Genomic DNA, 57671 nt, shown 5'->3' on the forward strand with positions numbered 1-57671 from the left:
CAGGCTGCAGCGGCGCCCGAACAGATCGCGGTGCCGGATGCGGCGCCGATCCTGGCACCTTCCGCCGTTCCGCTGGCCGTGCCGACGCCGGCTGCCGTGATGGATCCTGCCGCGGTCATTGAACCGGCACCGGCGTTCGCCACGCCGCCCATCGCCGAACCGGCACCGGCGTTCGCTCCATCACCCGCCGCCGAACCGGCCGCACCCCGCGCCGACGCGTGACGCGGCCGTGGCCGGTCGCGCTCAGTCGCGCCGGCCGCCGCGATGGTGGAACCAGCTCCCGAGCGCGGTGAACACCAGCCCGGTTGCACACATGCCGATCCAGCCGAACGCGTGCCATGCGGCGACGCCGGCCGACGAGCCGAGTGCGCCGCCGATGAAATAGCACACCATGTACACGGTGTTGACGCGGCTGCGCGCCTCGGGCTTCAGCGCATAGATGCGCGACTGGTTCGAGATCTGCGCGGCCTGCACGCCGACGTCCAGCACGATCACGCCGATCACGAGCCCGACGAGGCTCGAGCCCGACAGCGCGAAGATCACGAACGACAGCGCGAGCAGCGCGATCGCGAGCGAGATGATCGCGCGCGGGCCGCGCTTGTCCGCGAAGCGGCCCGCGTACGGTGCCGCGAGCGCACCCGCCGCGCCGACGATCCCGAACAGGCCGGCGGCCTGCGGGCCGAGATGGAACGGCGCGCCGGCGAGCAGCAGCGTGAGCACGGGCCAGAACGCGCTGAATGCCGCGAACAGCGCGGCACCCGTCAGCGACGCCTCGCGCAGCCCGCGCAATTCGACCGCCAGATGCCACATCGAGCCGAGCAGCTTGCCGTATGACAGCGTCGACGTCGGCGAGCTGCGCGGCAGCCGCAGCACGATCACGGCGGCGAGCGCGACGAGCGCCGCGACCGACGCGGCGAATACCGCGCGCCAGCCGAAATACTCGGCGACGAAGCCGGCGGCCGTTCGCGCGAGCAGGATGCCGAGCAGCAGGCCGCTCATCACGGTGCCGACCGCATGCCCGCGTTCGGCCGGCGGCGCGATCTCGGCGGCAAACGGCACGGCCTGTTGCGCGATCGTCGCGAGTACGCCGATCGCGAGGCTCGCGACGGCGAGCACGGCCAGCGACGGCGCGGTGGCCGCGACGATCAGCGCGACCGACAGGCCGGCGATCTGCATCAGGATCAGCCCGCGGCGGTCGAAGCGGTCGCCGAGCGGCGCGAGCAGGAACATGCCGGCCGCATAGCCGAGCTGCGTCGCGGTCGGCACCGCGCCGATCCACGAGGCGCCGTCGGGAAACGCCGAGCGGAAGCTGTCGAGCAGCGGCTGGTTGTAGTAGATGTTCGCGACGGACACCCCCGCGATCGTCGCGAGCAGCACCAGCAGGCTGCGCGAATAGTGGGGCGAGGCGGCGTCGGTCGGACGGTCGGTGGAGGCGGTGGACATGGCTGCGCGAACGGAAGTGGGGCGGCGCAGCGCGCGGCGCACGCGTCGGGTGCGCAGGCGGGCTGGGCGCCGTCGAGGCTGCCGATCATACCGGAGCGACGGGAATCCTGCCGGCCGGGGGCAGATCGGCCAAACCGGCCAAATCTGTGTAACCGGCCGGCCGCTGCCCGTCATCGTGCGTGCGTCAACCCGTCAGTCGACCAGCTCACCCGTCGGTTCATAGAACGGATAGGGCCCGGCCCCTTCGTCGACATACACGTGATGCGACGTCATCCCCGCATCGGGCACATAGTGATGGACCGCGAACGCCGGCGGTTCCAGCCGGAACGCGGAAGGCCCGTCGGGCCGCAGGTCGAATGCGACCTGATGCGCGGGCGACGGCACCGCGGCGGCGAGCGTGCCGCCGAAGCGCGTGAACATCGTGCGATGCACGTGGCCGCACAGCACGCGCTCGACGTTCGGATGGCCGCGCAGCAGCGCGTCGAGTTTCGCGGAAGCCGCAGGCGCGAGGCGCAGCTTATCCATGTGGCCGATGCCCGACGCGAACGGCGGGTGATGCAGCGCGACGATCACCGGACGGTCGCGCGCCGCGTCGAGTTGCGCGGCGAGCCAGGCGAGCCGTGCGTCACACAGGTCGCCATGGCTTGCGCCCGGCACCTGCGAATCGAGCGCGAGCACGCGCACCGCGCCGATGTCGAGCGCGTACTGCACGAATTCGCCCGCCTGCAGCTCGGCGCGATCGGCGAACGCGCGGCGCAGCCCGGCGCGGTCGTCGTGATTGCCGATCATCAGGTAGTACGGAATCTCGAGCGCGGCGAGCAGCCCGCGCAGGTTGCCGTACTCCTCGTCGTGGCCGAAATCGGTCAGGTCGCCGGTGACGAGCACCGCATCCGGGCGCGGCACGAGTGCGTTCAGTTTTTCGATGCAGCGCGTGAGCGCGGCCGCGGTGTCGACGCGCCGGTACGCGAGCTGTCCCGGACGCTTGATGTGGAGATCGCTGATTTGAGCAAGCAGCATCGTCGTTCCTCGGAATTGTCTGATTGTTGTCGCGGCGTCGTGCGCCGCGGTGGGGTGCTGCATGAATGATGCCGGAAGGACGGATCAGGCGCCGAGCGCGATCAGGCCTTCGGGCGCGACCGTGAGGCCGACCGCCGTACCGCGTGCGAGCGCGATGCGGCCCGGCACGTCGATCACGAGCGCGTCGGGGGCCGCGTGCTCGATCGTGAGCCGCGTGCGCTCGCCGAGAAACGCGCATGCGCTCACGGCGCCGCGCAGCGGCGCATGCGCGGGATCGGCGAGTTGCGCATCCTCGGGGCGGAAGAACCACTCGTCGGCGGCGTGCGGCGTCGTGATCGCGCCGCCCGTGGTCACCAGCGTGCCGTCGCGCCATTGCCCGGCGAGCCGGTTCAGCGTGCCGATGAACTGCGCGACCGTGCGGTTGGCCGGGTGGTAGTAGATGTCGCGCGGCGTGCCGATCTGCTCGATGCGGCCCGCGCCCATCACGACGATCCGGTCGCCGAGCTCCATCGCCTCGGCCTGGTCGTGGGTCACGTAGACCGTCGTCACGCCGAGTTCGCGCAGCAGCGCATTCATCTCGCGACGCAGCGTGTCGCGCAGCTTCGCGTCGAGCGCGGTCAGCGGCTCGTCGAGCAGCAGCACGCGCGGCCGCACCGCCAGTGCGCGGGCCAGTGCGACGCGCTGGCGCTGGCCGCCCGACAGCTGGTCGATCGGCTTGTCCGCATGCGCGTCGAGCCGCATCATCGCGAGCAGCTCGTCGACACGTTCGCGCAGCGCGCGCGGTTCGGTCTTGCGGATCTTCAGCCCGTAGCCGACGTTGCCGCGCACCGTCAGGTTCGGAAACAGCGCGTAGTTCTGGAACACCATGCCGACTTGCCGGCGCTCGATCGGCAGCGCGGTGACGTCGTCGTTGCCGAATGCGATCGTGCCGCCGGCGTCCGGCGTGTCGAGGCCCGCGATCAGGCGCAGCGTCGTGGTCTTGCCGCAGCCCGACGGCCCGAGCAGCACGAGCGTTTCGCCTGCGCCGATCGACAGGTCGAGCGGCTCGAGCACGCGCGTGCCGCGGAACGTCTTCGCGCAGCGGGTCAGGGTGATGGGAGTGGAATCGAGTTTCATGTCTGCGAGAAATTCAGCGCGGGCGCTTCTTGAGTGCCCGCGTGCCGGACGGATCGACGCCGAGCCACTGCATCGCGACGAGCAGCGGCAGCGTCATCAGCAGGAACAGGATCGTGTACGCGCTGCCGACTTCGAGGCGCAGCGACGCATACGTGTCGGCGAGCCCGACCGGCAGCGTCTTGGTGTCGGGCGTGTGCAACATCCACGTGAGGTTGAATTCGCCGATCGACAGCGTGAGCACCGCGAGCGCACCCGCGACGATGCCGGGGCGCAGGTTCGGCAGCACGATCGTGACGAAGCGCGTGACGAACGACGCACCGAGGCTGGCCGCGCCTTCCTCGAGCGTGCGCAGGTCGGCGCCGGCCGCGACGGCCGCCACCGCGCGCACCATGAACGGCAGCGTGAACACGACGTGGCCGACGACGATGAACCACAGGCTCATCCGGAACGCGGTGAAGCCGCCGTACACGACCAGCAGCGCGAGCGCCGATGCAAGGCCGGGCAGCGCGACCGGCAGCACGAGCGCCTCCTCGATCGCGCGCGCGGCGCGGCTCTTGCTGCGCGCGAGCGCGTAGCCGGCCGGCACGCCGACCGCAAGCACGATCGCGAGCGTCGCGAAGGCCACGTAAAGCGACAGCGCGACCGACCCGTGATACTGCTGCCACACCTGTTCGAGCCAGCGCAGCGTGAGGCCGCTCGACAGGCCGCGGAAATAGTTGACGGTGAGGCCCGCGAGCACCGACATCACGACGGGCACGATCAGGAACGCACACAGCAGCAGCGTGACGCCCCATTGCAGCACGGCGATCGCGCGCGCGCCGGTGACGCGCGGCGCGCGGCGGGCGACGCCGTTCGCCTGCACGGGAGCGGGAGCGGGAGCCGGCGACGGCGCGGAAGAGCCGGAAAGCGATTGCATGCAGGAATCCTCAGGCCGCGGCGGCGGCGGTGTGGCCGGTGAAGCGGCGTGCGAGTGCGAGCACGGCCCAGGTGACGATGCCGAGCACGATCGACAGGCCGGCCGCCGTCGCGATGTTCGCGTTCAATGTGAACTCGGTATAGATCGTCATCGGCAGCACGTTCAGGTCGGTGGCGAGCGTGAACGCGGTGCCGAACGCGCCCATCGCGGTCGCGAAGCAGATCGCGCCGGCTGCGATCAGCCCGGGCGCGAGCGCGGGCAGCACGATGTCGACGAAGATGCGCCACGGCGATGCGCCGAGCGAACGCGCGGCTTCCTCGAGCGACGCGTCGAGCTTCGACGCGGCCGCGATCACGGTGACGATCACGCGCGGAATCGAGAAGTACAGGTAGCCGATGAACAGCCCGGCGACCGAGTACGCGAAGACCCACTTGTCGCCGGTGAGCTTCGCGGACAGCATGCCGATCAGCCCCTGCCGGCCGGCGAGCATGATCACCATGAAGCCGACGACGACGCCCGGGAACGCGAGCGGAAACGTGAGCAGCGCGAGCAGCACGCGCTTGCCCGCGAATTCGCGGCGTGCGAGCAGGAGGCCCGAGATCGTCGACAGCGCGAGCGTCGCGAGCGTGACGCCCGCGGACAGCGCGATGGTCTCGCCGAGGCTCTTCATGTAGCGCGCATTGCCGAGCAGCGCCGCGTAGTGCGGGAAGAACGCGCCGTCGGCGGACACCTGCACGAGTGCCGCCATCGGCAGCAGCCAGAACGCGGCGAACACCGCGAGCGCCGGCGCGACGAGCGCGACGCGCCAGCGCAGCGGGAAAGTCAGGTCAAGCATCGATGAGGTCCGGCCGCTTACTGCATGACTTGCAGGTATTGCTGGCCGAATGCCTGCTGGCCGGCCGCCATCTTGCCGAAGTCGACCGGTTTCGCACGCGCATATTCGCTCGCCGGCAGGAACTTCGATGCGATGTCGGCGCCGAGCGTCTGCGCGCGCACCGGACGCAGGTACGCGTTGGCCCACAGCTTCTGGCCTTCGTCGGACAACACGAAGTCGAGCACCTTCTTGCCGTTCGCGTCGTGCGGGGCGCCCTTCACGAGACTCATCACGTACGGCACGGCGATCGTGCCTTCCTTCGGAATCACGAACTCGACGTTCGCGCTGTCCTTGTACTTCGCGCGATACGCGTCGAAGTCGTAGTCGAGCAGGATCGGAATTTCACCCGACAGCACGCGCGCGTATGCGGTCTGCTTCGGCACGATCGGTGCGTTTGCCTTCAGCTTCCTGAACCAGTCGAGCGCCGGCTTGAAATTGTCGAGGCTGCCGCCGAGCGCCTGGTTCACGGCCACCGCGCCCGCATAGCCGACGAACGCACTCGACGGGTCGAGATAGCCGACCATGCCCTTGTATTCCGGCTTCAGCAGATCGGCCCACGAGCGCGGCACCGGCTTGCCGTCGAGCGCGTCCTTGTTCACGAAGAAGCCGAGCGTGCCCGAATGGATCGCGAACCAGTAGCCTTGCGGGTCTTTCAGGTTCGCGGGGATGTCGTTCCAGTGCGCGGGCTTGTACGGCGCGATCACGCCCTTGTCCTTCGCCTGGAACGCCGACGACACGCCGAGGTAGACCACGTCGGCGACCGGGCTCTTCTGCTCGGCGATCAGCTGCGCGATCGACTGGCCCGAGTTCTTGTTGTCGAACGGCACGCGGATGCCGGTCTTCTGCTTGATCGCCGCGATCTGCGCGGCCCAGTCGGCCCATTCCGGCGGGCAGTTGTAGCAGATCGCCGTTTCGTCGGCGTGGGCGGCGGGCGCGCCGGCGAGGAGCGCGGCGCAGGCGACGGGCGCTGCAAGCGCGCGCAGCAGCGAGGTCAGGCGAAAGGACACGGTAGGTCTCCGGGCGAGGGTGAGGCGCTGGGGTGGGGTGGTGGTGTGCAGGGTGCGCGGCGCGGGTTCAGGCCTTGCGCAATTGCAGGTCGGTGGCCGGCGGCGCCACTGTTGCGCCGTCGCGCACTACGTGCGGCAGGATCAGCGACGTGCGTTCGATCGCTGCGCCACCGATGCATTCGACGAGCCGCTGCCATGCGTGGCGGCCGATGTCGCGGTTCGGCGTCGCGACGCTCGCGAGCGGCGGCGCGAGCAGTTCGCCGAGCGCGATCCCGTCGAAGCCGAGCACCGAGAGGTCGTCGGGAACCGAGAAGCCCGCGCGGCGCAGGCCGCGCATCACGACCATCGCGAGCAGGTCGTTGCTGCAGAAGAGCGCGGTCGGGCGCGTCGCGTGTGCGGTGAGATGCGCGAGCACCGCGTCGGGCAGCTCGGGCGCGTTGAAGTCGACTTCGACCGGCGGCAGCGTGGCGACGCCGATTTCGTCGAGGGCCTGCGCATAGCCAAGATGACGCTGGCGTGCGCGATCCGACGCGGCGAGCGAGCCGGCCAGCATCAGCACGCGGCGGTGGCCGCGCGCGGTCAGCAGCCGCACGCCGTCATACGCGGCACGGCGGTTGTCGACCGACACCGACGGGCGACGCTGCGTGTCGTTGTGCATCAGCACGTAGTGCGGGCCGTCGTGGTCGAGCATGTCGAGCAGCGGGTGGGTATCCGCATCGGCGACGGTGAGGATCAGCCCTTCGACGCGCTGCTCGCGCAGCGTCTCGATCGCGTGGCGCTCGCGCGCCGCGTCGTATTCGGTCGTCATCAGGATCAGCTTGAAGCCGGCCGCGGTCGCGAGTTCGTCGATGCCTTGCAGGCAGTCGGCGAACACGGGGTTCGACAACGTCGGCACGACGACGCCGACGAGGCGCGTGCGCTCGCCGCGCAGTTGCCGGCCGAGCGGGCTCGGGCGGAACTGCAGCGTGTCGATCGCGGTGCGGATCGTTTGCAGCGTGGCGGGGCTGACGGTATGCGGGGCGTTGATCGCGCGCGAAACGGTGGCGATCGAGAAGCCCGCGAGGGCAGCGACGTCCTTGATGGTCGAGGTCATGAAAGCTTGCGATGTAAACGTTTTCGGCCGGAAAATTATCGAAAACGTTTGTGACTTCGCGATGACTTAGGCGACGCTTGTTTCGCGAAAAGCACGACACAAACGTCTGACGGATAGGGCCGTCGGACGACGCGGATTCGATTGTATCGGGGATGCTGCGGCGCGGGAGGAAATCGTTGGCGGCGGTGTGGCGGCGTCGACGACAACGGATGAATCCGTGGGGGCGTGATGCGGCGGCGCGGAATAAGGGAACGCATGGGCAAGCAATGGTAGAATCGCGTCCGCCCTCTTGCCGGGGTGATGAAATTGGTAAACATAGCGGACTTAAACGATTGAGTGCCCGGTCGGAAACGGTCGGTGCAGAACCCTTCAAATTCGGCGAAACCCCTGATGCGCGCATCGAGGCAACGCCGAGCCAAGCCTCGCGGCATCCGCGAGGAAGGTGTAGAGACTAGACGGGGGGCGCCTAAGGCGCATGGGCAGCAGGTAAAGCCCGCGCGCGACGGCGAAGGCATAGTCCAGCGCACGAACGGCATCGCGCACGCGACGCCGGCTTTGAAAGAAGCAGTGTGACGAAAATCCGCCGCCTTAACTGGCTTGCCGGTTCGAGTCCGGTCCCCGGCACCACGATCGCTTTCAGCGCGATTCGATGAAGGGACGAAAGCCCGCGAGAAGCCATGCGCTCGCGGGTTTTTGTTTTTGTGGCGTGGCATCGGGTGTGGTTACCGACGACCGAACGGCGACGCCACCGCCATCAGCGGCGCGATCCCTACGAATCATGCCCCTCGCGCACGAAGTCCAGGTTGCGCGTGCGCGACGTGTCGATGCGAAAGCGCGTCACCTCGTGACCCGAGCGTTCCACCGTCAAGACGCCGTGCATGACGGCCATCTGACCAGCAGGGTCGAACGTGAAAATGTCGTCGGCCACCGGTTCCAGCCGGTAGCCGGCGCTGCCGGCGGCGCCGGTCATGGTGAGGGTGAGTTCACCGTTCGTCACGGCGATCGTCGCACGTGCCGCGGCATCGTGACTGTGATACGCGCCCGCCAGGCCCGCCGACGCATCGGAGAGCGAGGGCGCGTGATCGGGCAAGCGCTCGAGCGTCTCCGCGTGACCGCAGTCCACCAGCTCGATCGCCGTCACGCGAGCCGCCGCCGTCGACGCTCGAGGTTTGATCAGCAGCGCTCTGCCTGTCCCGTCGTCTACCCGCAATCCGGCCTCCGTCTCGATGAGCGCCTGGGGCATCTGCTGGACGTTCTGAAAGCTCGCGTTGAGCTGCCCGTCGTGATCGCCGATCACGCAATACGTCCCGGACGTACGCGAGTGGTACCTGCCGAGCAAGGTTTCGTGCCCTGCCGTCGGCAACGGCGCGGCGGGCTTCGCGCCAAGGACGACGTCGCCCAGAACGATATCGACTATCTGCGTGGCCACTTCAACCGGATTGACTGCCGCGCCGTTCGTGAGAATGATGACGTCCAGTGCGTGCTCGGCCACCGTCAACATCTGACAAGACCCACCGAACACCCCGCCGGCATGGTGCAGCACCTCCACGTCGCGATGGGGTGTGAGCATCAGCCCGAGCGCGTAGACGCCTTCCGCGCCGCTCGAATAGTGCGGTCGGGTCAGCATCTGGCGCCAGCTTGCTTCGCTGCCGACCCGCTTGGGGCCGCGCAGATGCGCGAGCCAGCGCAGCATGTCGTCGACCGTCGACACGATCCCGCCTTCGCCGAGCACTTCCCACGTCGGAAAGAGGCCGCGCATGAATCCGCCTTTTCCATCCGGCACATGCTGGGTCGCCATGCGCGGGCGAATGCGCATGTCGTCGGCGACCGATTCCGTGTCGACCATGCCCATCACGTCGAAGATGCGCGCCTTCAGAAAGGTCTCGAAGGGGATGCCGCTGACCCGCTCGATCGCGAGCGACAGCAGGTGATATCCGCCGTTGCAGTAGATCATCCGCTCGCCCGGCGGAAAATTGACGTCGCGTTGCCGGACTTGCGCCGCCAGCACGCCGCCACGCGGCAACGTCGCGACGCCTTGCGCGAGCAGCGTGAGATCGAGATAGCAGCGGTAGCCGCCCGTATGCGTCATCAACTGCCGCAGGCTGGGGTCGCCTGCGAGCAGCGGCAGCTCGGGCAGGTACGTGCGGATCCCGGCGTCGACGTCGAGCTTGCCGTCTTCGGCGAGCAGGAGCGCGGCAAGGCACGTGAAGTGTTTGCTCGTCGAGCCGATGCGCAAGCGCGTGGCCGGCGTATTGGCGACGCCGTGTTCCAGGCTTGCCATGCCGAAGCCTCGCCGGTAGAGCACTTCGCCTCGATGCGCGACGGCCACGACGAGGCCGGGTTCGTCGCTCTTGTTGAAGCGGTCGAAAAGGGTGTCCAGTTGCTCGACGATGTCGTGCGATGCTTGAGTCATTTTAGGTATCCCTATGATTTAGAACGGAACGGTCAGCGCCGCGCCGATCGTGCGGGGCTGAATCACGCTGACGAGCGCCGGGCCGCCCATCGGTATCAGCGACGTGCCGGCCGCGATCAACGCGCGACGGTCGAACAGGTTGCGAACATAGAACGCCAGGCTGAACTTCCTGAAATCCACGCCCGCCTGCAGATCCGTGATCGCGTAGCCCGGCAACGGATAATCCGGCCGGCCCGAGCTGGCGTCGAACCCGCTATGACGTCGGCCGACAAAACGTTGGGTCACACCCGCATACGACGGATAGCCGTGTGCGCTGAACAGATAGGTGCCCGAGAGCGTGGCGGCGACCTTGGCCGAGTTCGGCAACGGCGCGCCCGCCGTCGTCCCCGCGTTAGCGTTGCCGCTCGTCAGGCTGGCGTCGATGAGCGACAGGTTCGCGCTGAAGTTCCAGTGCGGGGTGGGGCGGAACGTGCCGGAAAACTCCAGGCCCTTGATGCGCGCGTTGCCGGCGTTGATGACCTGGTTGACGCCATCGACCGTGCCGAGCTGCTGGATGTTCTTCCACTCGATGTCGTAGACCGACGTTTCCAGCGACAGCCGCTTGTCGAGCAGGTCGGCCTTGTAGCCCGCCTCATAGCTCCACAGCGTGTCGGGCGCGAAGGTCGGGCTGCCCGCTGCGCGCATGCCGGTGAGCGGATCGATCAGCAGCGCATTCGGGCCGCCGGGCCGGTATCCGCTGGCGATGCGGACATACGCATTGCTGTTGGCGGTCAGCGCATAGCGCGCGGTGAACATGTAGGTCTTGCTGGTGTCCGACGACGGTGCCGAGATGGTCTGGGTCGGGCCGGCGAGCGTGCCGTAGGTCGTCTGTTCGTACGTCTGGGTATTGTGGGCGATCCGGACGCCGCCGGTCAGCGAAAGGCGCGGCGTCAGGTGATAAGTCAGGTCGCCGTAGGCCGCGTACTCGTTGTACGTGCTGGGCGCCTGGAGCTCCGACAGGTCCGGGCCGGGCGAGCCGTCGGGCAAGGTCGTCAGAAAGCCTTCGCTCGAATGGCTGCGCTCGTGCGTATAGAAGAGGCCGGCCAGCCATTCGAGTCGCTGGTTGCCCGGCGACGTCAGGCGAAACTCCTGGGTCACCTTGTTCGTGGTGGCCACGTCCTTGGCGACCACCGAACCCAGGTTCAGCCCCTGGGCGGCAAATAGCGGCCCGTAGACACCGGTCAGGTCCTGCGGCGCACTCGTGTTGATCCTTTGATACGACGTGATCGAGTTCAGGCGCGCCCAGCCGAGCTCGTATTCGATCCCGGCCGAATAGAGCTGGATGTTTTGATGAAAGGGCTGCTGGGCGAACTGTCGCGTGGTCAGGTCCCCCCAGACCGGCTTGCCGTCGGCGCCGTATTCAACGTAGTTCGGATCGTTGCGATTGATGTTTTGCGAGAGCGCGGTCAGCCGGACCGTCAGATCCCGGGTCGGCGTCAGCAGCAACGACGCGCGAGCGCCGTAGGTGTCGCCGCGATCGATGTGGGTGTCCGCCTTGGGGCCCGCGGCGTCGACATACCCGCCATCGTGCTGCCCGAACACGGAGACGCGCAGCGCGGCAACGTCGGTCTTCAGCGGGATATTCAACGCGGCGTTGGCCGTCCCGCTCACCCCGCCATGCGCCGTTCCCGCTACGCCGGTGCCGACTTGCCCGGAAAACTGACTCGGGTCCGGTTCGTTGGTCACGTATTTCAGCAAGCCGCCCATCGCACCCGCGCCATACAACGTGCCCTGCGGACCTCGCAGGATTTCGACGTGGTTGAGGTCGAGCAGGCTCATGTCGAGCGAGAACGTCGCGCTTTGGGAGAACAGCGTGCTGCCGCCGAACGCGACGTCGTCGACGTACATGCCGACCGTCGGCCCCGTCTGCACACCGGTCGTCACGCCGCGAATACTGACCTGCCCCGACCCGCTGCCGCCGCTGGCGTTCAGGTCGACGCCCGGCTCCGAGGACAGGAAGTCGGACATCGTTTTCGCGCCGCTCTTCTGCAGCTCGTCGGCCGACAATACATTGACCTGCATGGGGACTTCGCGAGCCGGTTCGCGTCGGCGTGTCGCGGTCACCACGACGGTATTGAGCGTCGCGCCACCGTTGCCTTGCACCTTCGTCACCTCGGCCGGAGGGGTATTCGGCGCCGCGGCGCCGGGCGCGGCGGCAGGCGTCGCGGTGGACGCCGCATCAGGCGCGGCGACCTGCTGCGTCGTCGCCGGTGTGTGCGCCTGTTCCTGCGCGTGCACGCCCAACGATGCCAACCCGAATACGGGGCCGACGAAGAGCGGAGCGTAACGTCTGCCGTGCCGCAGCGGTGGCGTTACCGAAACCGCCGCGTGCTTCGTCCGGTTTTTCATCCTCACCATTGTCTCCTCCTGGTTTTGCAATCGACTGAACGCGATGCCGTGTAGCGCAACTCAGGGTGAACGGTAAGTGCCGGTTATTTCTGGTTCATGTGGCGTTTGTATCGGTGCTGATACAAACGATCGATGACGGAGCGGGGCCGCCACGCCGGCCGACGCGGCGCAAAACCGGGACGAAGACTTGTTGCGGGTTTGCAATAAAGGGCTCACATGGCCCCTACATTCACGGGCGATAATCGACGCCATCGCTCGCCGTTGGCCAGGACCATGCACAAACCCCGCTTCGATTCGGCTTTCTATCGCCTGTTCTTCGTGATGATCTCGATCATCCTCGTGATGCAGATCAGTGCCGGCCTGCTGCTCTTCAAGCTCTACAGCACCGCGCCCTTCAAGCCGCCGCCCGGGATGAGCGCGGCGTTGCAGTGGGGCGCCGCGGTGATGATCCAGGTGATGCCCGCGCTGATCTCGTCCTGGATCGGCGCGCGCATGCTGGCCGCCCCGTTCCGAACGCTGGCCGTCGGAGCCGCCGAGCTGTCGAGGAATATCGATGCGCCGCCCATCCGGGAAATCGGTCCTGTCGAGGCACGTCAGGCCGCCAGCGTGTTCAACACGATGCAGGCCTCGCTGCGGCGGCAAATGAGTGAGCGCAACCGCTTTCTCGCCGCTGTATCACACGATTTGCGCACGCCGCTGACGCGCATGAAGCTGCGTCTTCGCTCCGCTCAGGATGCCGAATTGAGCGAACGGATCAGGGACGACATCGACGAGATGACGCAGCTTCTGGAAGCCACCCTGTCGTTCCTGCGCAATGAAGAGGTGGTCGAGGAATTCAGTCCGGTCGATATCAATGCACTGGTGGATGCCATCGCGGAAGATGCGGCCGAACACGGTCAAAAAGTGACGATCAGTGGTGAGGTGCCGCCGATCTCGGCGCAGCCGCTGGGCCTCAAGCGCTGCCTGACGAATCTGGTCGCCAACGCGATTCGATACGGTGAAGACGCGCACATCCGCCTGATCGACGCACCGTCGTGCGTGCGGATCCAGATCGTCGATCACGGCCCGGGCATCCCGGAGTCGCAACTGGAGCGCGCGCTGGAGCCGTTCTACCGGGTGGAAAGCTCTCGCAACCGGAACACGGGCGGGACGGGGCTGGGCCTCGCCATCGCGAACGACGTCGTGAAGCGTCACGGCGGGGAACTGGTGTTGCGCAACGGTCCGGAAGGCGGGCTGGTCGCACAGGTCACGTTGCCGCGTCGATAGGGAGAAGGGCCCGGAGCGACCGTTGGCGCTGCTCTGTTTCACGCTTGATACAGACTGCTCACAAAGCGGAAATGGCGGGTGCTTATAGTCGATTCACGTCCTTCACTCCCATTCGGCAGACCTCGTCATGAAGATATTCACGGCTCAGCTTTCGACGGAAACCAATACCTTTGCCCCGTGCCCGACCGGATGGGGCGGCTTCGAAGAGAACACGATCTTTCACGGCGAAGCGAGTGTGCGCGAGCCCGACGGCGTGGGGCACGTGCTCGCGGAAGTGCGGCGCCTCGCGCAGGCCGACGGTCACGACATCGTCGAAGGCCTGTGTGCCGAAGCCCAGCCGTCCGGCCGCACGATTCGCGCGGTCTACGAGTCCCTGAGGGACGAAATGCTCGACGGCGTAAAGGCCGCCTTGCCGCTGGATGCCGTGATTCTGCTGCTGCACGGCGCGATGGTGGCGGAGGGCTACGACGATTGCGAAGGCGACCTGCTCGCCGGCGTGCGCGCCATTGTTGGCCCCGACGTTCCGATCTCGGTCACGCTCGACCCGCATTGTCATTTCACGCAATTGATGAAGGCGTCGGCCGATGTGCTGATCGCTTACAAGGAGTATCCGCATATCGACGCCGTCGATCGGGCGCGCGACGCCTATCGGCTCACGCTCGATATGGCTGCCGGACGCATCCGTCCGACGATCGGCGTGTTCGACTGCCGGATGGTCGGCGCCTGGCACACCACCCGCGAACCGATGGCGGGGTTCGTCCGGCGCATGCAGTCGTTCGAAGGGCGCGACGGCGTGCTGTCGGTATCGCTCGGCCACGGGTTCCCATGGGGCGACGTGCCGGAAGCCGGCGCGAAACTCTGGGTGGTGACGGACGACGATCTCGCCAAGGCCGACGCGCTGGCGGCGCAACTGGCGCGCGAGTTCTGGGCGTTGCGCGACGCGACACGCCCCGCTTGGCTCGATATCGATGCCGGGCTGGATCGCGCGCTGGCGGTCGAGGGCGGCCCGGTCGTGCTGGCGGATGTCGCGGACAATCCCGGCGGCGGCGCGCCGTGCGACAGCACGTTCATTCTGCGTCGCGTGGTCGAGCGACGGATTGCCAACGTTGCGATCGGGTGTTTCTGGGATCTCGGCGCCATTCAGATCTGCAAGGACGCGGGTGTCGGGGCCACGCTGAATCTGCGCATCGGCGGCAAATGCAGTGTGTACTCCGGAGATCCGGTGGACCTGCGCGTCACCGTCCGCAACGTGGTCGAGCGGCATACGCAAAGCATCATGGGCCTCGAGCAACCGCTCGGCCGGGCGGTATGGGTGGAAGCGGACAACGGGCTCGACATCGCGCTGATATCGGTTCGCACCCAGGTGCTCGGCGTGGACGCATTCACCGGCCTTGGCATCGACTTCGCCGGCAAGAAGGGGGTGGTCGTGAAATCGACGCAGCATTTCCAGACCGACTTCGCGCCGCGTTCGAAGGCCGTCTTCCATATCGCCGCGCCAGGGGCGCTCTCGATGAACTTCGCCGAACTGGACTATCGGCTTCGCGACCTCAACTACTGGCCGCGCGTGTCGAATCCGTTTGCGTCGGTGAAGTGAATACGTGCCGGCGTCAACCGACGCCGGCCAGCGTCAGGCGCCGGCGTGTACCCGTGTGAAGGCCAGATGCCGGGTGCGCGGCGTATCGACGCGAAAGCCGGTCATGTCGCCGCGCGTTGCGTCGCGCGTCAACGTAAGCATTCCGGTCGTGATGTTCACTGGATCGATCGGCACCAGTTCGAAAGCATCGTGGGCCAATGGCGTGAGGCGGTAGTCGCAACGGCCCACCGCGCCGTGCAGGCGAAGAACGAGGGCTTCGTTGTCGAGCCGAATGATCGCGTGGGCATCGGCGTCGTGGCTTGTGAATACGCCGGACATCGCGGCGACGAGATCCGGCGTCATCGCGGGCGGTTCGCCGACGCGTGCGAACGTGTCGACGTGACCGCAATGCACGATGCGCAGGCTGGAGAGATCGTTCGGTATGCAGGACGATCCCCATCGCAGCGCCAGCAGGCCGTCGCCGCTCGCTTCGACCTGGACGTCGTTCAGTTCATCGGCGCTGTCGTAGAGCGTCATCGGGCGTCTGGGGCAAAGGGGGCCCGCCAATACCAGCGCGCCTTCATGATCCTCCAGTGCATACACGGCGCCGCTGCGGGCCGACCGGTAGCGGCCAAGGCGTGCTGCGTGATCTGCGGCGCGCGCCGCGACAGGCGGGCCATCGCCATCCAGCTCGTCCGCCAGCACGATATCGACCACACGCTTCGACAGTTCGAGCGGTGCGTCGAGCGCGCCGTTGCTGAGCAATACGACGTCGAGCCCATGTGCCACCGATACCAGCATCTGGCAAGTTCCACCTACGACGCCACCGGAATGCTGTATCAGCTCGACACCTCGATAGGTGCTCTGCGTGAGACCGAGGGAGTATTGACTACGCAGACCGCTGGAGAATACGGGCAACGCCAGCATCTGGCGCCAGGTGTCGGCGTTGCCGACGATCTTCTCGCTGCATCGCAGGTGCGCGGTCCATCGCAGCATGTCGTCGACGGTCGAGACGATCGAGCCTTCGCCGAGCAGTTCCCACGTCGGAAAGATGCCGCGCCGGAATCCGCCCATGCTGTCAGGCACATGCATCGTCGCGATGCCGTGCTCGATCGTCATGTCGTTGGGCACGCACGCGGTGTCATGCATGAGCAAGGGCGCGAAAATATGGGTCGCGAGGAACGCGTCGAACGGCATCCCGCTCGCACGTTCGACGGCAAGCGAAAGCAGGTGATAGCCGCCGTTCGAATACATCATGCGTTCTCCCGGCGGAAAATTTTCGTCGTGTTGACGTTGCTGCGATGCGAGGAACGCGCCAGGCGGCGACATCGCGAGACCCTGCGTCAGGAGCGCCAGGTCCAGTGCGCATCGCTGCCCGCCGCGATGCGACATCAATTGCCGCAGCGTCGGTCGGCCCGCGGCAGGCGGTAGTTCCGGCAGATATGTGCCGATGGGGGCATCGGCGTCGAGCGCGCCGCGCTCGCACAGGAGCAGCACGGCGAGGCAAGTGACATGCTTGCTGACCGAGCCGATGCGCATGCGGGTGGCCGGCGTGTTGGCGATGCCGTGTTCGAGGCTGGCCAGGCCGAACGCACGCCGATACAGCAGTTGGTCGCGATGCACGATGCCGGCGATCAATCCGGGTGCGTCGGCGCGGTGATAACGCGCGAACAGCGTGTCGAGCTGCGTCGTCGTGGTGGATGAGTCGGATGTCATGTCGATGGCTCAGCGAGAGGAGGCAGGGGGGCCAGCGTGGCCCCAGACGTTGGACGGGCAGTGCAGCAGGCCGTCGATGTACGCGACACCCGGCTCGCGATCGCGTGCGAGGAAGATCGGTCCGTCGAGATCGACGTGATCGCACAGTTGCCCGAGCAGAAACGCGGGGGCGATCGCCAGCGAGGTGCCTGCCATGCAACCGACCATCACGGACAAGCCCGCTTCGCGTACATGCACGGCGAGATCGAACGCGCGCGTCAGGCCACCGCATTTGTCCAGCTTGAGGTTGACGATGTCGTAGCGGCGCGCGACGGCGGACAGGTCGCCGAGATCCTGAAACGATTCGTCGGCCGCGAGCGGGACCGGACAATCGATTGCTTCGAGACAGGCGTCCGCACCGATCGCAAACGGCTGTTCGAGCATGCCGACATCAAGCTGTTGCAGCACGGGGAGCATCGTGTCGAAGTGCGCGCGCGACCAGCCCTGATTCGCGTCTACGGCGAGCGGTATTTCCGGGCGCACGTCACGGATGGCGAAGAGGCGCGCGGCGTCGGCGGCGCTGCCGTCCAGCTTGACCTTCAGCGCCCGCGCGTGGCGCAATCTCCGCGCGGCACCGGCCATGGCACTCGGCGTATCCACGCCGATCGTCATCGTGGTTCGCAACGGGCGCGGCTCGGAGAGGCCCGCGATGCGCCAGGCAGGCATCGCTTGCCGTTGCGATTCGAGCGCCCACAATGCCGCGTCGACCGCATTGCGTGCGCCGCCGGGCGGCAATACGTCGAGCAATCGCGCGCGCGTGATGCCCGCTTCAATCGATGGTCGGACGCGTTCGATTTGCGCGGCGATGGATTCCGGCGTTTCACCGAGGTAAAAGACCCCGGAGGCTTCGCCGTTGCCGGCGTGGTGCCCGTCGTCGACGGTCACGCTCACGAGGCGAGCGGCGTCGATGACGTGGCCGGTGATATGGAACGGAGCAGCCAACGGCCAACGTTCGATACGCAGTGAGAGTGAGAGCGGGCGGGGTGACATGGGAGCGGAAGGAGGAAGGGAATCACGCATAGCGTTCGATTGCGTCGCGCACACCGCGGCCCGCCGTGCGCATCAACAGGCAGGCGGCAAAGAAGCCGAACGCCGCCACGCAGACGATCGACCACAGCAAGCCCTGGCTGAACGCATGCAGACGATCCGACATGAACCCGATGAACACGGGGCTGCCGGACTGCACGACGATCGACGTCAGGGCGCCGATCGCCGCCACGCGCGAGCGCAGGTGGGCAGGGCAGATGTTCTGCATGAGGGTGGGAAACAGCACCATGCCCGCGACCATGCAGGCGAGCTGTGCGCCGAAGAGGGCGTAGACCGGCGTCAGCGAACCCACGGCCAGATAGAGGAAGGATAGGCCGCCGGCGACCAGCGCGCCACATTCACACACGCGCAATGGCGCGAGCACGCCGAAGCGCGCTCGCATGCGGCCGGCAACGAGTCCGCTGAGCACGCAACCCGCGATGCCGCCGGCCATTGCCGCCACGCCCATGCCGCCGCCGGCTTCAGCCGGTGTCGCGCCGAAGGTTCGCACCGCCACGACCGGCATCCATGTCGCGACACCGCCGAACGACAGGTTGACCAGCCCGATGGCGCCGAAGAACTTGAGCATCATGAGGGCTTCGCGCCGGAAGTAGACCGGTGCGGACGGCAGCGGCGCGGAAGTCCGGTGACGCGCGGTGGCTGCTTCCGTATCGCCGTGCTTGCCGGGGCGAATGAGCAGAACCAGCACGGCCAGCACGGGGGCGGGCAACGCAACGGCAAAGAACGCGAGTCGCCACGGTTCGAGATCGGCGAGTCCCGCCGGCAACGCGCTGTGCGCCGCCGCGATGCCGTGCATCAGTGCGCCGCCGAGCGCCATCCCCGCCCCTGATCCCAACAGGTTGGCGAGCGCGAAGATCGCATTGGCGAGCACGCGCTGGCGCGCAGGGAACAGATCGGGAATCAGGCCGTAGATCACCGGCACCAGTCCGGCTTCGCCGATCCCCAGCCCGACGGTGGCGATGAACAACTGCCAGAAGTGGGTGGTCATGCCGCAGATCGCGGTGGCGGCGCTCCAGACGAGGACGCACGCGACCAGCACGACACGGCGATCCACGCGATCGGCGACCCAGCCGATCGGCAACGACGCCACGCCGGCGAACAGGGCGATGCCTGCGCCTTGCATCAGGCCGATTTGCGTGTCGGTCAGCCCGAAATCGTGGCGGATGGGTTCCGTCAGCAGGATCAGCATCTGACGGTCGACGAACGCGAAGAACGCCACGATCACGAGAATCGCGAGACCGAACCAGGCGCGTGGCCCGGCCGGTGAATCCGATGGCGGCCTCGAGGCCGCCACGGGGGCGAGCACGTCGGGGTTGGAGTCGAACATGAGGGCTCCGTGATGAGAAGGCGGTTACTGCATGAACTGCTCGTTGCCCACGAGCCCGATGCGGTTCGCGCCGAGCCGCTGCGCGGACGCCATGACCATGGCGACGGCGCGGTAAGGCGCCGCCTTGTCGGGCCGCAAATGCAGTTCGGTCGGCGCGGGGTCGACGGCGACGTCGTGCAAGCGCGTTTCCAGTTGCTCGCGCGAACGCAGCGTCTCGCCGTTCCATGCGATGGCGCCGTCGGCTGCGATATCGATCTGCACCACCGGCGGTGTCCGCGGTTGCGACGGCGGCGCGCCGGTCGGCATGTCCAGCTTGACCGCGTTCGTCTGGATCGGAATGGTGAGGATCAGCATGATGAGCAGGACCAGCATCACGTCGATGAGCGGCGTGGTGTTGATCTCGATCATCACGTCGGCTTCGTCGGCGTTGCCGGTGGGCATCGTCATGGCCATGTCGGGTCTCCTGGTCGGTATGAAGGGATCATTGGCGCGGCGGCGGTTCGGTGATGAAGTCGACCTTGACGATGCCCGCCCGCTGGCAGGCAGACACGACCCGGCCGATGGCGGCGTAGCGTGCGTCGAGATCGCCACGGATGTGGACTTCGGGTTGCGGCGACTGCACGGCAACCGCCTTGAGTTTCTCGACGAGCGTGGCGGCATCGGGCACGCGCCGTTCGTCCCAGAACACGTCGCCTTCTTTCGTCACGGCGAGAATCACGTTCTGCGGCGTCGTTTGCAGCGGCTGCACGGCCTCCTTGGGCAGCGTGACCGGCACGGTGTGCGAGACCACCGGAATCGTGATGAGGAAGATGATCAGCAGCACCAGCATCACGTCGACCAGCGGCGTCGTGTTGATGGACGACATGGTCTCGTCGTGCTCGGCGCCGTCGCGGGGGCCCACGGTCATGGCCATGGCTCACCCCACGCGGGTGAGGGCGGCGGCCTTGGTCGCGGCGGCGGCCCCGGCCGTGGTCGTGCCGGTCAGGATGACGATGTGCAGTTCCGTCGAAAACCCGCGCACGCGCTCCATCACCGCCTTGTTGCGGCGCACGAGCCAGTTGTAGCCGAGCACGGCGGGCACCGCGACGGCCAGGCCGATGGCCGTCATGATCAGCGCTTCGCCGACCGGCCCCGCGACCTTGTCGATGGAGGCCTGGCCCGCGATGCCGATCGCCGTCAGCGCGTGATAGATGCCCCACACCGTGCCGAACAGGCCAATGAACGGCGCGGTCGAACCGACGGTGCCGAGAAACGCGAGGCCGTCCTGCAGGCGGCTCGAGACGGATGTGGTCGCCCGCTCGATGGCCGCCGCGACCCACTGGTTGAGGTCGACCTGTTCGACCAGCGCGCCTTCGTGATGGTCGAACGCCGCGAGACCTGTCTCGGCGATGAAGCGGAACGGGCTGCCGGCATCCAGTTTTTTCGTGCCTTCGCTGAGACTGCCTGCTTTCCAGAATCCCGCCTCCGCCGCCTTCGCGCGGCGCAGCACGCGCGTTTGCTCGAGCAGTTTCGCGACGATGATGTACCAGCTGCCCATGGACATGACGACCAGGATGAGCAGCGTGCCTCGTGCAATGAAATCCCCGCCTTTCCAGAGCGCATCGAGACCATAGGGATTCGTCACCGTGTCGGTGGCGGCGTGGGCGGCGCTGGCCGCGAGGAACAGTGCCGTCGCGAGGGCGGCCTTGCGGGTTCGGTTGAGCATGAATGTCTCCTGAAATGCGTTGCCAAGTGGAAAGGGAACGGCTGTCGAGGGCAGCCTCAATCGAGCTTGAAAGAGAAGGGCACCTGCACGCGGACTTCCTCGCCCTGTGCGACGCAGTGGAACTGCCGCACGGCGTTTTCCGCGGCCCGGTCGAGAACGGGCGCGGCCGACCGGGTCACGCTCAGGTCCTTGACGTTGCCGTCGGTGCCGACCACGAACGACACGACGACGTCGCCGGTCAGGTTGTCCTTGAGCGCTTCACGCGGATAGCGAATGGCGGCGCGGACCTGCGTCGAGTTGGGACACACCACGCCGACGCTTGTCGACACCGGCGCCGCAGGAGCGGGTGGCGCGGGCGGCGCGACGGGGGCCGACGGCGCGGGCGTGGTCGACGGCGCGGCGATCGCGTTCGGCGACGGCGGTGCCGCGACGCGCACTTCCGGGGGCGGCACGAACGGCGGCGGGGGCGCGACGTGCTTCGGCGGCGGCGGTGCGATGTGCTTCGGCGGTGGTGGAGGAGGGGGCGGCGGCTTGATCTCTTCGATGATGCGCGTCTCGATCGGCTGACGAATCACGTCCACGACTTTCGTCGCGAGACCGGTGAGCAGTGCGTAGACGATCACCGCATGCAATCCGACCACGAAGGCGATGCCGCCAATGCGCCGGACAGGTGGCTTGGGTTGTGCGTAGTTCATGTCCCGCGTGTCTCCTGCGTCGATGTGACTTGGGAGCCACGTTAAAACCCGGGCATTTCTGGTTCATATCGGCTTTGTATCGGCGCTGATACAAAGTCTTTCCGGATGGGCCTTGTCGCGGCGGGAGTCGAGAAACCAGACGGAGCGGCGAAGGCGGACGATGCCGAGCGGCGTCTCTTCGGGAAAATACCGGGCGGGTTATCCATGACGTGAACGCTCGTCAGGCATCCCGATCGTTCCGGACGACCTTGTGGGGCAAGGTGCGGGAGCAATTATTTCAACGCTGCAACAATTCGTGCAAAAAGCCCTTATATTGACGGGCAATAATGAGTGAGGCACATCTCACCGCCGCAACATCGGAGACAAGACGCCGTGAACAAAGCGATTCGTATTCTCGTCGTCGACGACGACTCGCAGATTCGCAGCCTGTTGTGCGACTGCCTGGCAGACTTCGGCATGACGACCGCGCAAGCCGGCAGCGGCGCGGAAATGCATCACGCGCTCGGGGAGGGCGGCTTCGATCTCGTGGTGCTCGACCTGATGCTGCCGGACGACGACGGCCTCAATCTCTGCCGCGAGATTCGTGCGACGTCGGAAATCCCGTTGATCATCCTGACCGCGCGCGGCGAGATGACCGACCGGATCGTCGGGCTGGAACTGGGCGCCGACGACTATATCGTCAAGCCGTTCGAGCCGCGCGAACTGGTCGCGCGCATCCAGACGATCCTGCGCCGCGTGCGTGCGCAAACGCAGGGCCGGACGCGGGCGCAGGAGGAAAGCCGCTTCGCCGGATGGCGGCTTCACCAGATCGGCCGCCACCTGATTGCGGCCGACAACACGGTCATTCCGTTGTCGAACGCGGAATTTCGCCTGCTCAATGCGTTCCTCGCCGCGCCGGGGCGTGTACTGAGCCGCGAATACCTGATGGATACCGCGCGCGGCAAGTCGATCGACACGTTCGACCGCAGCATCGACGTGCAGATATCACGCTTGCGTCAGAAGTTGCGCGAGGACATCAAGGAGCCGCGCCTGATTCGCACGATTCGCGGGGAAGGGTACATGCTGGATGTCGGTCATCGTTAGGGTTGCGTGCCGATCGTGGCATCCCGCCCGGGATCGGCTGTCTCCCGCGTCATCGGCAGGCGGGCGATATCGTCCGACGCATTCGGTATGCGGCCGCGGCGACGCCGGCAAATTCCCGTCCGGACCCGGTTCGAAGCGGCACGGCCACGCGTGTCCACCCGCCGCGGCGGCCCCGCCTGCTGGCCGTCCGGCTTCCGACATGGCAAATCTGCTCACCGCAATCGAGCGGCTTGGGCATCGACGTCCGCCGCCGCAAGGCATAGATTTCCAAGGTTGACGTGCCTATCCGCACGCCAGCTCGCGCGCAGGCCGGCAACCGGTCGCGCGTTCCCAATCAGCGTGAGACACAATCGAGCGTGGAGACGACACGATGAGCCTGTCAGAGCCATTGCGTCTGCATGTGCCGGAGCCCACCGGGCGCCCGGGCTGCAAGACGGACTTTTCCTATCTGCATCTATCGCCGGCCGGCGCCGTTCGCCGCCCGCCGATCGACGTTGCCGCGGCGGACACCGCCGATCTCGCCCGCAGCCTCGTGCGCGTGCTCGACGACAGCGGCAAGGCCGTCGGCCCGTGGGCACCGGATCTCGACGATGCGCGGCTGGTCGCCGGCCTGCGCGCGATGCTCAAGACCCGCATTTTCGACGCGCGCATGATGATCGCGCAGCGTCAGAAGAAAATCTCCTTCTACATGTTGAGCCTCGGCGAAGAGGCGATCGGCACCGCGCACACGATGGCGCTGCGCGACGGCGACATGTGCTTCCCGACCTACCGGCAGCAGAGCATCCTGATCACGCGCGACGTCCCGCTCGAACGGATGATCTGCCAGCTGATGTCGAACGAAGGCGACCCGCTGAAAGGCCGCCAGCTCCCCGTGATGTACTCGGATCGCGACGCGGGCTTCTTCTCCATCTCCGGCAACCTCGCGACGCAGTTCATCCAGGCGGTCGGCTGGGCGATGGCGTCGGCGATCAAGGGCGACACGAAGATCGCGTCCGCGTGGATCGGTGACGGCGCGACGGCCGAATCCGACTTCCATACCGCGCTCACGTTCGCGCACGTGTACCGCGCGCCGGTCGTGCTGAACGTCGTCAACAACCAGTGGGCGATCTCGACGTTCCAGGCGATCGCGGGCGGCGAAGGCACGACCTTCGCCGGGCGCGGCGTCGGCTGCGGGATCGCGTCGCTGCGCGTCGACGGCAACGACTTCCTCGCGATCTACGCGGCGTCGAGCTGGGCGGCCGAACGCGCGCGCCGCAATCTCGGCCCGACGCTGATCGAGTGGGTGACCTACCGTGCGGGCGCGCATTCGACGTCCGACGACCCGACCAAGTACCGGCCGAGCGACGACTGGTCCCATTTCCCGCTCGGCGATCCGATCGAACGCTTCAAGCGCCACCTGATCGTCAAGGGCATCTGGTCCGACAGCGCGCACGAAGCGTTGACGGCCGAGCTCGAGGCCGAGGTGATCGCCGCGCAGAAGGAAGCGGAGAAATTCGGCACGCTGGCCGACGACCGGATTCCGTCGCCGGCGTCGATGTTCGACGACGTGTACAAGGAGCTGCCCGCGCACCTGCGCCGTCAGCGCCAGGAACTGGGAGCGTGATCATGGCGCAACACGAGACAGGCACGGCAACGCAGCCGATGACGATGATCCAGGCGCTGCGCTCGGCGATGGACGTGATGCTCGGGCGCGACAGCAACGTGGTCGTGTTCGGGCAGGACGTCGGTTATTTCGGCGGCGTGTTCCGCTGTACCGAAGGACTGCAGAACAAATACGGCAAGTCGCGCGTGTTCGACGCGCCGATCTCCGAAAGCGGGATCGTCGGCGCGGCGGTGGGGATGGGCGCATACGGGCTGCGCCCGGTGTGCGAGATCCAGTTCGCCGACTATTTCTACCCGGCGTCCGACCAGATCGTGTCGGAAGGTGCGCGGCTGCGCTATCGCTCGGCCGGCCAGTTCATCGCGCCGATGACGATCCGCATGCCCTGCGGCGGCGGCATCTACGGCGGCCAGACGCACAGCCAGAGCCCGGAGGCGATGTTCACGCAGGTGTGCGGGCTGCGCACGGTGATGCCGTCGAATCCGTACGACGCGAAGGGGCTGCTGATCGCCTCGATCGAGAACGACGATCCGGTGATCTTCCTCGAGCCGAAACGGCTGTACAACGGGCCGTTCGACGGCCATCACGACCGGCCGGTCACGTCGTGGCTCAAGCATCCGGCCAGCGCGGTGCCCGAAGGCTACTACACGGTGCCGCTCGATACGGCCGCCGTGGTGCGGCCAGGCAACGACGTGACGGTGCTGACCTACGGCACGACGGTGCACGTGTCGCTCGCCGCGGCCGAGGAGACGGGCATCGACGCGGAGGTGATCGACCTGCGCACGCTGTGGCCGCTCGACCTCGACACGATCGTCGCGTCGGTGCGCAAGACCGGGCGCTGCGTCGTGGTGCACGAGGCGACGCGCACCTGCGGTTACGGTGCGGAACTGGTGTCGCTGGTCCAGGAACATTGCTTCTACCACCTCGAGGCACCGGTCGAGCGCACGACGGGCTGGGATACGCCGTATCCGCATGCGCAGGAGTGGGCGTACTTTCCGGGCCCGGCCCGGGTCGGTGAAGCGTTGCGACGCGTGATGGAGGCGTGAGATGGGGATTCATGTCATCAAGATGCCGGATATCGGCGAAGGGATTGCCGAGGTCGAGCTGGTGGCCTGGCACGTGGAAGTCGGGCAGACGATCAAGGAAGACCAGCCGCTCGCCGATGTGATGACCGACAAGGCGGCGGTCGAGATTCCGTCGCCGGTGACGGGCAAGGTGATCGAGCTCGGCGGCCGGATCGGCGAGATGATGGCGGTCGGCAGCGAGCTGATTCGCCTCGAGGTCGAAGGCGACGGCAACCTGAAGGCCGGCGCACCGGTGCGGGAATCAAAGGTAGCAACCGCACCGGTCGCTTCGGCGCCGTCGAAGTCGGTGGTCGAGGCGCCGGCCGAATCGTCCGCCAAGCCGGCCGCGAAGCACGCACCGGCAGAGCCGCGTCGTGCGAAGCATGCCGGGCATGCGGAGAAAGTGGAACCGCCGCGCGCGGCGCTCGCGCCGGGCGAACGGCCGCTCGCGTCGCCGGCCGTGCGCCAGCGCGCATGGGACATGGGCATCGAGCTGCGCTATGTGCGCGGCACCGGTGAAGCAGGGCGGATCCTGCACGCGGACCTCGATGCGTATGCGGGTACCGGCAGCGGTGCGGCGCGCGGATCGCACGCGCATGGCTACGCCGAACGCAACGACGAAACCGACGTACCGGTGATCGGCCTGCGGCGCGCGATCGCACGCAAGATGCAGGAAGCGAAGCGCCGTATTCCGCACTTCAGCTACGTCGAGGAGATCGACGTCACCGAGCTCGAATCGTTGCGCACGGAACTGAATCGCCGCCACGGCGACACGCGCGGCAAGCTCACGCCGCTGCCGCTGCTGATCCGCGCGATGGTGATCGCGTTGCGCGACTTCCCGCAGATCAATGCGCGTTTCGACGACGAAGCGGGTGTCGTCACGCGCTACGGCGCGGTGCACATGGGCGTCGCGACACAGACGGACGGCGGTCTCACGGTGCCCGTGCTGCGTCATGCGGAAGCGCGCGACGTGTGGTCGATTTCCGCCGAGATCGCGCGGCTTGCCGACGCAGTGCGCGCGAACCGCGCGCAGCGCGACGAGCTGAGCGGCTCGACGATCACGATCTCGAGCCTCGGCGCGCTCGGCGGCATCGTGTCGACGCCGGTCATCAATCATCCGGAAGTCGGCATCGTCGGCGTGAACCGGATCGTCGAGCGGCCGATGATCCGCGACGGCGCGGTCGTCGCGCGCAAGATGATGAACCTGTCGTCGTCGTTCGACCATCGCGTCGTCGATGGCGCGGATGCGGCCGAATTCATCCAGGCCGTGCGTGCGGTGCTCGAGCGCCCGGCACTGCTGTTCGTGGAGTGATCACGCAATGAAGAACGAACACACCACGCTGCTGGTGATCGGCGGCGGCCCGGGCGGCTACGTCGCCGCGATTCGCGCCGGCCAGCTCGGCATTCCGACCGTGATCGTCGAGCGCGACCGGCTCGGCGGCACGTGCCTGAACATCGGCTGCATTCCGTCGAAGGCGCTGATCCACGTGGCCGATGCATTCGAACAGGCCCGCGGCCACGCGGGCGAGGGCGCACTCGGGATCCGCGTGCGCACGCCCGAGATCGACATCGCGAAAAGCGTCGCCTGGAAGGACGGCATCGTCGACCGGCTGACGCGCGGGGTCGGCGCGCTGCTCAAGAAGAACGGCGTGCGCGTGCTGCACGGCGATGCGCAGGTGGTCGACGGCAAGACCGTCGACGTCGTCGGCGGCGGCCATACGACGCGCATCAGCTGCGAGCACCTGTTGCTCGCGACCGGCTCCGAGCCGGTCGCGCTGCCGTCGATGCCGTTCGGCGGGCATGTCGTGTCGTCCACCGAGGCGCTGTCGCCCGAGACGTTGCCGAAGCGGCTGGTCGTCGTCGGGGCCGGGTATATCGGGCTCGAACTCGGGATCGTCTATCGCAAGCTCGGCGTCGACGTGAGCGTGGTCGAAGCGGCGGAGCGCGTGTTGCCCGCGTACGATGCCGAACTCGCGCGGCCGGTTGCCGATTCGCTCGCGCGGCTGGGCGTGCGGCTGTTGCTCGGCCACAAGGTGCTCGGGCTCGCGGAGCACGGCGCGGTGCGCGTGCAGGCCGCCGATGGCGCGGAGCAGACGCTGCAGGCCGACCGCGTGCTGGTGGCGGTGGGGCGCCGGCCGCGCGTCGACGGCTTCGGGCTCGAGTCGCTGCCGCTCGATCGCAACGGCCGCGCGCTGTGGATCGACGACGAGTGCCGGACGTCGATGCGCAACGTCTGGGCGATCGGCGACGTCGCCGGCGAGCCGATGCTCGCGCATCGCGCGATGGCGCAGGGCGAGATGGTGGCCGAGCTGATCGCCGGCAAGCGCCGCAAGTTCGTGCCCGCATCGATCCCGGCCGTGTGCTTCACCGATCCGGAGATCGTCACGGCCGGCTGGTCGCCGGACGACGCGCGGGCGGCCGATGTCGACTGCGTGAGCGCGTCGTTCCCGTTCGCGGCGAACGGGCGCGCGATGACGCTGCAGGCGACCGACGGCTTCGTGCGTGTCGTCGCGCGGCGCGACAACCACCTGATCGTCGGTTGGCAGGCGGTCGGGCGCGGCGTGTCGGAGCTGGCTGCCGCGTTCTCGCAGTCGCTGGAGATGGGCGCGCGGCTGGAGGATATCGGCGGCACGATCCATGCGCACCCGACGCTCGGCGAAGCGCTGCAGGAGGCCGCGCTGCGTGCGCTTGGGCACGCGGTGCATGTGTGACGGGCGAGCCTCCTGAAAAAGCGCCGCGGATGCGCAACGCGCGTATCCGCGGCGATATTTACGACAGGTAGACGGCAGACACGTTCATTCGATATCCGGCACGCTGCGATGCCGGTGCTCCGGGTTTCGCCTAGTCCTCCGGATCGTATTGACCGTCGTCCGTCCTGCTGCGGCCGGCGGATGCCGCCCGCATCCTCAATTCCCGCGGCGTTACGCCGAAGTGCCGCCGAATCGCGGTCGACAGGTAGCTTTGCGTGCCGAATCCGCAGTCCAGTGCGATCGACAGGATGCTGTCCGACGTATGTTCGAGCAGCAGGCGTGCGCGTTCCAGCCGCCGCTCGATGATGTATTGCGCCGGCGTGCGGGAAAACTGCATCCTGAATGCGTCGATCGTCGCGCGCTCGCTCATGCCAACCAGTCGGCAGAGGTCGGCCGTGTCGATACGGCTTTCCAGCGACGCATCGATGAACCGGTTGATCGTCTGTGCGCACAGCGGCGCGCTGGCGGCGTCGGCTGTCAACGGCTGATCGGCGGCGTGCGGGTTTCGCCGGTAGGTGGCGCCGGGCGGTTCGCCGAAGCGACGGTAGTACTCCCGAATGAAGCGCGCCGTGATCGAGAATCCATGCGCATGCAACGTCGCATCGAAATCCGGCCCGTCGCCTCGCGCGAGCGCGCGGTTCACGTGGCGAAAGCGCGCTTCGTTGCGCAGTTCGGTCGATGACCGGCCTGTCAGGCGGCGGATGCCGTGCTCCAGCGCCTCGGTCGCGCAGCCGAGCACGTGCGCGATCGCGCCGAGCGTTTTCCACCGCAGCGGCGCGTCCTCGAGCATGTGGATTGCCATGCGAGTCTGGTGTTCGGGCGTGCAATGGTCGCGGTCGAACAGCGCGCCGTGGTTGTTCGCGTGGCCGGCCACCATGATCTTCAGCATGTGTTCGAGCAACGCGTCGACGGCGACGCCGGGAATGGGCGACATCCTGATCATCCGGCGCAGGCAACCGGCCGCGGCATTCCATTGCATCCGCAGCTCGGGCGAGACCGGTGTCAGCCCGAACTCGACCGGCTCGAGCCCCGGCCGGCCAATCCATTGTGCGAGAAAGCGGTTGACCCGGTCCGCATCGATGATGACCGACAGATGGCCGAATCCGTCGCCCCCCGTCGTGCAGAACGAGTGGCCAGTCGACGAAATCGGCATGACGTCACCCGTCGTGCAGGCCGCATCGTCACCGTTGCTTTCGTAACGAGCGTGGCCACGACGGCAGGACAGGAACAGGTAGTTCGGACGCGCATCGTTCGAGCGGAAGTGAAAAGGCATCAGGTAGTCGACGTCGTAGACGCCGATGCCGTTCCATTCATGTCCCGTCATGCTGACATTCCGACGAACCGCGTGCTGCGCCGTGAACTGGTTGTCGGCATAGATCGTGCCGATGAAATCGGACACTTCGTCGGGGTCGTCGCTGCGAAACCGGTGCGTCCTGTGAAGCGGGTCGCTCATGCTGGTTTCCACTCCGAACGGATGCCGGCGCGACTCGATGCCGGCGGCGGTGTGACGGGACGCACGCAACCGGCGTGCGTGCCCACTATTGCACCTTGCCGGCGCACCGTGCGTCAAGAATTGTCAAACGGGCGGCTGCACGCGGAAGGCCCGTGTTGTCTGATGAAACACCGCGCGGCAACGTCGATGTGTCCGCTCGGCCGGCTTCCGGATTTTCATTTTTCCGGTACGCATTCTTGAAAGAACCGGCACGGTCGGAACGCTAATATGGTTGAACCGATTGTTAGTCAATCGTGGATAGTGCATCTCGACGCGCCCCGTTCATTCGCGCCATCGGCTCGACTACACTCGATCCATCCCAATATTTTCAGTGATCCGGAGTTTTCGAATGAACACAGCATCGATGGCAGACAAGGTCGTATTGATCACTGGCGTCTCGTCCGGTCTCGGTCGCGAACTGGCGCAACGGCTGCTCGCAGAAGGCGCGCGGGTCGCGGGCACCGTACGCGGAGCGGAGCAGGTCGCCGAATTCGAACGGCTTGCGCCCGGGCGTGCGCTCGGTGTCCTGATGGACATCACGCAGCCCGACACGGTAGCGGCGGGCGTGCAGCGTGTGATCGAGCAGTTCGGCCGGATCGACGTGCTCGCCAACAATGCTGGCGTCGGCACGGTCGGCGCGGTCGAGGAGACGACCGAAGCCGATGCGCAGCAGATCTTCGACGTGAATTTTTTCGGCGGGTTGCGCCTGATCCATGCGGTCTTGCCCACCATGCGCCGCCAGCGCTCGGGGCACATCGTGCAGTTCTCGTCGATCGCCGGGTTCGCGGGCTACCCGGGGCTGGGCGTGTACGCCGCGGCCAAGGCCGCGACCGGCGTGCTCGGCGAGGCGTTGGCCGGCGAGCTCGCACCGCTCGGCATTCATGTGACGGTGCTGACGATCGGCATTTTCGAAACCCAGTTCGCCGGACGTTCGCTGGCGTATACGTCGAACCGGATCGACGACTACGCGGACACGCCGGCCGGCCAGTTCCGCGGATTCATCGGCCAACTGCAAGGCAAGCAGCCCAATGTGCCGGAAAAGGGCGCACAGGCGATCGTCGATATCCTCAAGGCGGAGAAGCCGCCGGTCCATCTCGCGCTTGGTGCCGATGCGGTGGGAACGATGCTCGGCCGAGCCGAATCGATCGAGCGTGATATCCGCGCATGGGAAACCGTGTCGCGATCGACTCAGCGCGACTGAGCGGGTATCCGGTTCGTTCGGGTAAGGTCCGGATCAATAGTATCGGTGTGCTAAGTAACGGGAAGGAATCGTCGTGAATCGGCCCTCGTCGCGATCGATATCGCGCGGGCCAGGCATGCGTCCGGATGCGCTGGACGCGAAACCGTGGAGAAGCAGACATGAACAATCGAACAAGCGTGGCGATCGTGACCGGCGCATCGCGAGGTATCGGCGCGGCAATCGCGCGGCGCCTGGTGGACGACGGGCTGGCCGTCGTCATCAATTACGCAGGCAAGGCGAGCGAGGCCGAGGAACTGGCGAGCGATCTCGCGGGCGAGGGCGGGCGGGCGGTCGCGGTCCAGGCGGACGTCAGCGATCCGGCTGCCGTGGCGCGGCTGTTCGATGTGGCCGAAGCGAAGTTCGGCGGCGTCGACGTGCTGGTGAACAACGCCGGAATCATGAAGCTGGCGCCACTGGTCGATAGCGACGACGCGCTGTTCGACACGCAGATCGCCATCAACCTGAAGGGGACGTTCAACACGCTGCGCGCGGCGGCGCGCCGGCTGCGCAACGGCGGGCGCATCGTCAACCTGTCGAGCAGCGTGGTCGGACTGAGGCCCGAGACGTACGGCGTCTATACGGCCACCAAGGCAGCGGTCGAAGCGATGACGGGCATCCTGTCCAAGGAGCTGCGCGGTCGCTCGATCACCGTCAACGCCGTCGCGCCGGGGCCGACCGCGACCGACCTGTTCCTGAACGGCAAGTCGGCGGAGCTGATCGAGCGCCTGTCGAAGATGAATCCGCTGGAGCGTCTCGGTACACCGGCCGATATCGCGAACGCGGTCGCGTTCCTCGTTGGTCCGGACGGCGGCTGGATCAACGGGCAGGTGCTGCGCAGCAACGGCGGGATGGTTTGAGTCCGCACGGTTCGTATCGAAGGATCGCAGTCGTCAATCAAGGAGCATCGTCATGGGCAAAACCATTCTCATTACCGGTGCGTCGAGCGGCTTCGGCCGCCTGACGGCCGAAGCGCTGGCGGCGGCCGGCCACACCGTGTTCGCGTCGATGCGCGATACGGCCGGACGCAATGCGCCGGTCGTCGCGCAGATGGCCGCGCAGTCGAAAGCGCAGGGCATCGATCTGCGCACCGTCGAGATCGACGTGCAGTCGCAGGATTCCGTCGACGCCGGCGTCGCCAGCGTGATCGCCGAGGCCGGCCGCATCGACGTGCTGGTGCACAACGCGGGGCACATGGTGTTCGGTCCCGCCGAAGCGTTTACGCCGGAGCAGTATGCGCACCTGTACGACGTGAACGTGCTGAGCACGCAGCGCGTGAACCGCGCGGTGTTGCCGCATATGCGGAAAAGCGCCCGAGGCCTGCTGCTCTGGGTCTCCAGCAGCAGCTCGGCGGGCGGCACGCCGCCGTACCTGGCGCCGTATTTCGCGGCGAAGGCCGCAATGGATGCGATCGCGGTGCAGTATGCGCGCGAGCTGTCGCGCTGGGGCATCGAGACGTCGATCGTCGTGCCGGGCGCATTTACCGGCGGCACCAACCATTTCGCGCATGCGGGCGCGCCGGCCGACGCGTCGCGTGCGGCCGAATACGATGCGGGGCCGTATGCGGGCTTCGGCGAGCAGGTGCTGAAGGCGTTTGCGGACATCGTGCCGGCCGACGCCGATGCAAGCGAGGTGGCACGTGCGATCGTCGACATCGTGGGCATGCCGTTCGGCAAGCGTCCGTTCCGCGTGCACATCGATCCGACGCAGGACGGCGCGGCTGTCGGCTTCGCGGTGCTCGACCGCGTGCGTGCGGAGATGCTGCATCGCGTCGGCCTGTCCGACCTGCTGCAGCCGAAAGCGAATGCGTGACGCGCCGGGCGGCCGGCCGCAGCCGGCGCGTGGCCACTGATCCGGAACGTCATCCCGGACGTGGATCGAACAGGAAATGAATCAGGAGAGCGAAATGGCAAATCATGAAATCAAGGGCAAGACCGTACTGATCGCCGGCGGCGCGAAGAACCTGGGTGGCCTGATCGCACGCGATCTGGCCGCGCATGGCGCGAAGGCCGTCGCGATTCACTACAACAGCGCAGGCTCGAAGGCGGACGCGGAGACGACGGTCGCGGCGATCAAGGCGGCCGGCGCCGAGGCGGTCGCATTCCAGGCGGACCTGACGAGCGCGGCGGCCGTCGAGAAGCTGTTCGCCGATGCGGTTGCGGCGGTCGGCCGCCCGGACATCGCGATCAACACGGTCGGCAAGGTGCTGAAAAAGCCGTTCACCGAAATCAGCGAAGCGGAATACGACCAGATGAGCGCGGTGAACGCGAAGTCGGCGTTCTTTTTCCTGCGTGAAGCGGGGCGGCACGTGAACGACAACGGCAAGATCGTCTCGCTGGTTACGGCGCTGCTCGGCGCATTCACGCCTTATTACGCCGCGTATGCGGGTACGAAGGCGCCCGTCGAGCACTACACGCGCGCGGCGGCGAAGGAGTTCGGTGAGCGCGGCATTTCGGTGACGGCAGTGGGGCCCGGCCCGATGGACACGCCGTTCTTCTATCCGGAGGAGGGGGCGGACGCGGTCGCGTATCACAAGACGGCCGCCGCGCTGTCGAAGTATTCGAAGACGGGGCTGACCGACATCGAGGACGTCGTGCCGTTCATTCGTCACCTGGTCAGCGACGGCTGGTGGATCACCGGCCAGACGATCCTGATCAACGGCGGCTATACGACCAAGTAACACACCTCGGCTGCCCGTGTTTTGCCCGGCACGCGTTGCCTGCCCGTCACGCGTCGGGGCAGGACGACGGGCGGCCGTCTTTCATCGAGGATCGGCATCGTGAACACCGACATACTCCACCATCCGGTCGTGCGGCGCGCGATCGACGCGCTCCAGCAAGGCGATGGCGCGGCATGGGCCGCGCTGTTCGCGCCCGATGCGACGCTGTACGACGACGGCCGGCCACGAGACCTGCACGCATTCAACCGGGACGCGATCGGGACCGAGCGCTTCACGACGATCGATCGCGTCGACAACGACGGGCTCGAGATCCACGGCCGGTTTCATTCGGATCGCTGGGGCACGTTCCGTACGTACTTCAAGTTCCGGGTCGACGCCGATGGCCGGATTACCCGGCTCGACATCGGGCAGGCCTGAGCCGTCCGCATGCCGCCCGTTGCCGCTCCGGCCGGCGGCTTCCCCAAGGAGAACGCGACCATGTCGAACCCCTACCAGTCCGTGCTCGACGCGCAACGTGCGCGTTTCGACTCGGACGTCACGAAAACCCTTGCATGGCGCATCGCGCAGCTCGACCGGATGGAGCGGATGCTGCACGATCACCAGGACGCGCTGTGCGCGGCGCTGTACGAGGATTTCGGCAAGCCGCCGTTCGAGCAACTGTTCGAAATCTCCGTGCCGACCGGTGTCATCCGCTACTACCGCGAGCATCTGCACGAACTGATGGCGCCGCAGACAGTGGCGATTCCGCCGGCGCTGGAGGCGGCCGGCAACGCCGGCATGATCTACAAGGAGCCGTACGGCGTGACGCTCGTGATCGGCCCGTTCAACGCGCCGATTCTGTTGCTGCTGGATCCGGCGATCGCGGCATTGGCAGCCGGCAATACGGTGGTGCTGAAGCCGGCGAACACCACGCCCGCGACGGCCGCGCTGCTGAGCCGGCTCGTGCCGCAGTACTTCTCACCGGAGGACGTCGCCGTCGTCACGGGCGGTCGCCAGGAAATCGGCGCATTGCTGGAGTTGCCGTTCGACTTCATCTTCTTCACCGGCAGCTCGGCGGTCGGCAAGGTCGTGATGCGCGCCGCCGCCGAGCATTTGACACCGGTCTTGCTGGAACTCGGCGGGCAGAACCCATGCATCGTCGACGAAACCGCGAATCTCGACATCGCGGCCGACCGTGTCGCGTGGGGGCACAACGCGATCTCGGGACAATGGTGCATCGCGCCCGGCTATGTGTACGTGCATGAATCGGTGGCCGAGGCCTTCATCGCGAAGCTCAAGGCGTCGATCACCGCGATGTACGGCGACGATCCGCAACAAAGCCCCGATTTCGCGCGAATGATCAGCGAACACGATGCCGAACGCGTCGCGTCTTACATCGTCGCCGACAAGGTCGTGCACGGCGGCCGCCACGACATCGCGGCACGCTATGTCGAGCCGACCGTGCTGTACCCGTCGACCTGGGACGATCCGGCGATGCAACAGGAAGTGTTCGGCCCGGTGCTGCCCGTGCTGCCGTACCGCGAACTGCGCGAGATCGTCGGCATCATGAAGCGCAAGCCGAAGCCGCTCGCGTGCTACGTGTTCAGCAAGCGGCAGGCGAGCATCGACTGCGTGCTCAACAGCCTGTCGTTCGGCGGCGGATGCGTGAACCAGACCAACCTGCATTGCTGGATCGACAGTTTGCCGTTCGGCGGCGTCGGCAACAGCGGGATGGGGAAGTACTACGGCAAGGCCGGCTTCGACGCGTTGAGCAATACCAAAGCGATGCTGATCGGCAATCCCGACGCGGTGCTCGACGTGTTCCCGCCGTATGCGGGAAAGGACATCGGCAAGATGCTCGGCGTCTTCGCGTAACCGGGGGCACGATGCATACACTTTGGACGATCGTCGCCGGCGTGCTGTTGCTGGCCGTGTTCCTGTTGTTCGGACAATTGTGGGGCACGCACGCGGCATCGCTGGCGTTTGCCGCCCAGGCGTTCGTGCCGGTCTGGCTCGTTGTCTCGCTGGCCAACCTGTGGGTTGGCGTGCATCGGGCCGGCTACGGCGTACGCGAGGAGCTGCCGATCCTCGCGATCGTATTCGGCGTGCCGGCCGTGGTTGCGGTGGCTGCCACGCTGCTGTTCCAACGCACCTGAATCGCAGGAGGACGACGGGCCGGGTGCGGGCACGGCCGTCGTCGACGTGCCGCTTCCATCCACCCGTCGTTCATCTCTTCGCCATGAAGATCGATATGCCATTGTTTGCCGCGCCGCCGGCGCAGGCCGTCATCACGTTCTGGATCGATGCCGGGCCCGCGCAATGGTTCGCAAAACATCCCGATTTCGATCGCCGCTTTCGCGAGCGCTTTCTCGATACGCACCTGGCCGCTGCAAGGCGCGAGCTGGACGGCTGGTTGTCGACGCCATACGGGACGCTCGCGCTGCTGTTGCTCACCGACCAGTTTCCGCGCAATGCGTTTCGCGGCACCGCGCGCATGTATGCGACCGACGCGCTCGCACGGCAGTTCGCGATGCACGCGTACGAGCACGATCAGATGGCGCAGGTCGAGCGGCCGCTGCGCCTGTTCTTCTGTTTGCCGTTCGCCCATTCCGAAGACCTCGACGACCAGCGGATTTCCGTCGAACTGAACGGCAGGCTCGGCCAGCCGTGGCTGTCGCATGCGATCGGGCACCGGGAGATCGTCGCGCGCTTCGGCCGCTTCCCGCATCGCAACGCGCTGCTCGGCCGCGAGACGACGCCCGACGAGGCGCGCTTTCTCGCATCCGGCGGCTTCGCCGGATGAGCCCACCGGTTCGCGCGGCATGGCCGCCGTGGCGGCCATGCGTGCGTCAGCGCAGGAACTCGATGCCGAACGTGCCGGCCGTATCGACGATATGCCCCGCGTGCGGTGCCTCGAAATGACCGGGCAGCAGCAGTGCGCCGTGCTCGACGCAATGCGCGAGCAGCTCGAAGCGGCTCTTCGCGGCGAGCGTGCGATCGTCGCAGACCTTGCTGCTCCATTGCCAGAACGGGATCTGGATCGGCGAGTGCAGCATGTCGCCGCTGAACACGCCGCGCGAGCCTTGCGACGTCAGCTCGATGCGCACGTGACCCGGAGAATGGCCCGGCGCGTGGCGGATCAGGAACGTGTCGTCGAGCTCGTAGGTGTCGTCGAACATCGTGGCCTGGCCGGCCTCGATCACGGGCAGCACGCTGTCGTTGTACATCGGGCTGAACCACGCGGGGCCGGCGGGGCCTTCGCCCCGGATCGCGCGGACCAGGTGATCGTGCTCGACCTGCGAGATCACGTAGCGCGCGTTCGGGAAGGTCGGCACCCACACACCATTGACGAGCTGCGTGTTCCAGCCGACGTGATCGGCGTGAAGGTGGCTGCACATCACGTAGTCGATCTCCTCGGGCTGGATGCCGAGTGCGCGCATCCGGTCGAGATAGCGCGTCGACAGCCGGTGCATTTCCGGCAGCCCCGGCCGCTCCTTGTGGTTGCCGATACAACTGTCGATCAGCACCGTATGCCGGCCGGTCCGCACGATCCAGCTGTGCACGGGCATCGGGATGCGGCCGCTTTCGGGATCGTAGTGTGTCGGCGCGAGCCAGTGCTCGTGTTCCGCCACGCGTGCGCGGTCGAAGTCCGGCAGCCAGCTCTGCGCGGTTTCGCCGAGCAGCGTCGTGTCGTACAGCCGGATGATTTCGACGTTGCCGAGCGCGAGGGAAAAAGCATGCGGTTCGGCATTCGTGATGTGCGCATGGCAATGCGCATGCCCGCAGGAATGGGTCATCGGTGTCTCCTGAATGAATTGGAATGAATCGAAGCGGGGCGTGGTGCGCTGCCCCGCGCGCGACTGTCTATATCCGTGCCGTGGCGCGTGCCTGCGCCTGCGGCACCGGCACGGCTTTCCCGGTCATGAAATCCGCCGCGCGTTCGGCCATCATCATGATCAGCGCGTTGGTCGGCCCGCGGATGATGCGCGGGATCGCGGAGCCGTCGACCACCCGCAAGCCGGCCACGCCGCGCACGCGCATCTGCGTATCCACCACGGCCGCCGGATCGTCGTCGCGGCCCATGCGGCACGTGCCGACCGGGTGATGAAGGGTGATCGCGATGCGACGAATGAACGCGTCGACATCTGCATCGCTCTGGACTTGCGGGCCCGGTGCGATCTCTGCGTCGATGAACGGGCGCAGTCCGGCCTGCGCGCCGATTTCCCGCATGCGCCGGAACATCTCCCGCGCAGCGATGCGATCATTCTCGGTGGCGAGGAAGTTTTGTTCGATCCGCGCATGCTCGGCCGGATCGGCCGACTTCAGCGACACGCGTCCGCGACTTTCGGGCGTGAGGAAAATGCCCTTGATCGCGAACGAATCGGCATACGCATGCTTGAACGGCTCGAAATACGGCGCGGCGTTCATCGCGCCGGCCGCGAGGATCAGCTGCACGTCCGGCAGCGGCAGGTGAGGCTGGCTCCTGACCAGGCCAAGCGCGGCGGCGGGGATCGTGCTCGAGAAGCCGTTGCCGCCGGCAAACGTGCGCACGACGTCGAACGCGATGCGATCGGCACGCATCATCCGGTGCAGCGGGCCGGGTTCCTTGCGGCTCCAGCGCAGGTCGAACACGATGTGATCGTGAAGGTTCGTGCCCACGCCGGGCAATTCGACCGTCGACGCGATGCCGTGCGTGCGCAGGCTGTCGGCCGCGCCGATGCCGGAGAGCATCAGCAGTTGCGGCGAATTGATCACGCCGCCGCAGAGGATGACTTCGCGGCGCGCATCGGCGCGGTAGTCGGATTCGCCCCGGCGATACTCGATCGCGATGGCGCGCGGCGCGCCCCGGTCGGTATCGAGCACGATGCGCTTCGCGAGGGCGCCCGTCACCAGCGTGACGTTGCCGCGCGCGAGCGCCGGGCGCAGGTAGGCGACCGCGGCGCTGCAGCGCAGGCCGTTGCGGATCGTGGCCTGCATCGGCCCGAAGCCTTCGACGGATGCGCCGTTGTAGTCGTCGTTCTCGGGATAGCCGCAGGCACGTGTCGCGTCGAGGAAGCCACCCACCAACGGGTCGCGATAGTCGAGCCGGATCACGGTGAGCGGGCCGCGGCCGCCGCGCAGCGCCGATTCGCCGCGCTCCCACGATTCGGAGCGCTTGAAGTACGGCAGCACCGCGTCGTAGGACCAGTCGGTCAGGCCGAATTCGTCGGCCCAGCCTTCGTAGTCTTCCCGCGCGCCGCGTGCGTAGGCCATGCCGTTGATCGACGACGAGCCGCCCACTACCTTGCCGCGCGCGCATTCGATCCGGCGGCCGTCCATGCCGGCTTCCGGCTCGGTGAAATAGCCCCAGTCGAACAGCCGGTTCTTCAGGATCTGGCCCCACGTCAGCGGCACCTTGATGTACGGCGAGCGATCCTGCTCGCCGGCCTCGATCACGAGGATGCGGACGTTCGGGTCCTCGCCGAGCCGGTAGGCGAGTGCGCAACCGGCCGAGCCGGCGCCGACGATCACGTAGTCGTACGTATCGGTTTTCATCGACGCACCTCGCGGTGCCGGGCGGCAGGGCAGGCCGGCGCGACCCGCGAACGCGGGGCGCGGCGACCGGCCGGAACAGACGTCGAACGAACCATGATGTCTCCAGGTGGGCCTGAACGCAGGCCTCTCGGTTGTGGGTTCATTCGATTGTGCGTAACCTGAAACATATCTTCCAATACGTATTACGGTGCCATCCGATACCCGGATGGCTATGGGCGAGGGGACTGTGCGCGGATTCGATTCGTATCTCACTTTTCAGAAGCTCGAGGTGTTCTGCACGGTGGTCGAGCTCGGCAGCGTCACGCGCGCGGCCGACCGCCTGTGCATCGCGCAGCCGGTCGTGACTGCGCACGTGCGCAGCATGGAGAAGCGGCTCGGCTACGCGCTCGTGAAGCGCGCCGGCCGCAACATCGCACTCACGGAAGCCGGCGAGCGCATCTATCGCTGGGCGACCGAGGTGATCACGCGCACTCGCGAGGTCGAGCGCGAACTCGCCGGTCTCGAACAGGGCGAAATGGGCACCGCGGTGGTGGCGACGTCGATGTCGATCGGCTCGTACGCGTTGCCGCCGCTGTTCGCCGAGTTCCACCGGCGGCAGCCCGACGGGCTCGTGACCGTGCAGATCCTGACGCCGCAGGCGGCCGTCGATGCGACCCGTGTCGGCGGTTGCGATTTCGCGGTCATCCTGATCGCGGCCAATCAGGATCTCGAAGGGTTGGCGACCATTCCCGTGTGGGAGGACGAACTGCTGCTCGTGTGCGGCGCGTCGAGCCCGTGGGCCGCGCAGCCGGCCGGCGATCTCGACCTGCGCCGCGTGCCGTTCGTGAGCACGCCGCGCAACCAGCCGCGCCGCGAGCTCGAAGAGGCGCTGCTGCGCGAGCGCGGCCTCGAACAGCGCAAGGTCGTGATGGAACTCGGGCATCCGGAGGCGATGAAACACGTGGTGCGCGAGAACCTCGGCGTGAGCTTCATGTTCGCGTCGGCGGTGCGTGCGGAGGTCGAGCGCGGCGAGCTGGTCGTGCTCGATCGCCCGGAGCTGTCGATGAAGGTGCCGATCTATCTCGTGCATCGCGACGACAAGCGCTTCTCGGCGTTCCAGGCCGAACTCGTGCAGTTCATCGTCGATTCCGCGTCGCCGGGCGCGGCAGCGGGCGTCCCGAATTCATAGTCATCGGGCTATCTGTTTGGCGATCAATAGCTAATAGACCTATGGTCGGCGCGGTCCTAAGCTGGCCGGGTGCTTGACGGTCCGCCTCGCGACGCGAAGCGGGCGTGCGCACTGCCAGTCAACCCGAAAACAGGCCGACCCATGTGTACTCTTCATCTTCAATCCGGCGGCGCAGCCGCGTATGCGGACGATGCCGGGCGTCCCGCCGATGCGCCGGATCCCGCGCTCGTCGAGGATCTCGTCTGCGCGAACCGCATCCTGTTCGACCAGGGCATCGTCGATGCCTTCGGTCACGTCAGCGTCCGTCACGACAAGGATCCGCAGCGCTTCCTGCTGGCGCGCAACATGGCGCCGGGCACCGTCGGCATCGACGACATCGTCGAATTCACGCTGGACGGCGTGCCGGTCAATGCCGGCGGGCGCGCCGTCTATCTGGAGCGTTTCATCCACGGCGAGATCTATAAAGCGCGTCCGGACGTGCAGGCGATCGTCCACAGCCATTCGCCGACCGTGCTGCCGTTCAGCGTGACGCAACGCACGCCGCTGCGGCCGGTGTGCCACATGAGCGGATTTCTCGGCGCGGGTACGCCGGTGTTCGAGATTCGCGATACCGCCGGCGATGCGACGGACCTGCTCGTGCGCGACAACGCGCTCGGCGCGGCGCTGGCGCAGCGGCTCGGCAGTGCGGCGTTCGTACTGATGCGCGGTCACGGTTCGACCGTGGTCGCGCCGACGCTCAAGCAGGCCGTGTATCGCGCGGTCTACGCGGAAGTGAACGCGCGGATGCAGATCGAGGCGCTGCAACTGGGTGACGTGGTTTATCTGAGCGAGCAGGAAGCCGCAACCGCGTGCGCGAACATCGAAACGCAGGTCGAGCGCCCGTGGGCGCTGTGGAAGCGGCGCGTGCAGCACGAGCAACACACGGGCGCGCGTTGACCGGCGATCGAATCATCGAGGAGACGAGTATGGACGAGCAGTGGATAACCGGCCGTTTGCTGATCGACGGCGAACTGGTGGAAAGCGAGACCGGCGAGTGGGCGGCGTCGATCAACCCGGCTACCGAGGAAGTGATCGGCCGCGCGCCAGCCGGCTCGCGCAAGGACGTCGCGCGGGCCGTGGATGCGGCCCAGCGCGCGTGGCCCGCGTGGGCCGAACGCACCGGCGAGGAGCGCGGCGAACTGTTGCGCGGGTTTGGCGAGCGCTTGCTCGAACGCGCGGAGGCGTTGTCACGCATCGAGGTGCTCGATTCAGGCAACACCTACGTGCCGACGCTTGCGAGCATGCACGAGACGGTGCGCAGCCTGCGCTATTACGCGGGGCTCGTGCACGGGCTGCACGGCGAGACGATCCCGGCCACCGGCCGCCATCTGCACATGACCGTGTACGAGCCGTATGGCGTCGTCGGCCGGATTGCCGCGTTCAATCATCCGGCGATGTTCTCCGCGGCGCGTACCGCATCCGCGCTCGTGACCGGCAACACGGTGGTGGTGAAGCCGCCCGAAACGTCGCCGTTGTCCGTGCTCGTGCTCGGTGAGGTCGCGCGCGAGACATTGCCGGCCGGCGTGTTCAACATCGTCAACGGAACGGGCGCGGAAGTCGGCGATGCGTTGGTGCGCCATCCGGACGTGAAGCGTCTTGCGCTGATCGGGTCCGTGCCGACCGGGCAGGCGATCCAGCGCAGCGCGGCGGAGGTGGGCGTCAAGCACGTGACGCTCGAGCTGGGCGGCAAGAATCCGATGATCGTGTTTCCGGACGCGGATCCGGACGCGGCCGCCGAGAGCGCGGTGCGCGGGATGAATTTCTCATGGCAAGGCCAGTCGTGCGGATCCAATTCGCGGCTGCTGGTGCACGACGACATTTACGACGACGTGCTCGCGCGTGTCGTCGAGCGCGTGGCCGCGATCCGCGTCGGCGATCCGATGTTGCCCGACACGGGCATGGGCCCGATCAATTCGCGCAAGAGCTACGAACACGTGATGAGCTTTCTCGACCCGGCGCAGACGCATGGCGCGCGGCTGATGACGGGTGGCCGCCGCCCGCCCGGGCACGCTTTCGAAAAAGGCTTCTGGGTCGAGCCGACCGTCTATGCCGATGTCACGCCCGAGATGCGGCTGTGGCGCGAGGAAGTCTTCGGCCCGATTCTGTCGGTCGCACGATGGCGTGATGTCGACGAAGTGGTCGCGATGGCCAACGGCACGGAATACGGGCTCTCGGCCGCGATCTGGACCAACGACATCCGGCAGGCGCTCAACACCGCGCGTCGCATCCGTGCGGGCAGCGTGTTCGTCAACGGCAGCAACACGCACTTCCTCGGCGTGCCATGGGGCGGCTTCAAGAACAGCGGCGTCGACCGGGAAGAGGGGATCGAGGAAATGTATAGCTATGTCGAGAAGAAGGTCATCAACGTGATGCTGTAACACGCGCGACTCGCCGCCGGTCGTTCCCGTCATCGACGGGTTCGGCCGGCGACGGCGCGCGCGATCCATCAGTCGACGCCGGTAAACCGGCCCACGGCGGCGCATCGAGCGGGGAACACATATCCCGCACGCGCCAATTAGATAGTTTTACTAATAAAAATGACAGTCCGGCGTGCGGTTCGCTCGTATGCGAACGGTGCGTCGGACACTGACGGTTTGGAGACAGCATCCGTGAGAATGAAGACAATGGCCGTCGCGCTGGCGATGGTGTCGTGCCACGTGCACGCGCAGAGTTCGGTCACGCTGTTCGGTCTGGTCGACAACGGCATTTCGTACGTGAGCAATTCGGGCGGCAAGGCGCTGGTTCAGGCGATGTCCGGCATCCAGGCGCCCAACCTGATCGGGATCCGCACGGTCGAGGATCTCGGCGGCGGGTTCCAGGCGCTCGTCTTCATGGCGTCGCAGCCCGATATCAACAGCGGCACGGTGCGCGGCGGCGCACTGTCCGGACGCGAGTCCTATGTCGGCATCGTCACGCCGTACGGCACCGTGACGCTTGGCAGGCAGTTCGACTACATGTTCGACAACCTGTCGCTGCATCGCTGGGGGCACGAGATTTCGTATGTCAGCCTGTACCAGCTGCCGGGCGGCCCGTTCTCGAAACTGGGCGCGGCGCTCGGCACCTTCGACTACACGCGTACGGCGGGCGGGGGCGCAACACCGAACGCGATCAAGTTCACGTCCGCGTATTACGGCGGGTTCCGGTTCGGCGCGTTGTATGGCTTCAGCAACATCGCCGGGCAGACCGGCAGCAACAGCCTGTCGAGCTTCGGCGTGTCCTACGACAACGGGCCGTTGCGGCTGGATGCGGCGTACACGTATTCGAAAGAAGAGGGAATCGACAACGGGCACCTCGGCATCCGCAATGCCGGCGCGGGCGGACGCTATACATTCGGCGACTTCGCGCTCGACGCGCTGTACGTGAATACGCGCAACACGCTGACGGGCGCGCACGTCGACACCTACGAGATCGGCGGGCTGTACCGGTTCGCGCCGGATTTCTTCGCGTATGCGAACTACCTGTACGCGAAGGGCAACCGGCAACTGACCGGCAATCATTCGAACCAGGCCGGCATCACGCTCGATTACCTGTTGTCGAAGAAGACCGACGTCTACATGAGTGCCGTGTATCAACAGGCGAGCGGCGGCGAGGACGTGATCGCATCGGTGTGCGGTACGTTCACCGCATCGTCGGGCGCGCGGCAGGGCGTGTTGCGGGTCGGCGTTCGAACGGTGTTCTAGGCGATCCGCGCCCGGCATTCACTTTGCCGTCACCTCCCGATAGAACGCATCGATCGCCTCGACCATCTGCGACAGCCCCGGCTGTTCGAGCGGATAGTGGCCCGCATTGTCCAGCATGACGACCTTCACCGGCACTTTCCGCACGCGCTGCAGGAACGGTTCGCTCAGGTGCAACGGCGTCCAGCGGTCCGCGGCCGGTTGCGTGAGCAGGATCGGGCACACGGCGAAATCCTCCGGCTCGACCGCCGGCCGGTACGACATGTAGGAATCGAGAAACGCGATCGTCATCGCGTTGCCGGCGGAGGTGCGATCAGACAGCCATACTTTCAGCGCATCCCGATCGTTGACGAGCGCGGACATCTTGCTGGCGAGCGTCATCGGCACCCGCATCGATTTCAGCGGCGTCATCGCGGTGAGATGCATCAACGGGCCGCCGACGCGGCTCATTAACACGTTGCGCGCGGTTTCGTCGCGCACCTGCTGAAGGCGCTGGTCGAGGAAGGTCATCCCGACGATGCCCTTGACCTTGCCGTTCAGCGCAGCCACGTGATACGTGAGCATGCCGCCGGCGCTGAGTCCGTAGAGCACGATCGGCCGGCCGTCCTTCGCGCGCTCCGCGTCGATCAGGTCGCTGCCCGCGCGCACCCAGTCGTCATAGCGGACCCGTTTGCCCGTGGCGACTTCGGTCATCCCGTACTCGGGCATGTCGACCGCGATCGCTTCGTAGCCGCGGCGCGCGAGCTGCTCGCCGAGGATCATCGACATCTGCCGGCCGTTGGTGCCCACGCCATGGAACAGGATCACCTTCACCCGCGCCTGGCGGTTGCGGTACGTGTCGAGATGCATGCGATGGCCGTGCCAGGACCACCATTCCTCCGTCGGTTGCCGGCCGTCCTTCCACTGGAAGTCGGTCGGAAGGAATGTCTGCATGTCGCGCCAGACGGGCTGGTCGGCGTAGGTCTTGGGCATGGTGGCGGACTCCGGTGGATGGGGCGAAACGGCGGCGTGGGCCAGTGCCGGTACGAGCGGTGCGCTCGACAGGCCGGCGGCCAGCAGCAGCGCGCGGGCAGCACGAAAGAGCGACGGACGCTTCATGGTGATCGACGCCGTGCGGGTTGCGATGGCGTTCATCATCGGCGCGCGGGCTCGCGCGATCCATGCTGGGGCGGGCCAACCGCTTTAGAATCTAGGCCAACCCACGTCGCGAGGCGTCTGATGAATGTCTGGAACTTTGCCCGCAGCCCGGCTTCCGTCCTGCTGATGATCGATTTCGGCCGCGACCGCAAGATCGCGCCGCAGGCGTTGCTCAAGGGGTCGCAGCTCACGCTGAAGCAGCTTGCCGACCCGGACTTCACGGTGCTGGCCGCGCAGGAGCTGGCCGTTGCGTCGAACCTGCTCGACCTGACCGCCGGGGAGGCCGGCGTCGGCCTCGAGGTCGGCCTGTCGTACCAGCTTTCGGCATACGGGCTGCTCGGCTACGGGCTGCTGAGCAGCGCGACCGGCATGGACGCGGTCGCGCTCGCGGGCCGCTACCTGGCGCTGACCTATACCTTCGTCGGGATGACGTTCCGCCGGGCCGGGCCGCGCGACGTGATTCAGTTCGACGCGTCGCCGGAGCTCGCCGCGAACGTGCAGCGCTTCTTCGTCGAACGCGCGATGGGCGCGACGTGCCGCGTGCTGCGCGACGTGATCGGCAGCGCGTTCGAACTCGCGACGTTCGATCTTGCGTATGGTGCCGGCCCCGGCGCTGGCGCGCAGCAGCCGGTGCTCGGCGCGACGATCCGGCACGGCCAGCCCGCCAGCACGCTCACGTTCGAGCATGCGCATCTCGAGCGACCGTTGCCGCAGGCGAATGCCGCGACCGCGGCGATGTGCGAGCGCATGTGTGCCGAGCTGATCACGCGCAGGCGGACGCGCGTCGACCTCGTATCGTTCCTGAACGAGTACCTGGCCACGCGCCCGTTCGACCGGCCGCCGCAGCTGAAGGACATCGCGACGTTGCTCAACACCAGCGAGCGCACGTTGAAGCGCCGGCTCCAGGAAGAGGGCGCATGCTTCCGGGACATTTCGAGCGCGGTGCGCAAGACCCGCGCGCAGGCGCTGATCGCGGAAGGGCGGCTGTCGATCAAGGAAATCGCGCAGGAACTGGGATTCAGCGACATGTCGTCGTTCTCGCAGGCGTACAAGCGCTGGACGGGTGTCGCGCCGAGCGTGTCGCGACAGGCGGCGGGTTTGTAGCGCACCCTGTAACTTTTGGAGATGTTGGAGGGTTGTCGGCGCCGAGTCGGCCGACGATCATGGGGGAAGCCGTAAGCCGGGCCGTTCCCGGCTCGCCAACGCAGGCTCTACTCGGAAGGATCGGACATGAAATTGCTGCTCGTCGGCGCGACCGGACTCGTCGGGCGTCACGTCCTCGAAGTCGCGCTCGCCGATGCGCGGGTCGATCAGGTGATCGTCGTCGCGCGCCGCCCGTTGTCGCCGCACCCGAAGATGCGCGCGCTCGAGGTCGATTTCGATCATCTGCCCGACACGGCCGACTGGTGGCACGCCGACGCCGTGATCTGCTCGCTCGGCACCACGATGCGGGCTGCGGGCTCCCAGGCGGCATTCCGGCGCGTCGACCACGACTATCCGCTCGCGATCGCGCGGCTCGCACACCGCCACGGCACACCGGCTTACGTGCTGAATTCCGCACTCGGCGCGGATCCGGCGTCGCGCATCTTCTACAACCGCGTGAAGGGCGAGGTCGAGCAGGCGCTCGCCGGCGTCGGGTTCGCGTCGCTCACTTACGTGCGGCCCGGCCTGATCGGCGGCAGCCGCGACGAATTCAGGCTCGGCGAGCGGCTGCTGGTGTCCGTGTTGAACGTGGCCCGGCCTGTTTTGCCGGCGAAGTGGCGCGTGAATCCCGCGTCGCGGATTGCCCGTGCGATGCTCGACGCGGCAATCGACGCGCGGCCGGGCGTGCAGGTCATTGCGTCGGACCGACTCGTCTGACGCAAAGCGGGCGGCGCGCGCCGGTCACTGATCCGCGAAGCCGTCGAGCCCGCCGAACTGTTCGGCAAGCGCCGCCGTGAACGCCGCCAGCGCTTCGCTGCCATCGCAGTTCCTTGGCGTCGCGAGCTGGAATGCGACCGTATGGCTCAGCTTGCTCGCGAGCAGCCGGCGCATCTTGCCCGCGGCGACCCACGGCGCCGCGACGTGGTCGGGCAGGAATCCCACATGCGCGCCGGACAGGATGAAGATCACGTCGGCGTCGACGTTTTCGGAGAACGCGGTCGGTTGCGCGTTGCGTGGCGCCGCACCCGACGTAGTCGTCTTGTAGAGCCGCGCGACATTGCTCGCGTTCGCAATGTCGTTGACCGACACGGTCTTTTTCGCGAACAGCGGATGCCGCGCGCCGCAGTGCAGCGACTGGTGTTCGACGAACAGCGGTGCGTAGTGCAGGCCGGCCTGGTGGCCGGAAAAGTAGCCGATCGCGAGCTGCAGTTCGCCCTTCAGCAACCTGCGCTCCAGTTCATCGGGCGGCACCGCGATCATCTCGATCAGCACATCGGGCGCCCGTTCGCGGAAGCGGCCGACGCTCGTCGCGATCGATTCGACGATGTCCGGTGCGAGCCGCTCGGACAGCCCGATGCGCAGTTCGCCGAGCAACGTGCCCGACACGTGCTGCGTATCGCGCGTGAACACGTCCATCGCGTGCAGGAGCCGCCGCGTCGACTGCAGCACGCGTTCGCCCTTCGGCGTCAGCCGGAAGCCGCTCTTGCCGCGATCGCACAGCCGGAACCCGAGGCGCGTCTCGAGCTTGGCCATCTGCGTGCTGATCGTCGAAGGCGCCATGCCGAGCGTGCCCTGCGCGGCGCTGAAGCCGCCGCTTTCGACGATCGTCAGAAAGAGCCGCAGCAGCTGCAAATCCATGTCTCTCAATCGGGTCAGCATGGCGATACGTCGCGTTTCGTGAAGTCGGCTTATGTTAGTTCATATTTTTCGTCGGATGCCGTGACGGCAGAATCGGGCACGAGGTCGCGAGCCGCGCGGCCGTTTCCCGACAGACAGGAATCCGATGATGAGCCAGAACGATTTCGCGTTCACGCGCGACAGCCTCTACGGCACGCAGGCCGAACCGACCTTCGCGGGCGCGACGAGCTTCATGCGCCGGCGTTTCAGCCGCGATCTCGACGGCGTCGACCTCGCGATCACCGGCGTGCCGTTCGATTCCGCCGCGTCGCATCGGCCCGGCACGCGCTTCGGCCCGCGCGGGTTGCGGATCGCGTCGACGGGCATCGCGTGGGAGCGCCCGTGGCCGTGGTCGTTCGATCCGTTCGACGTGCTGGCCGCGGTCGACTACGGCGATTGCGCATTCGATCTCGGGCAGCCCGAATCGGTGCCGGGCGCGATCGAGCGGCATGCGGACGCGATCCTCGCGCGCGGCTGCGCGATGCTGACGCTCGGCGGCGATCACTTCATCACGTATCCGCTGCTGAAGGCGCATGCGAAGGTGCACGGGCCGCTGTCGCTCGTGCACTTCGATGCGCATACCGACACGTGGCCCGACCGCGACGCGAAGCGCATCGATCACGGCACGATGTTCTATCACGCGGCGCGGGAAGGGTGGGTCGTGCCCGAACGGTCGGCGCAGATCGGGATCCGGACGACCAACGACGAGCCGATGGGCTTCGACATCCAGGATGCGCGCCGGGTGCATGCGTCGACGCCCGCCGCGGTCGCCGCGCGCATTCGCGAGCGGGTCGGCGACCATCCCGTGTACCTGACGTTCGACATCGACTGCCTCGATCCGGCGTTCGCGCCGGGCACGGGGACGCCGGTCTCGGGCGGGTTGTCGAGCCATCAGGCGTTCGAGATCCTGCGGCATCTGGACGGCATCAACCTGGTCGGCATGGATGTGGTCGAAGTGTCGCCGCCGTACGATCATGCGGAAATCACGTCGCTGGCCGGCGCGACGATCGCGCTGGAACTGATCTGCCTGTACGCATCGCGCCGGCGGCGAGCCATGGGAAAATAGATTCGTAAAACTGTTTCGTCATACCAAACAATAGCGCGACCTCGGCCCTGCGCTGACCTACGATGGAAACATTGCATCCATCGTCCGCCGAGCCGTGTGCACTCACTACCGCGCCCCCGACGAAGACCCGGGCATCAGCGAACTGAAGATCGGCATCGGCGATCTGTATCGCCGCGACCCGTGGGCCCCCGACGTGTATCCCGACTACGCGGCGCCGATCGCGCGCGCCGCCGGCGACGGCCTCGAAGTCGTCGCGGCCGTGTTCGGCTTCTGGCCGAAATTCATGCAGCCCGAGCGGCTCGACGAGAACGGCCGTAAAAAGAAGAAGCTCGACACGGTGAACGCACGCGCGGAAACGGTCGGCTCGTCGCGGCTCTACGGCAACGCGTGGCGCAACGGCCAGCGCTGCCTGATTCCGGTGCGCTGGATCTTCGAACCCTGCTACGAAACCGGTCGCAACGTGTGGCAGCGGATCGGCGTCGACGGCTGGCAACCGTACTGTGTCGCCGGCATCTGGCGGCGCTACGAAGGTGACGACGGCCGCGAGCGCGTGGGCATGGCGATGCTCACGGTCAACGCGGATACGCACCCGCTGTTCGCGCGGATGCATCGGCCCGGCGAAGAGAAGCGGGGCGTCGTGATGCTGCGCCGCGACGACTACGACGAATGGCTGCACGTGCGCGACATCGAGGCCGCCCGGCGCATGCTGAACCTCCTGCCCGCCGCCGACATGACGGCCGAGCCCGATCAGGCATCGCCCGCACGCGCCTGAGCTTTCATTATTCCGACATCCGACTTTCGACTGGACACGCCGAACGGAGCCCGTTTATTCGGACATTTTCGAAAATCGGCGGATTCCGGGTAATCACCGATACCTCGCAAGTTGTATATACAAGATCATCCGCTGGCAATGTCGGCACACGTCGTGCCGCTTGCGCGCCAGTGCGCAGACCGTGCGTGCGTGGCGCATGCCGGCGATCCACGGCGCCCCGCACCCGCCGAGCCGAAAGGGCGGCTCGCAGCTTCCTGTCTCGTTCCAACCATTTGTGATCCTGAGTATTTTGGAGATTTCCCCGTGTCAACGAATCCCAGTGGAAAAGCCGGCGGCCTGATCGAAGTCCGTTCGATCGACTTCATTCCCGATGCCGAGCGCCACGGCGGCTTGCTGAGCCAGTTCACGCTGTGGCTGTCGGCGAACATGCAGATCACGGCCATCGTCACGGGCGCGCTCGCGGTCGTGCTCGGCGGCGACGTGTTCTGGTCGCTGGTCGCGCTGCTGCTCGGCCAGTTCATCGGCGGCGCGGTGATGGCGCTGCATGGCGCGCAGGGGCCGCAACTCGGGCTGCCGCAGATGATCTCGAGCCGCGTGCAGTTCGGCGTCTACGGCGCGATGATCCCGATCGTGCTCGTGTGCCTGATGTACATCGGCTTTTCCGCGAGCGGCTCGGTGCTGGCCGGGCAGGCCGTCGCGCAGCTGCTGCACATCGACGACGCGGCCGGCATCCTGCTGTTCGCGGCCGTGATCGTCGTGCTGACCGTGTTCGGCTATCGCGCGATCCACGCCGTCGGCCGGATCGCCAGCGTGGTCGGCATCGCCGCGTTCGTCTACATGTTCACGCAGCTGTTCGCGAACCACGACATCGGCGCGCTGCTCGCGAACAAGCATTTCTCGCTCGCGAGCTTCCTGCTGTCGATGTCGCTGTCCGCGTCGTGGCAGATCGCGTTCGGCCCGTACGTCGCCGACTATTCGCGCTACCTGCCGCGCTCGACCTCGTCGGTCGCGACGTTCGTCGCGGTCGGCCTCGGCTCGGTGATCGGCGCGCAGGCGGCGATGGTGTTCGGCGTGTTTGCGGCCGCGTTGGCCGGCGGCCAGTTCGCGCACCATGAGGTCGCGTATATCGTCGGTCTCGGCTCGACGGGCGCCGTGGCCGCGCTGCTGTACTTCAGCATCGCGTTCGGCAAGGTGACGGTGACGGCGCTCAACGCGTACGGCAGCTTCATGTCGATGGCGACGATCGTCAGCGGCTTTCGCGGCAAGCACGCCGTGTCGTCGCGCAGCCGCCTCGTGTACATCTTCGGGATGATCTGCGTATCCACGCTCATCGCGCTCGCGGGCCGCCATTCGTTCCTGAAGGAATTCACTGCGTTCATCCTGTTCCTGCTCGCGTTCTTCACGCCGTGGAGCGCGATCAACCTGGTCGATTACTACTGCTTCACGCGCTCGCGCTACGACGTGCCGGCGCTGTCCGATCCGGACGGCCGCTACGGACGCTGGAACGTGATGGCGATCACGATCTACGTGGTCGGCATCCTCGTGCAGTTGCCGTTCATGTCGACGCACATCTACACGGGGCCGCTCGTCGACGCGCTCGGCGGCACCGACATCTCGTGGATCCTCGGGCTGGTCGTGCCGGCCGTGCTGTACTACATCGGCGCACGCGCATCGCGCCGCAGCATTCCCGAGCGCCTGATCCTGCCGCTCGAACGCGGCGAAGTTCACCACTGACGACACGTCACGCGCCTCGGGCCGGCCGGCTGCCGGCCTGAGTGCCGCGTCGAGCCGGGCGCCGCCTGCGCCCGGTTCTTCCCCACGTTTTCTTTCCCGCGATGCCGGTGCGGCGCGACTGCCGCGCCCGGTGTCGTTTCATTCTCTGACCATTGAATAGTATGACTAAACAAACGATAGCCCGCGGAAGCGATTCCCGGGCGCGGGTGGTGCACGCCGGGCTTCGCATGACGGTCGCGGTGGCGTGCGTCGCCGGACCGGGCGCCGCGTTCGCGCAGGACGGCGTCACGCTGTACGGCGTGATCGACGAATTCGCGCAGTACGTGAATACGGGCAACGGCTACACGGCGGCGATCAATTCGGGCGGCCAGTGGGGCAGCCGGTTCGGGCTGAAGGGCGGCGAGGATCTCGGCGGCGGGCAGAAGATCGAGTTCGCGCTGGAGAATGGCTTCAATCCGAACGACGGTTCGCTCGCGAGTGCGGGCAGCCTGTTCAACCGGCAGGCATGGGTCGGCATCGCGGGGCAGTGGGGCAAGGTGCGCGCGGGCCGCCAGAATTCGCCGCTGTTCAACGACCAGGGCGGACAGGATGCGTTCGGCGGCGTCACGCAGGCGTCCGGCATGGACAACCTGACCGTGTTCGCGTTCCGCACCAGCAATACGCTGTCGTACCAGAGCCCGGAGATTGCCGGCTTCCAGGGTGGGCTGTACTTCGGGTTCGGCGATGCGGGCGGCGTGCGCTCGGCAGGCTCGAGCCAGCAGTTCGACCTGACCTACGAACACGGGCCGTTCGGCGCGTTCGTCGCGGGCCAGTGGCTGAAGAACGCGACGGCGACCACCACCGATCGCACGATCATGGCCGGCGCGTCGTACGAGATCGGCAAGGCAACCGTGTACGGCGGCTTCTCCGCCGTGAAGTGGGCCGATCTCGGCATCGATTCGCGCGTGTATGGGCTGTCGGTCAAATACCGGTTCAATCCGGCGAACTACGTGGCGCTCGGCTACGCATATCTGCACGACCAGTCGTCGCAGGGCAACCATGCGGACCAGGTCGGGCTGATGTACGAGTACGACCTGTCGAAGCGCACGAGCTTCTACGGTGCGCTGTCGTACCTGCGCAACCGCAAGCAGGCCGGCTATACGCTCGCCGGTGCGGCGAACCCCGGCCTGCCGCTCGCGTATCCGGGGGCGAATGCACGGGGTGTGCAGCTGGGGATCGTTCACCGGTTCTGAAGCATGCGTCGCGCCGCGCTCACGCCGGGTCATCGGACGGCGTGAGCGCGGCGCGCGCATGTCGCCACGGTGACGTTCAGAATCGATGCCGGATACCCATGCCGACCAAGGCCTGCGTGTTGCCTGACGCAGGTGAAAGCGTATTGATCTGCGCTTGCGAAAACGGCGTGTCGTCGCCGTGCACGCGCTGGTAGACGGCGTCCAGATACACCTGCGTGCGCTTGGACAGCGCGTACTCGGCGAGCAGGCCGAACTGGTTCCAGTGCGGATGCTTGCCGTCCACGCTGGCTGTCGTATAGGTGTACGCGCCTCTCACGTCGACCGCGGCCGTTGCGTGGAACGTCGCATTCAGTTCGTAGTTGTTGAAGCTCAGCCCGCTCGCACCGGTGAAGGCCGGGTTCTGCCACTCGCCCGTCGGCATCGCCAGGATCGTGCGCGTTACGGTCGAGCCGATCTCGAACCGGTCGAATGCGTAGTGCGCGCCCAGCCCGAAGATGCGCTGGCGCGCGGCGGTGAAATTCGCATCGAGCACGTCCACGGCGCCCAGCGAGCCGGGTGCATCGTCGCCGGGATGGTCGAGCTGCTCGTAGACGGCGGCAAGCTTCAGGCGGCCGGTTTCGTAGGCGAGGCCGGCGGCCCACAGCCGGTTGTCGGCGAAACCGGCGCCGTGGCCCGAGGTGGCGCCCGCCTTGTTGCTGAACGCGTACATGCCGCCGAACGTGACGCCCGCCAGTTCGATGCTCTGGTACTTGACGGCGTTGTTGACCATGTAGGTCGCCCACAGATTGTCGTTGTCGTACGGATGCGCATGGAGCGCGCCGCCCCAGCTGCCGGTGGCGGCGAATTCGCCGAGGTAGTCGCCCACGCTGTCGAGCATGCGTCCGAGCTTGATCGTGCCCGCGCTCGCGCTGCTCAGGCCGATCCATGCATAGTCGCCGAAGATGCGGCCGCTGGGCCAGGCCGTGCCGTTGGCGATCGAGAAGGCGGAGCCGAGCTTGAAGACGACCTTGTTGCCGCCGCCGAGATCTTCCGCGCCGCGCAAGCCCCAGACGCTGGTTTCGGTCGGCGACGAAAGGAGCTGCACCGCATGCTTGCCGCCCTGGTTGGTCGAATAGAACAGGCCGCTGTCGATCACGCCGTAGAGCGTGACGCTGCTCTGTGCGTAGGCACTCAGCGTACCAAGCGCGAGTGCGCACGGCAGGACGATTTGCTTTTTCATATGAATCGGAATCCTGATTGTATTGCGTGGGGAGTGGAATGCGATCGAAGCCGCTTCCATCACGTCATGCGCGGTCGATCTGCGCGTGCCGCGACGCGCGCGGCATGCGGTGGCGGGCTAGCGCGTAGTAGAGCGCGCCGGGCAGGGCCATGCCGACGATCCACGACACGTCGATGCCGCCGAGCAGGTGAAACAGCGGGCCCGTATAGAGTTCGGTCGACATGAACGGAATCTGCGCCAGCACGCCGACCACGTAGCACGCGATGCCGGTCGCGTTCCACTTGCCGTAGCGGCCGTTGACGTCCGACAGCGCCGCTACGTCGATCGGCTCGTGCGACACCCAGTAGTAGTCGACGAGATTGATCGCGCTCCACGGCGTGAAGAACGCGAGCAGGAACAGGATGAAGTGGGTGAAGGTGCGCAGGAACGCGTGATCGGCGACGAGCGCGAGGATCGTGTAGGTCGCGACGACGGCGAGGGTCAGCACGATCCGCGCGCCCAGTCCGATCGACTTCTTGCCGCGCAGCGCGGCGGAGATCGTGGCGACCGACATGAAGCCGCCGTACACGCATAGCGTCGACGCGATCAGCTTGCCGAACATGATCGTCAGGTACAGCGTCGTTGCAACCAGCGCGATACCACCCGAACCGATGCCGACCATGTAGGCGACTTCGTGCCCGGCGAACTGTTTGCCGGCCAGCGCCGCGGCGAACACGCCGAACGTCATCGCGAGCTGGGAGCCGAGCACCGAGCCGGCGCCGATCGTGAGGAAGGTGCGCAGCGGCGACGTCGCGCGCGGCAGGTAGCGCGAGTAATCGGCGACGTACGGGCCGTACGTGATCTGCCACGAAGCCGACAGCGATACCGCGAACAGGAAGGTCGGCCACGTGAAATGCCGGTTGGCGAGCAGCAGCGCCGCGTTGTGGCCGCGCGTCAGGCTGAACAGCAGGTAGACGAACATCAGCCCGCCGACCACGCTGTAGACGCGCCCGACCGCATGAATGGCGCGATAACCGAACAGCGCGAGCAAGGTCACGACCACCCCGAGCATCACGATGGCCTGGGCGGGGCTCACGTGCATCAGCTGGCCGAGCGCCTGGCTCATCAGCACCGTGCCGCTCGTCAGGAAGCCGATGTACATCACGCAGACGAGCGCGAGCGGAATGATCGCGCCGTAGATGCCGAACTGCACGCGGCTGAGGATCATCTGCGGCAGTCCGGTTTGCGGCCCTTGCGCGCCATGCAGCGCCATGATCGTGCCGCCCGCGATCTGGCCGACGAACAGCCCGACGATCGACCAGAAGACGTCGCCGCCGAGCACGACGGTCAGCGCGCCGGTGACCGCGCAGACGACGGTCAGGTTGGCGCTGACCCACAGCGTGAACTGGCTCAACAGGCCGCCGTGGCGCTCGCTGTCGGGAACGGGTTCGATCGAGCGGTGCTCGATCAGGGTGTCCTTGTCGGACGCGGTGGTGCTCATGACGCTGTCTCCGTGGACGGATGATCCGTCGTGTCGTTATGTGCGGCGTGGAACGCCGGATGGGGCGATGCGGGGTTCGGGCGGCGCTCGTCAGCGCGCCGCGGCTGCCGCCGGCGCACTGCGTTCGTCGCGGCCGGCGTGGATCGGTTCGGCGCCGGCGCCCAGCCGCGCGCGCAGGATCGATGCGAACATCGCGACGCCGATCGGCGCGACGTCGTCGTTGAAGTCGTATTCGGGGTGATGGCACATGTGGCCGCCCTGGCCGAGCAGAAAGTGGCAGCCGGGGCGCGCGTCGAGGAAGTTCGCCACGTCGTCGCCGGCCATCAGCGGCGTGACGTCGCCGATCACGTTTTCCGCGCCGACGACCTCGCGCGCGGCGTCCATCACGCACCGCACCGCGTCGGCGTGATTGACGATCGCCGGCGTGCCGTCGAGCAGTTCGAGTTCGATGCGCGTGCGATGGGCGAGCGCGACGCCGTCGCAGATCGCCCGCATCCGCTCGAGCGCGAAGGCACGCGTGTCGTTCGACAGCGCACGCACGGTGCCGCCGAGCACGGCTTCGTGCGGAATCACGTTGAACGCATCGCCGGCGTGAAAGCGCGCGATCGAGATCACGACGCTTTCCAGCGGATCCACCGACCGGCTCGCGATGGTTTGCAGCATCGCCACCAGGTGCGCGCCGATCGCGACCGGGTCGACGCCGAGGTGCGGCATGCCGGCGTGGGTGCCGATGCCGTGAATGCGGATCTGGAACCGGTCGGACGAGGCCTGTTGCGCGCCGGCGCGCACGCCGATCCTCGACGGCGGCAGCATCGGGTCGTTGTGGAGGCTGTAGATTTCGTCGAACGGAAATCGCTCGAGCAAGCCGTCGTCGAGCATCGCGCGGCTGCCGCAGACGATTTCCTCGGCCGGCTGGAAGATCAGCACGACGCGGCCGCGGAAGTGGCGATGCTCGGCGAGATGGCGTGCGGTGCCGAGCAGGATCGCGACGTGGCCGTCGTGACCGCAGCCGTGAAAGATGCCGTCGAACACCGACCGGTAGACCGGGCGGCCCAGCTCCCGCATCGGCAGCGCATCCATGTCGGCGCGCAACGCGACGGTGCGGCCGGCGCCGAGCGTGCCGTCGACGATGCCGACCACGCCGGTCTGTCCGACACCGGTATGAACGTCGATGCCGAATTCGCGCAGCCGCGTCGCGATGAAGTCGGCCGTGCCGCGCTCCTGGAAGGCGATTTCCGGTTTGCTGTGAATGAGTCGGCGCCAGTCGCGCATGTCGGCTGCCAGTGCCTGGATCGGTGGGGAAATGGGCATGATCGGGTGTCGCCTCTGCAAAATGGGTAGCGAAGCACGCTGCTGCTTCGGGGGCGGGAAACGGGGTTCCGTTGAAACCGATGCTATGTGGAGAAATTCGCGTCGGCCAATGCGAATAACCAGACGGGCGATGCAGACCTTGCATGGGCCCGGCGGGCCGCTGCCTGCGGTCAATGCGGATGTCTCGCCCGCGGGGATGGTGGTATATACAAGCCGACTGCCCCGGCTTCGGTGAAGCGGTGCATCGGCCTTCGATGCACGTCCGTCGCCGGGCTCACCCTCCGCCGCAGTCCGTTCGACGGCAGGTCGAACCGTTGCCGTCATCCGTCCGAGGACCGTCGTGAACATCCGGAAACTTCGCCATGCGCTGGGCCTCGCCCAGCACCTGACGTTCAGCCGCGCGAGCGTCGACGTCAATCTCAGCCAGCCCGCGCTGTCCCGCAGCATCCAGTCGATCGAAGCCGAACTCGGCGTCGCGCTGTTCGACCGCCATCCGAACGGCGTGTCGCTGACGCCTTACGGCAAGGTGTTCGCCGAACGCGCGCGGCGCATCGTGATGGAAGCGACGGAATTGCAGCGCGACCTGGCGCTGATGCAGCATGGCGAATTCGGCGAGCTGGCGATCGGGCTCGGCGCGACGCCGGCGATCCTGTTGACGGGGCCGCTGATGGACCATTTCCTGCGCGAGGCGCCGCAGGTGCGCGTGAGCTTCAAGCGCGGCCGTCGCGATACGCTGCTGCGACGGCTGCTCGAGGAGCACGTCGACCTGTTCATCGGCGACATCGCGCAACTCGAGGACCACGCCGACCTGCAACTGACCCGGTTGCCGCGCTGGCCCAGCGGCTTCTTCTGTGCGCCCGACCATCCGCTCGCACGCCGGGGCGCGGTGACGCGCGACGCGCTGCTGCAGCATCGGCTCGGCTCGATCGAGCTGTCGCCGTGGGCGCTGTCCGATCTGTGC

The 57671-nt window shown here is 66.9% G+C and carries 50 protein-coding genes and 1 pseudogene (1 of these 51 running past the window's edge); 27 read left to right on the plus strand and 24 right to left on the minus strand.

What is annotated here, in order from left to right; all coding sequences use genetic code 11:
• Positions 1-222 (plus strand): annotated as a pseudogene (locus G3N98_RS12055) (multidrug DMT transporter permease); the annotation flags it as partial.
• 21 nt (positions 223-243) lie between these two features.
• Here the strand turns inward: G3N98_RS12055 and G3N98_RS12060 are convergent.
• From G3N98_RS12060 to G3N98_RS12100, 9 genes are all read right to left on the minus strand, one after another.
• Positions 244-1443 carry an MFS transporter gene (locus tag G3N98_RS12060; RefSeq protein WP_206148306.1) on the minus strand — a complete coding sequence of 400 codons (1200 nt, stop codon included), beginning with the start codon at positions 1441-1443 and terminating at the stop codon, positions 244-246.
• A gap of 192 nt (positions 1444-1635) precedes the next feature.
• Positions 1636-2460 (minus strand): phosphodiesterase, encoded by an 825-nt coding sequence (locus tag G3N98_RS12065; protein WP_206148307.1) that lies wholly within the window; start codon positions 2458-2460, stop codon positions 1636-1638.
• A gap of 84 nt (positions 2461-2544) precedes the next feature.
• Positions 2545-3576 carry an ABC transporter ATP-binding protein gene (locus tag G3N98_RS12070; RefSeq protein ID WP_206148308.1) on the minus strand — a complete coding sequence of 344 codons (1032 nt, stop codon included), beginning with the start codon at positions 3574-3576 and terminating at the stop codon, positions 2545-2547.
• A 13-nt stretch (positions 3577-3589) separates the two neighbouring features.
• Positions 3590-4492 (minus strand): ABC transporter permease subunit, encoded by a 903-nt coding sequence (locus G3N98_RS12075; RefSeq protein ID WP_206148309.1) that lies wholly within the window; start codon positions 4490-4492, stop codon positions 3590-3592.
• A 10-nt stretch (positions 4493-4502) separates the two neighbouring features.
• A complete protein-coding gene (locus tag G3N98_RS12080; RefSeq protein ID WP_089430828.1) occupies positions 4503-5327 on the minus strand; it encodes an ABC transporter permease in 825 nt (274 codons plus the stop codon).
• A 17-nt stretch (positions 5328-5344) separates the two neighbouring features.
• On the minus strand, positions 5345-6373 hold the full coding sequence (locus tag G3N98_RS12085; RefSeq protein WP_089424931.1) for an ABC transporter substrate-binding protein: 1029 nt from the start codon (positions 6371-6373) through the stop codon (positions 5345-5347).
• 67 nt (positions 6374-6440) lie between these two features.
• Positions 6441-7466, minus strand: coding sequence for a substrate-binding domain-containing protein (locus G3N98_RS12090; RefSeq protein WP_206148310.1), 1026 nt, complete (start codon positions 7464-7466; stop codon positions 6441-6443).
• 769 nt (positions 7467-8235) lie between these two features.
• On the minus strand, positions 8236-9879 hold the full coding sequence (locus G3N98_RS12095) for a serine hydrolase domain-containing protein (RefSeq protein ID WP_206148311.1): 1644 nt from the start codon (positions 9877-9879) through the stop codon (positions 8236-8238).
• A gap of 18 nt (positions 9880-9897) precedes the next feature.
• Complete coding sequence (locus tag G3N98_RS12100; protein WP_241025878.1) at positions 9898-12171, minus strand: TonB-dependent receptor; 2274 nt, start codon at positions 12169-12171, stop codon at positions 9898-9900.
• A 369-nt stretch (positions 12172-12540) separates the two neighbouring features.
• Here G3N98_RS12100 and G3N98_RS12105 point away from each other — a divergent pair, with 369 nt between their 5' ends.
• Together G3N98_RS12105 and G3N98_RS12110 are read left to right on the plus strand one after the other, a co-directional pair.
• Entirely contained in the window at positions 12541-13533 is a 993-nt protein-coding gene (locus G3N98_RS12105) for an ATP-binding protein (RefSeq protein WP_089472467.1), read from the plus strand.
• A gap of 127 nt (positions 13534-13660) precedes the next feature.
• Entirely contained in the window at positions 13661-15127 is a 1467-nt protein-coding gene (locus G3N98_RS12110; RefSeq protein WP_206148313.1) for a M81 family metallopeptidase, read from the plus strand.
• Positions 15128-15160: 33 nt separating this feature from the next.
• Here G3N98_RS12110 and G3N98_RS12115 read toward each other — a convergent pair whose 3' ends face one another.
• From G3N98_RS12115 to G3N98_RS12145, 7 genes are read right to left on the minus strand one after another with little or no spacing between them, the layout of a single operon-like run.
• Positions 15161-16822 carry a serine hydrolase domain-containing protein gene (locus G3N98_RS12115; RefSeq protein ID WP_277396898.1) on the minus strand — a complete coding sequence of 554 codons (1662 nt, stop codon included), beginning with the start codon at positions 16820-16822 and terminating at the stop codon, positions 15161-15163.
• A 9-nt stretch (positions 16823-16831) separates the two neighbouring features.
• The gene (locus G3N98_RS12120) at positions 16832-17881 is read right to left on the minus strand and encodes a dipeptide epimerase (protein WP_206148315.1); all 1050 of its coding nucleotides are present in this window, start codon (positions 17879-17881) and stop codon (positions 16832-16834) included.
• Positions 17874-19235, minus strand: a complete 1362-nt coding sequence (locus tag G3N98_RS12125; protein ID WP_206148316.1) for an MFS transporter — start codon at positions 19233-19235, stop codon at positions 17874-17876. The genes G3N98_RS12120 and G3N98_RS12125 overlap by 8 nt, the downstream gene beginning before the upstream one ends.
• Before the next feature lie 24 nt (positions 19236-19259).
• Positions 19260-19688 carry a biopolymer transporter ExbD gene (locus G3N98_RS12130; protein WP_089424940.1) on the minus strand — a complete coding sequence of 143 codons (429 nt, stop codon included), beginning with the start codon at positions 19686-19688 and terminating at the stop codon, positions 19260-19262.
• Between the two features lie 28 nt (positions 19689-19716).
• Positions 19717-20148, minus strand: a complete 432-nt coding sequence (locus G3N98_RS12135; RefSeq protein WP_089424941.1) for a biopolymer transporter ExbD — start codon at positions 20146-20148, stop codon at positions 19717-19719.
• 3 nt (positions 20149-20151) lie between these two features.
• Positions 20152-20940: a MotA/TolQ/ExbB proton channel family protein gene (locus tag G3N98_RS12140; protein ID WP_175240956.1), complete on the minus strand. Its 789-nt coding sequence runs from the start codon at positions 20938-20940 to the stop codon at positions 20152-20154.
• A 56-nt stretch (positions 20941-20996) separates the two neighbouring features.
• The gene (locus tag G3N98_RS12145; protein WP_206148317.1) at positions 20997-21635 is read right to left on the minus strand and encodes an energy transducer TonB; all 639 of its coding nucleotides are present in this window, start codon (positions 21633-21635) and stop codon (positions 20997-20999) included.
• A 372-nt stretch (positions 21636-22007) separates the two neighbouring features.
• On the opposite strand from G3N98_RS12145, the gene G3N98_RS12150 reads away from it, so the two are divergent.
• From G3N98_RS12150 to lpdA, 5 genes are all read left to right on the plus strand, one after another.
• On the plus strand, positions 22008-22718 hold the full coding sequence (locus G3N98_RS12150) for a response regulator transcription factor (RefSeq protein WP_197523792.1): 711 nt from the start codon (positions 22008-22010) through the stop codon (positions 22716-22718).
• Between the two features lie 370 nt (positions 22719-23088).
• Entirely contained in the window at positions 23089-24321 is a 1233-nt protein-coding gene (locus G3N98_RS12155; protein WP_089472478.1) for a 3-methyl-2-oxobutanoate dehydrogenase (2-methylpropanoyl-transferring) subunit alpha, read from the plus strand.
• A gap of 2 nt (positions 24322-24323) precedes the next feature.
• Positions 24324-25364 (plus strand): alpha-ketoacid dehydrogenase subunit beta, encoded by a 1041-nt coding sequence (locus tag G3N98_RS12160; RefSeq protein ID WP_089472479.1) that lies wholly within the window; start codon positions 24324-24326, stop codon positions 25362-25364.
• 1 nt (position 25365) lies between these two features.
• Positions 25366-26694, plus strand: a complete 1329-nt coding sequence (locus G3N98_RS12165; protein ID WP_089424948.1) for a dihydrolipoamide acetyltransferase family protein — start codon at positions 25366-25368, stop codon at positions 26692-26694.
• A gap of 7 nt (positions 26695-26701) precedes the next feature.
• A complete protein-coding gene (gene lpdA / locus G3N98_RS12170; protein WP_206148318.1) occupies positions 26702-28093 on the plus strand; it encodes a dihydrolipoyl dehydrogenase in 1392 nt (463 codons plus the stop codon).
• 130 nt (positions 28094-28223) lie between these two features.
• Here the strand turns inward: lpdA and G3N98_RS12175 are convergent, their stop codons facing one another.
• Positions 28224-29585 carry a helix-turn-helix domain-containing protein gene (locus G3N98_RS12175; protein ID WP_089472481.1) on the minus strand — a complete coding sequence of 454 codons (1362 nt, stop codon included), beginning with the start codon at positions 29583-29585 and terminating at the stop codon, positions 28224-28226.
• Positions 29586-29973: 388 nt separating this feature from the next.
• Here G3N98_RS12175 and G3N98_RS12180 point away from each other — a divergent pair, with 388 nt between their 5' ends.
• The 8 genes from G3N98_RS12180 (at position 29974) to G3N98_RS12215 (ending at position 36323) form a co-directional block, all read left to right on the plus strand.
• The gene (locus G3N98_RS12180) at positions 29974-30825 is read left to right on the plus strand and encodes an oxidoreductase (RefSeq protein WP_174975752.1); all 852 of its coding nucleotides are present in this window, start codon (positions 29974-29976) and stop codon (positions 30823-30825) included.
• A 158-nt stretch (positions 30826-30983) separates the two neighbouring features.
• On the plus strand, positions 30984-31721 hold the full coding sequence (locus G3N98_RS12185) for an SDR family oxidoreductase (RefSeq protein WP_089424951.1): 738 nt from the start codon (positions 30984-30986) through the stop codon (positions 31719-31721).
• Positions 31722-31773: 52 nt separating this feature from the next.
• Positions 31774-32673, plus strand: a complete 900-nt coding sequence (locus G3N98_RS12190) for an SDR family oxidoreductase (RefSeq protein WP_069353672.1) — start codon at positions 31774-31776, stop codon at positions 32671-32673.
• Between the two features lie 94 nt (positions 32674-32767).
• Positions 32768-33541, plus strand: coding sequence for an SDR family oxidoreductase (locus G3N98_RS12195; protein ID WP_089425877.1), 774 nt, complete (start codon positions 32768-32770; stop codon positions 33539-33541).
• A gap of 99 nt (positions 33542-33640) precedes the next feature.
• The gene (locus tag G3N98_RS12200; protein WP_069353673.1) at positions 33641-33958 is read left to right on the plus strand and encodes a nuclear transport factor 2 family protein; all 318 of its coding nucleotides are present in this window, start codon (positions 33641-33643) and stop codon (positions 33956-33958) included.
• A gap of 60 nt (positions 33959-34018) precedes the next feature.
• The gene (locus G3N98_RS12205) at positions 34019-35395 is read left to right on the plus strand and encodes an aldehyde dehydrogenase family protein (protein WP_089472483.1); all 1377 of its coding nucleotides are present in this window, start codon (positions 34019-34021) and stop codon (positions 35393-35395) included.
• Positions 35396-35406: 11 nt separating this feature from the next.
• The gene (locus G3N98_RS12210; RefSeq protein WP_089424952.1) at positions 35407-35676 is read left to right on the plus strand and encodes a hypothetical protein; all 270 of its coding nucleotides are present in this window, start codon (positions 35407-35409) and stop codon (positions 35674-35676) included.
• Between the two features lie 83 nt (positions 35677-35759).
• A complete protein-coding gene (locus tag G3N98_RS12215) occupies positions 35760-36323 on the plus strand; it encodes a DUF924 family protein (RefSeq protein WP_069353676.1) in 564 nt (187 codons plus the stop codon).
• Positions 36324-36369: 46 nt separating this feature from the next.
• Here the strand turns inward: G3N98_RS12215 and G3N98_RS12220 are convergent, their stop codons facing one another.
• Positions 36370-37317, minus strand: a complete 948-nt coding sequence (locus G3N98_RS12220; protein WP_089430852.1) for an MBL fold metallo-hydrolase — start codon at positions 37315-37317, stop codon at positions 36370-36372.
• A 67-nt stretch (positions 37318-37384) separates the two neighbouring features.
• The gene (locus tag G3N98_RS12225) at positions 37385-39055 is read right to left on the minus strand and encodes a GMC family oxidoreductase N-terminal domain-containing protein (RefSeq protein WP_089424955.1); all 1671 of its coding nucleotides are present in this window, start codon (positions 39053-39055) and stop codon (positions 37385-37387) included.
• A gap of 211 nt (positions 39056-39266) precedes the next feature.
• Between G3N98_RS12225 and G3N98_RS12230 the strand changes: the two genes are divergently transcribed.
• The 4 genes from G3N98_RS12230 to G3N98_RS12245 all read left to right on the plus strand — a co-directional run bounded on the left by G3N98_RS12230 (position 39267) and on the right by G3N98_RS12245 (position 43942).
• Positions 39267-40223 (plus strand): LysR family transcriptional regulator, encoded by a 957-nt coding sequence (locus tag G3N98_RS12230; protein WP_241025879.1) that lies wholly within the window; start codon positions 39267-39269, stop codon positions 40221-40223.
• Between the two features lie 141 nt (positions 40224-40364).
• Complete coding sequence (locus G3N98_RS12235) at positions 40365-41159, plus strand: class II aldolase/adducin family protein (RefSeq protein ID WP_089430853.1); 795 nt, start codon at positions 40365-40367, stop codon at positions 41157-41159.
• Positions 41160-41188: 29 nt separating this feature from the next.
• Positions 41189-42640 (plus strand): aldehyde dehydrogenase family protein, encoded by a 1452-nt coding sequence (locus tag G3N98_RS12240; RefSeq protein ID WP_206148319.1) that lies wholly within the window; start codon positions 41189-41191, stop codon positions 42638-42640.
• 237 nt (positions 42641-42877) lie between these two features.
• A complete protein-coding gene (locus G3N98_RS12245; protein ID WP_226273644.1) occupies positions 42878-43942 on the plus strand; it encodes a porin in 1065 nt (354 codons plus the stop codon).
• An 18-nt stretch (positions 43943-43960) separates the two neighbouring features.
• Here the strand turns inward: G3N98_RS12245 and G3N98_RS12250 are convergent, their stop codons facing one another.
• Positions 43961-44911 carry an alpha/beta fold hydrolase gene (locus G3N98_RS12250; protein WP_089431378.1) on the minus strand — a complete coding sequence of 317 codons (951 nt, stop codon included), beginning with the start codon at positions 44909-44911 and terminating at the stop codon, positions 43961-43963.
• A gap of 246 nt (positions 44912-45157) precedes the next feature.
• On the opposite strand from G3N98_RS12250, the gene G3N98_RS12255 reads away from it, so the two are divergent.
• Both G3N98_RS12255 and G3N98_RS12260 read left to right on the plus strand, forming a co-directional pair.
• A complete protein-coding gene (locus G3N98_RS12255) occupies positions 45158-46180 on the plus strand; it encodes an AraC family transcriptional regulator (RefSeq protein WP_089472484.1) in 1023 nt (340 codons plus the stop codon).
• A gap of 126 nt (positions 46181-46306) precedes the next feature.
• Entirely contained in the window at positions 46307-46936 is a 630-nt protein-coding gene (locus G3N98_RS12260) for an NAD(P)H-binding protein (protein ID WP_206148320.1), read from the plus strand.
• 24 nt (positions 46937-46960) lie between these two features.
• On the opposite strand, the gene G3N98_RS12265 is transcribed toward G3N98_RS12260, so the two are convergent.
• Positions 46961-47878: a LysR family transcriptional regulator gene (locus G3N98_RS12265; protein WP_175239731.1), complete on the minus strand. Its 918-nt coding sequence runs from the start codon at positions 47876-47878 to the stop codon at positions 46961-46963.
• Positions 47879-48005: 127 nt separating this feature from the next.
• On the opposite strand from G3N98_RS12265, the gene speB reads away from it, so the two are divergent.
• From speB to G3N98_RS12285, 4 genes are all read left to right on the plus strand, one after another.
• On the plus strand, positions 48006-48962 hold the full coding sequence (gene speB / locus G3N98_RS12270) for an agmatinase (protein ID WP_206148321.1): 957 nt from the start codon (positions 48006-48008) through the stop codon (positions 48960-48962).
• A 94-nt stretch (positions 48963-49056) separates the two neighbouring features.
• Complete coding sequence (locus G3N98_RS12275; RefSeq protein WP_089472488.1) at positions 49057-49734, plus strand: SOS response-associated peptidase family protein; 678 nt, start codon at positions 49057-49059, stop codon at positions 49732-49734.
• Positions 49735-50037: 303 nt separating this feature from the next.
• Entirely contained in the window at positions 50038-51468 is a 1431-nt protein-coding gene (locus G3N98_RS12280) for a cytosine permease (protein WP_089424963.1), read from the plus strand.
• A gap of 161 nt (positions 51469-51629) precedes the next feature.
• A complete protein-coding gene (locus G3N98_RS12285) occupies positions 51630-52700 on the plus strand; it encodes a porin (protein WP_206148322.1) in 1071 nt (356 codons plus the stop codon).
• A 76-nt stretch (positions 52701-52776) separates the two neighbouring features.
• On the opposite strand, the gene G3N98_RS12290 is transcribed toward G3N98_RS12285, so the two are convergent.
• The 3 genes from G3N98_RS12290 to G3N98_RS12300 all read right to left on the minus strand — a co-directional run bounded on the left by G3N98_RS12290 (position 52777) and on the right by G3N98_RS12300 (position 56710).
• Positions 52777-53919 (minus strand): porin, encoded by a 1143-nt coding sequence (locus tag G3N98_RS12290; protein WP_206148323.1) that lies wholly within the window; start codon positions 53917-53919, stop codon positions 52777-52779.
• A gap of 64 nt (positions 53920-53983) precedes the next feature.
• A complete protein-coding gene (locus G3N98_RS12295; protein ID WP_089472491.1) occupies positions 53984-55399 on the minus strand; it encodes a cytosine permease in 1416 nt (471 codons plus the stop codon).
• A gap of 90 nt (positions 55400-55489) precedes the next feature.
• Positions 55490-56710 carry an amidohydrolase gene (locus tag G3N98_RS12300; protein ID WP_206148324.1) on the minus strand — a complete coding sequence of 407 codons (1221 nt, stop codon included), beginning with the start codon at positions 56708-56710 and terminating at the stop codon, positions 55490-55492.
• A 340-nt stretch (positions 56711-57050) separates the two neighbouring features.
• Between G3N98_RS12300 and G3N98_RS12305 the strand changes: the two genes are divergently transcribed.
• On the plus strand, positions 57051-57671 hold the 5' portion of the coding sequence (locus G3N98_RS12305) for a LysR family transcriptional regulator (RefSeq protein WP_206148325.1). The gene runs 306 nt beyond the window's last position; 621 of the gene's 927 nt are visible here — the first part of the coding sequence; the start codon lies at positions 57051-57053; its stop codon lies off the right edge, out of view.

The organism is Burkholderia sp. Tr-20390 (assembly GCF_017104595.1).
Taxonomy (GTDB): domain Bacteria; phylum Pseudomonadota; class Gammaproteobacteria; order Burkholderiales; family Burkholderiaceae; genus Burkholderia.

Bases quoted from the DNA above. Each gene is read 5' to 3' on its own strand.
- G3N98_RS12060 (WP_206148306.1), bottom strand. From the start codon at position 1,443: ATGTCCACCGCCTCCACCGACCGTCCGACCGACGCCGCCTCGCCCCAC.
- G3N98_RS12065 (WP_206148307.1), bottom strand. From the start codon at position 2,460: ATGCTGCTTGCTCAAATCAGCGATCTCCACATCAAGCGTCCGGGACAG.
- G3N98_RS12070 (WP_206148308.1), bottom strand. From the start codon at position 3,576: ATGAAACTCGATTCCACTCCCATCACCCTGACCCGCTGCGCGAAGACG.
- G3N98_RS12075 (WP_206148309.1), bottom strand. From the start codon at position 4,492: ATGCAATCGCTTTCCGGCTCTTCCGCGCCGTCGCCGGCTCCCGCTCCC.
- G3N98_RS12080 (WP_089430828.1), bottom strand. From the start codon at position 5,327: ATGCTTGACCTGACTTTCCCGCTGCGCTGGCGCGTCGCGCTCGTCGCG.
- G3N98_RS12090 (WP_206148310.1), bottom strand. From the start codon at position 7,466: ATGACCTCGACCATCAAGGACGTCGCTGCCCTCGCGGGCTTCTCGATC.
- G3N98_RS12095 (WP_206148311.1), bottom strand. From the start codon at position 9,879: ATGACTCAAGCATCGCACGACATCGTCGAGCAACTGGACACCCTTTTC.
- G3N98_RS12105 (WP_089472467.1), top strand. From the start codon at position 12,541: ATGCACAAACCCCGCTTCGATTCGGCTTTCTATCGCCTGTTCTTCGTG.
- G3N98_RS12110 (WP_206148313.1), top strand. From the start codon at position 13,661: ATGAAGATATTCACGGCTCAGCTTTCGACGGAAACCAATACCTTTGCC.
- G3N98_RS12115 (WP_277396898.1), bottom strand. From the start codon at position 16,822: ATGACATCCGACTCATCCACCACGACGACGCAGCTCGACACGCTGTTC.
- G3N98_RS12120 (WP_206148315.1), bottom strand. From the start codon at position 17,881: ATGCGTGATTCCCTTCCTCCTTCCGCTCCCATGTCACCCCGCCCGCTC.
- G3N98_RS12125 (WP_206148316.1), bottom strand. From the start codon at position 19,235: ATGTTCGACTCCAACCCCGACGTGCTCGCCCCCGTGGCGGCCTCGAGG.
- G3N98_RS12130 (WP_089424940.1), bottom strand. From the start codon at position 19,688: ATGGCCATGACGATGCCCACCGGCAACGCCGACGAAGCCGACGTGATG.
- G3N98_RS12135 (WP_089424941.1), bottom strand. From the start codon at position 20,148: ATGGCCATGACCGTGGGCCCCCGCGACGGCGCCGAGCACGACGAGACC.
- G3N98_RS12140 (WP_175240956.1), bottom strand. From the start codon at position 20,940: ATGCTCAACCGAACCCGCAAGGCCGCCCTCGCGACGGCACTGTTCCTC.
- G3N98_RS12145 (WP_206148317.1), bottom strand. From the start codon at position 21,635: ATGAACTACGCACAACCCAAGCCACCTGTCCGGCGCATTGGCGGCATC.
- G3N98_RS12155 (WP_089472478.1), top strand. From the start codon at position 23,089: ATGAGCCTGTCAGAGCCATTGCGTCTGCATGTGCCGGAGCCCACCGGG.
- G3N98_RS12160 (WP_089472479.1), top strand. From the start codon at position 24,324: ATGGCGCAACACGAGACAGGCACGGCAACGCAGCCGATGACGATGATC.
- G3N98_RS12165 (WP_089424948.1), top strand. From the start codon at position 25,366: ATGGGGATTCATGTCATCAAGATGCCGGATATCGGCGAAGGGATTGCC.
- lpdA (WP_206148318.1), top strand. From the start codon at position 26,702: ATGAAGAACGAACACACCACGCTGCTGGTGATCGGCGGCGGCCCGGGC.
- G3N98_RS12175 (WP_089472481.1), bottom strand. From the start codon at position 29,585: ATGAGCGACCCGCTTCACAGGACGCACCGGTTTCGCAGCGACGACCCC.
- G3N98_RS12180 (WP_174975752.1), top strand. From the start codon at position 29,974: ATGAACACAGCATCGATGGCAGACAAGGTCGTATTGATCACTGGCGTC.
- G3N98_RS12185 (WP_089424951.1), top strand. From the start codon at position 30,984: ATGAACAATCGAACAAGCGTGGCGATCGTGACCGGCGCATCGCGAGGT.
- G3N98_RS12190 (WP_069353672.1), top strand. From the start codon at position 31,774: ATGGGCAAAACCATTCTCATTACCGGTGCGTCGAGCGGCTTCGGCCGC.
- G3N98_RS12195 (WP_089425877.1), top strand. From the start codon at position 32,768: ATGGCAAATCATGAAATCAAGGGCAAGACCGTACTGATCGCCGGCGGC.
- G3N98_RS12205 (WP_089472483.1), top strand. From the start codon at position 34,019: ATGTCGAACCCCTACCAGTCCGTGCTCGACGCGCAACGTGCGCGTTTC.
- G3N98_RS12210 (WP_089424952.1), top strand. From the start codon at position 35,407: ATGCATACACTTTGGACGATCGTCGCCGGCGTGCTGTTGCTGGCCGTG.
- G3N98_RS12215 (WP_069353676.1), top strand. From the start codon at position 35,760: ATGAAGATCGATATGCCATTGTTTGCCGCGCCGCCGGCGCAGGCCGTC.
- G3N98_RS12220 (WP_089430852.1), bottom strand. From the start codon at position 37,317: ATGACCCATTCCTGCGGGCATGCGCATTGCCATGCGCACATCACGAAT.
- G3N98_RS12225 (WP_089424955.1), bottom strand. From the start codon at position 39,055: ATGAAAACCGATACGTACGACTACGTGATCGTCGGCGCCGGCTCGGCC.
- G3N98_RS12230 (WP_241025879.1), top strand. From the start codon at position 39,267: ATGGGCGAGGGGACTGTGCGCGGATTCGATTCGTATCTCACTTTTCAG.
- G3N98_RS12235 (WP_089430853.1), top strand. From the start codon at position 40,365: ATGTGTACTCTTCATCTTCAATCCGGCGGCGCAGCCGCGTATGCGGAC.
- G3N98_RS12240 (WP_206148319.1), top strand. From the start codon at position 41,189: ATGGACGAGCAGTGGATAACCGGCCGTTTGCTGATCGACGGCGAACTG.
- G3N98_RS12245 (WP_226273644.1), top strand. From the start codon at position 42,878: ATGAAGACAATGGCCGTCGCGCTGGCGATGGTGTCGTGCCACGTGCAC.
- G3N98_RS12250 (WP_089431378.1), bottom strand. From the start codon at position 44,911: ATGCCCAAGACCTACGCCGACCAGCCCGTCTGGCGCGACATGCAGACA.
- G3N98_RS12255 (WP_089472484.1), top strand. From the start codon at position 45,158: ATGAATGTCTGGAACTTTGCCCGCAGCCCGGCTTCCGTCCTGCTGATG.
- G3N98_RS12260 (WP_206148320.1), top strand. From the start codon at position 46,307: ATGAAATTGCTGCTCGTCGGCGCGACCGGACTCGTCGGGCGTCACGTC.
- G3N98_RS12265 (WP_175239731.1), bottom strand. From the start codon at position 47,878: ATGCTGACCCGATTGAGAGACATGGATTTGCAGCTGCTGCGGCTCTTT.
- speB (WP_206148321.1), top strand. From the start codon at position 48,006: ATGAGCCAGAACGATTTCGCGTTCACGCGCGACAGCCTCTACGGCACG.
- G3N98_RS12285 (WP_206148322.1), top strand. From the start codon at position 51,630: ATGACTAAACAAACGATAGCCCGCGGAAGCGATTCCCGGGCGCGGGTG.
- G3N98_RS12290 (WP_206148323.1), bottom strand. From the start codon at position 53,919: ATGAAAAAGCAAATCGTCCTGCCGTGCGCACTCGCGCTTGGTACGCTG.
- G3N98_RS12295 (WP_089472491.1), bottom strand. From the start codon at position 55,399: ATGAGCACCACCGCGTCCGACAAGGACACCCTGATCGAGCACCGCTCG.
- G3N98_RS12300 (WP_206148324.1), bottom strand. From the start codon at position 56,710: ATGCCCATTTCCCCACCGATCCAGGCACTGGCAGCCGACATGCGCGAC.